This window comes from Roseobacter sp. HKCCD7870 (genome assembly GCF_037830315.1).
Classification (GTDB): domain Bacteria; phylum Pseudomonadota; class Alphaproteobacteria; order Rhodobacterales; family Rhodobacteraceae; genus M30B80.
Window position 1 is genome coordinate 1,395,001 of the sequence record NZ_JBBLYO010000001.1, and the last position, 55,690, is coordinate 1,450,690.

General features: G+C 56.3%; 59 protein-coding genes, 1 tRNA gene and 1 pseudogene (2 of these 61 running past the window's edge). 30 read left to right on the forward strand and 31 right to left on the reverse strand.

Translation table 11 applies throughout. The annotated features are described in order from the left end of the window. Positions 1–223, reverse strand: partial view of a protein-methionine-sulfoxide reductase heme-binding subunit MsrQ gene (gene msrQ, locus AAC637_RS06975; RefSeq protein ID WP_340302891.1) — the start only. It extends 389 nt beyond the left edge of the window; only the first 223 of its 612 coding nucleotides appear in the window; it begins with the start codon at positions 221–223; the stop codon falls past the left edge of the window. Position 224: 1 nt separating this feature from the next. Beyond that, positions 225–1,130 (reverse strand): protein-methionine-sulfoxide reductase catalytic subunit MsrP, encoded by a 906-nt coding sequence (gene msrP, locus AAC637_RS06980; protein WP_340302892.1) that lies wholly within the window; start codon positions 1,128–1,130, stop codon positions 225–227. 304 nt (positions 1,131–1,434) lie between these two features. Between msrP and AAC637_RS06985 the strand changes: the two are divergent. Next, positions 1,435–1,917 (forward strand): annotated as a pseudogene (locus AAC637_RS06985) (fasciclin domain-containing protein). Between the two features lie 58 nt (positions 1,918–1,975). Here AAC637_RS06985 and clpB read toward each other — a convergent pair. The 3 genes from clpB to AAC637_RS07000 form a co-directional block, all read right to left on the reverse strand. Next, the gene (clpB, locus tag AAC637_RS06990; protein WP_340302893.1) at positions 1,976–4,591 is read right to left on the reverse strand and encodes an ATP-dependent chaperone ClpB; all 2,616 of its coding nucleotides are present in this window, start codon (positions 4,589–4,591) and stop codon (positions 1,976–1,978) included. A gap of 117 nt (positions 4,592–4,708) precedes the next feature. After that, complete coding sequence (locus AAC637_RS06995; RefSeq protein ID WP_340302894.1) at positions 4,709–4,966, reverse strand: hypothetical protein; 258 nt, start codon at positions 4,964–4,966, stop codon at positions 4,709–4,711. A 95-nt stretch (positions 4,967–5,061) separates the two neighbouring features. After that, on the reverse strand, positions 5,062–5,388 hold the full coding sequence (locus tag AAC637_RS07000) for a hypothetical protein (protein ID WP_340302895.1): 327 nt from the start codon (positions 5,386–5,388) through the stop codon (positions 5,062–5,064). Between the two features lie 237 nt (positions 5,389–5,625). On the opposite strand from AAC637_RS07000, the gene pyrF reads away from it, so the two are divergent. Beyond that, positions 5,626–6,321: an orotidine-5'-phosphate decarboxylase gene (gene pyrF / locus AAC637_RS07005; protein WP_340302896.1), complete on the forward strand. Its 696-nt coding sequence runs from the start codon at positions 5,626–5,628 to the stop codon at positions 6,319–6,321. Positions 6,322–6,332: 11 nt separating this feature from the next. After that, positions 6,333–7,586, forward strand: a complete 1,254-nt coding sequence (locus AAC637_RS07010; protein WP_340302897.1) for a DNA polymerase IV — start codon at positions 6,333–6,335, stop codon at positions 7,584–7,586. Here the strand turns inward: AAC637_RS07010 and AAC637_RS07015 are convergent, their stop codons facing one another. Further along, positions 7,587–8,471, reverse strand: coding sequence for an N-formylglutamate amidohydrolase (locus AAC637_RS07015; RefSeq protein WP_340302898.1), 885 nt, complete (start codon positions 8,469–8,471; stop codon positions 7,587–7,589). Between the two features lie 174 nt (positions 8,472–8,645). Between AAC637_RS07015 and AAC637_RS07020 the strand changes: the two genes are divergently transcribed. After that, a tRNA-Val gene (locus tag AAC637_RS07020) sits at positions 8,646–8,720 on the forward strand. Between the two features lie 63 nt (positions 8,721–8,783). After that, positions 8,784–8,909, forward strand: a complete 126-nt coding sequence (gene ykgO / locus AAC637_RS07025) for a type B 50S ribosomal protein L36 (protein ID WP_012177066.1) — start codon at positions 8,784–8,786, stop codon at positions 8,907–8,909. A 182-nt stretch (positions 8,910–9,091) separates the two neighbouring features. Here the strand turns inward: ykgO and AAC637_RS07030 are convergent, their stop codons facing one another. Further along, positions 9,092–9,511: a DUF4329 domain-containing protein gene (locus AAC637_RS07030; RefSeq protein WP_340302899.1), complete on the reverse strand. Its 420-nt coding sequence runs from the start codon at positions 9,509–9,511 to the stop codon at positions 9,092–9,094. Positions 9,512–9,772: 261 nt separating this feature from the next. Here AAC637_RS07030 and AAC637_RS07035 point away from each other — a divergent pair, with 261 nt between their 5' ends. Further along, positions 9,773–10,816 (forward strand): saccharopine dehydrogenase, encoded by a 1,044-nt coding sequence (locus tag AAC637_RS07035; RefSeq protein ID WP_340302900.1) that lies wholly within the window; start codon positions 9,773–9,775, stop codon positions 10,814–10,816. Positions 10,817–10,829: 13 nt separating this feature from the next. Beyond that, positions 10,830–11,972, forward strand: coding sequence for a saccharopine dehydrogenase C-terminal domain-containing protein (locus AAC637_RS07040; protein ID WP_340302901.1), 1,143 nt, complete (start codon positions 10,830–10,832; stop codon positions 11,970–11,972). Here the strand turns inward: AAC637_RS07040 and AAC637_RS07045 are convergent. The 4 genes from AAC637_RS07045 to AAC637_RS07060 are packed head-to-tail and all read right to left on the reverse strand — an operon-like array spanning position 11,969 to position 16,035. Then, a complete protein-coding gene (locus tag AAC637_RS07045) occupies positions 11,969–12,697 on the reverse strand; it encodes an SDR family NAD(P)-dependent oxidoreductase (protein ID WP_340302902.1) in 729 nt (242 codons plus the stop codon). The genes AAC637_RS07040 and AAC637_RS07045 overlap by 4 nt on opposite strands. A 30-nt stretch (positions 12,698–12,727) precedes the next feature. After that, on the reverse strand, positions 12,728–13,966 hold the full coding sequence (locus tag AAC637_RS07050; protein ID WP_340302903.1) for an MFS transporter: 1,239 nt from the start codon (positions 13,964–13,966) through the stop codon (positions 12,728–12,730). Further along, positions 13,966–14,730 (reverse strand): DUF1365 domain-containing protein, encoded by a 765-nt coding sequence (locus tag AAC637_RS07055; RefSeq protein ID WP_340302904.1) that lies wholly within the window; start codon positions 14,728–14,730, stop codon positions 13,966–13,968. The genes AAC637_RS07050 and AAC637_RS07055 overlap by 1 nt, the downstream gene beginning before the upstream one ends. Before the next feature lie 12 nt (positions 14,731–14,742). After that, positions 14,743–16,035: an NAD(P)/FAD-dependent oxidoreductase gene (locus tag AAC637_RS07060; RefSeq protein ID WP_340302905.1), complete on the reverse strand. Its 1,293-nt coding sequence runs from the start codon at positions 16,033–16,035 to the stop codon at positions 14,743–14,745. A 337-nt stretch (positions 16,036–16,372) separates the two neighbouring features. Here AAC637_RS07060 and AAC637_RS07065 point away from each other — a divergent pair, with 337 nt between their 5' ends. The 6 genes from AAC637_RS07065 (at position 16,373) to AAC637_RS07090 (ending at position 20,118) form a co-directional block, all read left to right on the forward strand. Then, positions 16,373–16,888 (forward strand): sigma-70 family RNA polymerase sigma factor, encoded by a 516-nt coding sequence (locus AAC637_RS07065; RefSeq protein ID WP_340303170.1) that lies wholly within the window; start codon positions 16,373–16,375, stop codon positions 16,886–16,888. Continuing rightward, entirely contained in the window at positions 16,885–17,544 is a 660-nt protein-coding gene (locus AAC637_RS07070; protein WP_340302906.1) for a ChrR family anti-sigma-E factor, read from the forward strand. Before AAC637_RS07065 ends, AAC637_RS07070 begins: the two co-directional genes overlap by 4 nt. Positions 17,545–17,614: 70 nt before the next feature. Continuing rightward, positions 17,615–18,481: an MBL fold metallo-hydrolase gene (locus AAC637_RS07075; protein WP_340302907.1), complete on the forward strand. Its 867-nt coding sequence runs from the start codon at positions 17,615–17,617 to the stop codon at positions 18,479–18,481. Further along, positions 18,478–18,693 (forward strand): hypothetical protein, encoded by a 216-nt coding sequence (locus AAC637_RS07080; protein ID WP_340300278.1) that lies wholly within the window; start codon positions 18,478–18,480, stop codon positions 18,691–18,693. The genes AAC637_RS07075 and AAC637_RS07080 overlap by 4 nt, the downstream gene beginning before the upstream one ends. A gap of 7 nt (positions 18,694–18,700) precedes the next feature. Then, on the forward strand, positions 18,701–19,351 hold the full coding sequence (locus AAC637_RS07085) for an RluA family pseudouridine synthase (RefSeq protein ID WP_340302908.1): 651 nt from the start codon (positions 18,701–18,703) through the stop codon (positions 19,349–19,351). A gap of 113 nt (positions 19,352–19,464) precedes the next feature. Next, a complete protein-coding gene (locus tag AAC637_RS07090; protein WP_317656733.1) occupies positions 19,465–20,118 on the forward strand; it encodes a peroxiredoxin in 654 nt (217 codons plus the stop codon). 35 nt (positions 20,119–20,153) lie between these two features. Here the strand turns inward: AAC637_RS07090 and AAC637_RS07095 are convergent, their stop codons facing one another. From AAC637_RS07095 to rpsO, 3 genes are all read right to left on the reverse strand, one after another. Beyond that, positions 20,154–20,789 (reverse strand): L,D-transpeptidase, encoded by a 636-nt coding sequence (locus AAC637_RS07095; RefSeq protein ID WP_340302909.1) that lies wholly within the window; start codon positions 20,787–20,789, stop codon positions 20,154–20,156. Between the two features lie 168 nt (positions 20,790–20,957). Next, entirely contained in the window at positions 20,958–23,093 is a 2,136-nt protein-coding gene (gene pnp / locus AAC637_RS07100; protein WP_340303171.1) for a polyribonucleotide nucleotidyltransferase, read from the reverse strand. A gap of 252 nt (positions 23,094–23,345) precedes the next feature. Then, a complete protein-coding gene (gene rpsO, locus AAC637_RS07105) occupies positions 23,346–23,615 on the reverse strand; it encodes a 30S ribosomal protein S15 (protein WP_317656736.1) in 270 nt (89 codons plus the stop codon). A gap of 354 nt (positions 23,616–23,969) precedes the next feature. Between rpsO and AAC637_RS07110 the strand changes: the two genes are divergently transcribed. Then, positions 23,970–25,277 (forward strand): calcium-binding protein, encoded by a 1,308-nt coding sequence (locus AAC637_RS07110; RefSeq protein WP_340302910.1) that lies wholly within the window; start codon positions 23,970–23,972, stop codon positions 25,275–25,277. On the opposite strand, the gene AAC637_RS07115 is transcribed toward AAC637_RS07110, so the two are convergent. The 5 genes from AAC637_RS07115 to rbfA are packed head-to-tail and all read right to left on the reverse strand — an operon-like array spanning position 25,274 to position 28,806. Continuing rightward, positions 25,274–26,191 carry an alpha/beta fold hydrolase gene (locus tag AAC637_RS07115; protein WP_340302911.1) on the reverse strand — a complete coding sequence of 306 codons (918 nt, stop codon included), beginning with the start codon at positions 26,189–26,191 and terminating at the stop codon, positions 25,274–25,276. The two genes, AAC637_RS07110 and AAC637_RS07115, sit on opposite strands and share 4 nt — an antisense overlap. Then, positions 26,182–26,688 carry a DUF1643 domain-containing protein gene (locus AAC637_RS07120; RefSeq protein WP_340302912.1) on the reverse strand — a complete coding sequence of 169 codons (507 nt, stop codon included), beginning with the start codon at positions 26,686–26,688 and terminating at the stop codon, positions 26,182–26,184. The genes AAC637_RS07115 and AAC637_RS07120 overlap by 10 nt, the downstream gene beginning before the upstream one ends. After that, the gene (gene truB, locus AAC637_RS07125; protein ID WP_340302913.1) at positions 26,685–27,590 is read right to left on the reverse strand and encodes a tRNA pseudouridine(55) synthase TruB; all 906 of its coding nucleotides are present in this window, start codon (positions 27,588–27,590) and stop codon (positions 26,685–26,687) included. The genes AAC637_RS07120 and truB overlap by 4 nt, the downstream gene beginning before the upstream one ends. A 33-nt stretch (positions 27,591–27,623) precedes the next feature. Continuing rightward, positions 27,624–28,403, reverse strand: coding sequence for a phosphodiester glycosidase family protein (locus AAC637_RS07130; protein WP_340302914.1), 780 nt, complete (start codon positions 28,401–28,403; stop codon positions 27,624–27,626). Next, positions 28,387–28,806 carry a 30S ribosome-binding factor RbfA gene (rbfA, locus tag AAC637_RS07135; RefSeq protein ID WP_340302915.1) on the reverse strand — a complete coding sequence of 140 codons (420 nt, stop codon included), beginning with the start codon at positions 28,804–28,806 and terminating at the stop codon, positions 28,387–28,389. Before rbfA ends, AAC637_RS07130 begins: the two co-directional genes overlap by 17 nt. 112 nt (positions 28,807–28,918) lie before the next feature. Here rbfA and dapB point away from each other — a divergent pair, with 112 nt between their 5' ends. Then, the gene (gene dapB / locus AAC637_RS07140; protein WP_340302916.1) at positions 28,919–29,728 is read left to right on the forward strand and encodes a 4-hydroxy-tetrahydrodipicolinate reductase; all 810 of its coding nucleotides are present in this window, start codon (positions 28,919–28,921) and stop codon (positions 29,726–29,728) included. A 56-nt stretch (positions 29,729–29,784) separates the two neighbouring features. Further along, a complete protein-coding gene (locus AAC637_RS07145; protein ID WP_340302917.1) occupies positions 29,785–30,147 on the forward strand; it encodes a dihydrodipicolinate reductase in 363 nt (120 codons plus the stop codon). A gap of 15 nt (positions 30,148–30,162) precedes the next feature. On the opposite strand, the gene AAC637_RS07150 is transcribed toward AAC637_RS07145, so the two are convergent. Beyond that, positions 30,163–30,348 carry a DUF1674 domain-containing protein gene (locus AAC637_RS07150; protein ID WP_340302918.1) on the reverse strand — a complete coding sequence of 62 codons (186 nt, stop codon included), beginning with the start codon at positions 30,346–30,348 and terminating at the stop codon, positions 30,163–30,165. A 91-nt stretch (positions 30,349–30,439) separates the two neighbouring features. Between AAC637_RS07150 and AAC637_RS07155 the strand changes: the two genes are divergently transcribed. The 9 genes from AAC637_RS07155 (at position 30,440) to AAC637_RS07195 (ending at position 40,820) form a co-directional block, all read left to right on the forward strand. Continuing rightward, positions 30,440–31,723 (forward strand): RsmB/NOP family class I SAM-dependent RNA methyltransferase, encoded by a 1,284-nt coding sequence (locus AAC637_RS07155; RefSeq protein ID WP_340302919.1) that lies wholly within the window; start codon positions 30,440–30,442, stop codon positions 31,721–31,723. Beyond that, a complete protein-coding gene (locus tag AAC637_RS07160; RefSeq protein ID WP_340302920.1) occupies positions 31,720–32,166 on the forward strand; it encodes a heparinase II/III domain-containing protein in 447 nt (148 codons plus the stop codon). The genes AAC637_RS07155 and AAC637_RS07160 overlap by 4 nt, the downstream gene beginning before the upstream one ends. Positions 32,167–32,349: 183 nt before the next feature. Then, positions 32,350–33,939, forward strand: a complete 1,590-nt coding sequence (gene purH / locus AAC637_RS07165; RefSeq protein WP_340302921.1) for a bifunctional phosphoribosylaminoimidazolecarboxamide formyltransferase/IMP cyclohydrolase — start codon at positions 32,350–32,352, stop codon at positions 33,937–33,939. Positions 33,940–33,949: 10 nt separating this feature from the next. Beyond that, positions 33,950–34,423: a signal peptidase II gene (gene lspA / locus AAC637_RS07170; RefSeq protein WP_340302922.1), complete on the forward strand. Its 474-nt coding sequence runs from the start codon at positions 33,950–33,952 to the stop codon at positions 34,421–34,423. Between the two features lie 33 nt (positions 34,424–34,456). After that, the gene (locus AAC637_RS07175) at positions 34,457–34,984 is read left to right on the forward strand and encodes a DUF3035 domain-containing protein (RefSeq protein ID WP_340302923.1); all 528 of its coding nucleotides are present in this window, start codon (positions 34,457–34,459) and stop codon (positions 34,982–34,984) included. A gap of 107 nt (positions 34,985–35,091) precedes the next feature. Continuing rightward, positions 35,092–36,435 carry a M16 family metallopeptidase gene (locus AAC637_RS07180; protein WP_340302924.1) on the forward strand — a complete coding sequence of 448 codons (1,344 nt, stop codon included), beginning with the start codon at positions 35,092–35,094 and terminating at the stop codon, positions 36,433–36,435. 2 nt (positions 36,436–36,437) lie between these two features. Next, positions 36,438–37,757, forward strand: a complete 1,320-nt coding sequence (locus AAC637_RS07185; protein WP_340302925.1) for a M16 family metallopeptidase — start codon at positions 36,438–36,440, stop codon at positions 37,755–37,757. A gap of 48 nt (positions 37,758–37,805) precedes the next feature. Next, positions 37,806–39,677 carry a DNA mismatch repair endonuclease MutL gene (gene mutL / locus AAC637_RS07190; RefSeq protein ID WP_340302926.1) on the forward strand — a complete coding sequence of 624 codons (1,872 nt, stop codon included), beginning with the start codon at positions 37,806–37,808 and terminating at the stop codon, positions 39,675–39,677. Between the two features lie 3 nt (positions 39,678–39,680). Next, a complete protein-coding gene (locus tag AAC637_RS07195; RefSeq protein ID WP_340302927.1) occupies positions 39,681–40,820 on the forward strand; it encodes a DNA recombination protein RmuC in 1,140 nt (379 codons plus the stop codon). A 1-nt stretch (position 40,821) separates the two neighbouring features. On the opposite strand, the gene AAC637_RS07200 is transcribed toward AAC637_RS07195, so the two are convergent. Further along, entirely contained in the window at positions 40,822–41,271 is a 450-nt protein-coding gene (locus AAC637_RS07200; RefSeq protein ID WP_340302928.1) for a GAF domain-containing protein, read from the reverse strand. 129 nt (positions 41,272–41,400) lie between these two features. On the opposite strand from AAC637_RS07200, the gene AAC637_RS07205 reads away from it, so the two are divergent. The 3 genes from AAC637_RS07205 (at position 41,401) to AAC637_RS07215 (ending at position 44,030) form a co-directional block, all read left to right on the forward strand. After that, a complete protein-coding gene (locus AAC637_RS07205) occupies positions 41,401–41,757 on the forward strand; it encodes an STAS domain-containing protein (protein ID WP_340302929.1) in 357 nt (118 codons plus the stop codon). A 28-nt stretch (positions 41,758–41,785) separates the two neighbouring features. Then, positions 41,786–42,238: an ATP-binding protein gene (locus AAC637_RS07210; RefSeq protein ID WP_340302930.1), complete on the forward strand. Its 453-nt coding sequence runs from the start codon at positions 41,786–41,788 to the stop codon at positions 42,236–42,238. Positions 42,239–42,449: 211 nt separating this feature from the next. Then, positions 42,450–44,030, forward strand: a complete 1,581-nt coding sequence (locus AAC637_RS07215; RefSeq protein ID WP_340303172.1) for a gamma-glutamyltransferase family protein — start codon at positions 42,450–42,452, stop codon at positions 44,028–44,030. A 2-nt stretch (positions 44,031–44,032) separates the two neighbouring features. Here AAC637_RS07215 and hspQ read toward each other — a convergent pair whose 3' ends face one another. Further along, positions 44,033–44,359, reverse strand: coding sequence for a heat shock protein HspQ (gene hspQ, locus AAC637_RS07220; RefSeq protein WP_317656758.1), 327 nt, complete (start codon positions 44,357–44,359; stop codon positions 44,033–44,035). Positions 44,360–44,551: 192 nt separating this feature from the next. Between hspQ and AAC637_RS07225 the strand changes: the two genes are divergently transcribed. Then, positions 44,552–45,136: a transglycosylase SLT domain-containing protein gene (locus AAC637_RS07225; protein WP_340302931.1), complete on the forward strand. Its 585-nt coding sequence runs from the start codon at positions 44,552–44,554 to the stop codon at positions 45,134–45,136. Here AAC637_RS07225 and AAC637_RS07230 read toward each other — a convergent pair. From AAC637_RS07230 to AAC637_RS07245, 4 genes are all read right to left on the reverse strand, one after another. Next, positions 45,133–45,732 carry a LolA family protein gene (locus AAC637_RS07230; RefSeq protein ID WP_340302932.1) on the reverse strand — a complete coding sequence of 200 codons (600 nt, stop codon included), beginning with the start codon at positions 45,730–45,732 and terminating at the stop codon, positions 45,133–45,135. The two genes, AAC637_RS07225 and AAC637_RS07230, sit on opposite strands and share 4 nt — an antisense overlap. A gap of 55 nt (positions 45,733–45,787) precedes the next feature. Continuing rightward, positions 45,788–48,673 (reverse strand): DNA translocase FtsK, encoded by a 2,886-nt coding sequence (locus tag AAC637_RS07235; protein ID WP_340302933.1) that lies wholly within the window; start codon positions 48,671–48,673, stop codon positions 45,788–45,790. Positions 48,674–48,681: 8 nt separating this feature from the next. Next, positions 48,682–49,863, reverse strand: coding sequence for an aminotransferase class I/II-fold pyridoxal phosphate-dependent enzyme (locus AAC637_RS07240; RefSeq protein WP_340302934.1), 1,182 nt, complete (start codon positions 49,861–49,863; stop codon positions 48,682–48,684). Between the two features lie 82 nt (positions 49,864–49,945). After that, on the reverse strand, positions 49,946–51,298 hold the full coding sequence (locus tag AAC637_RS07245; RefSeq protein ID WP_340302935.1) for an amidase: 1,353 nt from the start codon (positions 51,296–51,298) through the stop codon (positions 49,946–49,948). Positions 51,299–51,389: 91 nt separating this feature from the next. Here AAC637_RS07245 and AAC637_RS07250 point away from each other — a divergent pair, with 91 nt between their 5' ends. Then, positions 51,390–52,616: a UbiH/UbiF/VisC/COQ6 family ubiquinone biosynthesis hydroxylase gene (locus AAC637_RS07250; RefSeq protein ID WP_340302936.1), complete on the forward strand. Its 1,227-nt coding sequence runs from the start codon at positions 51,390–51,392 to the stop codon at positions 52,614–52,616. Here AAC637_RS07250 and AAC637_RS07255 read toward each other — a convergent pair. From AAC637_RS07255 to AAC637_RS07275, 5 genes are all read right to left on the reverse strand, one after another. After that, on the reverse strand, positions 52,613–52,801 hold the full coding sequence (locus tag AAC637_RS07255) for a Trm112 family protein (protein WP_340302937.1): 189 nt from the start codon (positions 52,799–52,801) through the stop codon (positions 52,613–52,615). The two genes, AAC637_RS07250 and AAC637_RS07255, sit on opposite strands and share 4 nt — an antisense overlap. Continuing rightward, positions 52,798–53,442 carry an LON peptidase substrate-binding domain-containing protein gene (locus AAC637_RS07260; RefSeq protein WP_317656766.1) on the reverse strand — a complete coding sequence of 215 codons (645 nt, stop codon included), beginning with the start codon at positions 53,440–53,442 and terminating at the stop codon, positions 52,798–52,800. The genes AAC637_RS07255 and AAC637_RS07260 overlap by 4 nt, the downstream gene beginning before the upstream one ends. Positions 53,443–53,469: 27 nt before the next feature. Next, positions 53,470–54,372, reverse strand: coding sequence for a co-chaperone YbbN (locus AAC637_RS07265; protein WP_340302938.1), 903 nt, complete (start codon positions 54,370–54,372; stop codon positions 53,470–53,472). A 69-nt stretch (positions 54,373–54,441) separates the two neighbouring features. Beyond that, complete coding sequence (locus tag AAC637_RS07270) at positions 54,442–55,230, reverse strand: exodeoxyribonuclease III (RefSeq protein ID WP_340302939.1); 789 nt, start codon at positions 55,228–55,230, stop codon at positions 54,442–54,444. Positions 55,231–55,426: 196 nt separating this feature from the next. Continuing rightward, positions 55,427–55,690 carry the 3' end of a response regulator transcription factor gene (locus AAC637_RS07275; protein WP_340302940.1) on the reverse strand. It continues 423 nt past the right edge of the window, so only the last 264 of its 687 coding nucleotides appear in the window; the start codon falls outside the window, past its right edge; the stop codon is at positions 55,427–55,429.

Here is a 55,690-nt window from a genome sequence, read left to right on the forward strand (position 1 = left end):
CCGTGAATTGGCGCAGCGGTGTAACGGCCAAAACAGCAATCAGCATCTGCAGCGCCAATAGCCCGTAGCGATGCTCCAGGGCCTCAATCGGCTCGACCCCAAGCCCGCCCGTTGCGGCAAGATAAAACAACCACGACGCCCACAACGCGCTCACTATATATATACCTGCTGTGGGAACGCGCCGCAGCGCGCCATTGGCGCGACTAAGATCAAGCAAGCGCATCTTAATAATAGGCCGCCAAATCCATCCCCTCGTAAAGGGGTGCCACCTCGGCCTCATATCCGTTGAACATCAGTGTTGGCTGCCGCCGTGCAAACAACCCTGCGCCCACCCGCCGTTCGGTGGCTTGGCTCCAGCGCGGGTGATCCACCTCAGGGTTCACATTCGAATAGAAGCCATATTCACGCGGATTGGCGCGATTCCAGCTGGCGAATGGCTCATCGCGGGTCAAGGTGATCCGACTAATCGATTTGATCGACTTGAAGCCATATTTCCATGGAACCACCAAACGGATCGGCGCGCCGTTCTGATTGGGGATAGGGCGGCCATAAATCCCCGTGGCCATAATCGTCAGCGGATGCATCGCCTCGTCTAGGCGCAAACCCTCTCGATACGGCCAATCCAAAACAGGATAACGCAGGCCAGGCATCTCGTCTGGTCGCATGACAGTTTCAAACGCCACATAATTTGCGCCCTCCTGAACACCGACCCGTGTCAGAATATCTGCAAGTTCGATCCCATTCCATGGAATGACCATCGACCACGCCTCGACACAGCGAAAGCGATAGATGCGTTCTTCAACCTCAAGACCATCAATCAACTCGGCCAGATCATAGGTTCCAGGGTTGTCCACCAACCCATCCACCTCAATCGTCCAAGGCGAAGTTGTCAGGCTGCCTGCATTATTGGCAGGATCCTCTTTGCCCGTGCCGAATTCGTAGTAATTGTTGTAAGAGGTAATCTCTTCCCAAGAATTCGGGACAAGCTCCTGCGCGTTTGCCCGACCAAGGCCAAGGGCGGTTGCACCAATCAAACCTGCCGCACCCGTCATGATTTGGCGGCGGTTGATATAATCCGCACAAGGCGTGGCATCTGCAATGCTCAGATCATTTGTCCAACGTCTTGCCATCAGCTTACCCTTTCTGTCGTCACGGTTTGCGAAGAACATGGACGCAGATGCGCCATTTCCCTAGCCTTGTTGCACGATCTCACGAAACTGTTTGCAACGCGTGACCGCAGTTTCATTCACATAGGCTCACACGCAATCAGATCAAATTTATTGGAAGATCAAAAAGCGCCGCGCTTAGGCGTGATACGCAGCGCGTCAAGTCACGCGCATTCACATCTGCACTATTATTATCTCTATTTTTGCATTGATTTCGTAGCGAGACGGCAACCTGAACTTTAACCCCATATTGATTACGAGGCTAACCATGTTCAAACGCACTGCACTTGCACTTGCCACAACCGCAGCTTTTGCCACTTCGGCTTTTGCGATGGGTCACTCGAAGGATATCGTTGACACGGCCGCAGCCGCAGGCAGCTTTACCACGCTTCTGGCTGCTGCCGAAGCCGCGGGTCTGGTTGAGACGCTGAAAGGCGAAGGCCCTCTCACCGTGTTCGCACCAACAGACGAGGCGTTTGCCGCCCTGCCCTAAGGCACAGTTGAAACCCTGCTCTTGCCAGAAAACCGTGATCAGCTTGTCGCAATCCTGACCTATCACGTCATCGCAGGCGCGGTGATGTCTGGGGATCTTTCTGATGACATGACTGCCGCAACCGTTCAGGGCGCAGATATCACCATCGACCTCGATCATGGTGTGACGGTCAATGACGCCAATGTAGTCACCACCGATATCGAAGCGTCAAACGGCGTGATCCATCTCATCGACAAGGTGATCATGCCTCCAATGTAATCCGCAGCACGGATTGCGCATAAAGAAGGCCCCGCAAGATGCGGGGCCTTTTTCGATCTTAATGCACCACGGCATCATCAGGTTTAGGGCGATTTGTGGCCGCCACCCTGTCACCGATGATCAGGCCATCCGCGCCTGCACTGACAACAACCCGCGCGCCATCCTTGACCTCACCGGCCAAGATCATCTCTGCCAACGGGTCTTGCAGGCTACGTTGGATAACCCGCTTCAAGGGCCGCGCCCCGAAGACAGGATCATATCCTTCGGAGGCCAACCAATCCTTGGCCGCATCATCCAGATCAACGGTGATTTTACGCGCAGCGAGGCGTTTCGCCAAAAGCCCAAGCTGGATTTCAACAATCCCACCCATATCGGCACGGCCCAAACGATCAAACACAATCATATCGTCTAGGCGGTTTAAGAACTCTGGACGGAAATGTGCCCGCACCGCATCCATCACATCGCGCTTGGCGCCTGCAATGTCCCCACCATCTGGCAACTGACTGAGCGCATGCGCCCCCAAATTTGACGTCAACACAATCAAGGTTTGTTTGAAATCAACACGCCGCCCTTGGCCGTCAGTCAGGATGCCATCATCCAAGACCTGCAACAGGACATTGAACACCTCGGGATGTGCTTTTTCGACCTCATCAAAGAGGATCACCTGATAAGGCCTGCGCCGCACGGCTTCGGTCAGAACGCCGCCTTCGTCATATCCGACATATCCAGGAGGCGCGCCGATCAAACGTGCAACCGCGTGTTTCTCCATGAATTCGGACATATCAATCCGCACCATGGCCTGATCATCGTCAAAGAGATATTCAGCCAAGGCTTTGGTCAATTCGGTTTTCCCTACACCCGTTGGCCCAAGGAATAGGAATGACCCAAGCGGGCGATTTTCATCCTGAAGCCCTGCCCGCGCGCGGCGCACCGCACGACTGACGGCAGAAACCGCCTCGCGCTGGCCGATGACGCGGCGGCCAAGCTCCTCCTCCATCCGCAAAAGCTTTTCCCGCTCCCCTTCCAACATTTTGGACATGGGGATCCCCGTCCAACGCTCGACCACAGCGGCAATTTGCTCGGGGCGCACAGCCTCTTCGACCATGACATCTTCTTCGGCATTCTCAGCCTCGGCCAATTGCCGCTCGAGATCAGGGATCACCCCGTAGGACAATTCACCTGCACGACCCAAATCGCCCCGCCGTTTGGCCTGATCCAATTCAGCCCGCGCCTGATCAAGCGCCTCTTTCAGCTTGCGCGCTGCATCAAGCTTGTCGCGCTCGCCCTGCCACTGTGCCGTCATTTGCGCAGATTGCTCCTGCAAATTGGCCAATTCTTTCTCAAGCTTTTCCAACCGTTCACGGCTGGCGCTGTCTTCTTCTTTCTTGAGCGCCTCAGCTTCGATCTGCATTTGCAGGATTTGACGATCAAGCGCGTCTAATTCTTCGGGCTTACTGTCGACCTCCATCCGCAGACGGCTTGCTGCCTCATCAACAAGGTCAATCGCCTTATCAGGCAAGAATCGATCCGTGATATAGCGGTTCGACAAGGTGGCCGCGGACACAAGCGCCGCATCCGAGATCCGCACCCCGTGGTGAAGTTCATACTTCTCTTTGATCCCGCGCAGGATAGAGATTGTATCTTCCACCCCAGGTTCTTCGACCATCAAAGGTTGGAACCGCCGCGCAAGAGCGGCATCTTTCTCAACATATTTGCGATATTCATCGAGCGTGGTTGCACCCACGCAATGAAGCTCGCCACGGGCAAGCGCAGGCTTGATCAGATTGGCCGCATCCATGGCACCATCAGATTTGCCCGCCCCGACCAGAACGTGCATCTCGTCAATAAAGAGGATGATTTCACCAGATGCAGCCTCGATTTCTTTCAAAATCGCCTTCAGCCTTTCCTCGAATTCACCGCGATATTTCGCACCAGCAATCAGCGCGCCCATATCCAAAGCCATCAAACGCTTGTCGCGCAGGCTTTCGGGAACGTCACCATTGATGATGCGCAAGGCAAGGCCTTCGGCAATCGCGGTTTTCCCCACACCCGGCTCCCCAATCAGAACGGGGTTATTCTTGGTGCGGCGGCTGAGAACCTGCATCGCGCGGCGGATTTCCTCATCGCGCCCAATGATCGGGTCAATCTTCCCGTCCCGCGCAGCTTGCGTCAGATCCCGCGCATATTTCTTGAGAGCCTCATAGCCATCTTCAGCCGAGGCGGTATCAGCCGTGCGACCCTGACGGATGTCATTAATCGCAGCGTTCAGGGATTGAGCATTGACCCCGCCCGCCTCAAGCGCAGATTTCGCTGGCGATTTCACAAGGGCCAACGCGGTCAAAATCCGCTCAACAGGCACGAAACTATCGCCCGCTTTGGTGGCAAGCTTTTCGGCTTCGTCCAAAACCTTTACGGTTTGGCTGTCTATATAGACCTGCCCGGCATCCCCTGTGACTTTGGGCAATTTGGCCATGGCGGCATCATTAGCGGCGCGCACTTCGCGCGCATCGCCCCCTGCCTTGGTGATCAGATTGCCTGCCATACCCTGCTCATCGTCAAGCAGGGCTTTCAGCATATGCTCTGGTGCCAATTTTTGGTGATCTTCGCGCTGCGCCACTGTTTGAGCGGCCTGAATGAACCCGCGCGCACGGTCTGTGAACTTTTCAAAGTTCATCGTCTGTCTCCTTCATCTAAGCACCCGTCTCGCACCACCCGCTTTGCGGCATGATGCATCTTTTGGGCCTTCTCGTTAAACTTGGGAGGTCAGCACGCTTGGTTCAAGGGTTAAGGCTCAATCGCGAATGCGTTCCGACAAAAGTTTTGCGGGCAGCAAGCGCTCCGCCGCCTCAAAGAGCGAGAATGTTTGGTTGACGTAATTCGTCACCGCGGCAAGCTCATTCATATACCCCATCAATTCCGCTGTGCAGGCCGCCTCAACCAATTGAACTGCACGGGCGGGGTCATGGGTTTCAAACTGGACATAAAATAGAGGCTCCCCCCGCCTCAGCACCAAATCTTTCTCCGTTTGGTGCCATTCGAACGCCCACATCAGCGGACGCGGCCAAATATGCAGTGGAAACCGCCCCCCAAAAATAGCGCCCGGAAGGGGGTCTGTGCGGTAATGGGCAAAAGCGGCAAGTTGGGTCAGATAAATGGGCTCATCCGCAATGAAGCAATAGTCAGCGCAAGCTGAATGGTCGGGCGATCAGCATAGCGCCATTCCGCCTCGGAAACCAAGGTCACCACTTGGGCAATCTTATTGCCACGGATTGTGCTGCTCGTGCCTGCGCGATTGATCAAGACGGCGTTCCCATCTTTGTCACGCCCAAATCCTAAATGCAGATCATAGGGGCAGCGCACCATAAAGTAACGGCTTTCCATCTGAACCACGGCAGGGCAGCGCGCTGCTGATTTCGCATGCGCACGGCCGGCCCCGCGGGAGGCCACGCGTTCGGGCGCATCAAAAAGCACTGCGCCTTTTTCTTAGGTCAAAAACCACCCCACACGCGCAGGGCCCTGTTCGGGCTTTGTATCGTCACGCGACACTTCAATCGACAATTTCATGATCTGACGTTCCGTCCAGTTTAGCTATCTTAAGAATGAAGCTTGCAGAAGGGCGCGTCAATGCTGCCTTGGTCGGGCAATTGACCCGCGGGCCAAGCATCGCTACCACGGGACGTAAGCCCACCCCATGAATAAGGACGTCCAATGACCGCTGCATCTGACCGCTTGATTGTTGCCCTTGATGTGCCACATGCGGTGGCGGGTTTAGAATTGGCCACCAAACTTGGCAATGCAGTCAGCTTTTACAAAATCGGCTTGGGGATGCTGACGGGCGGCGGGCTTGCCTTGGCGCAAGAACTGAAAGACGAACACGGCAAGCGCATCTTCCTCGACATGAAGCTATTCGATATCGGCGCAACAGTCGAAGCAGCGGTGCGCGGGCTTGCCCAATTCGACCTCGATTTTCTAACTGTGCATGGTGATCCCCATGTGGTGCGCGCGGCAAAAGAAGGCGCTTCTGGACACAAGACCAAGATTTTGGCTGTGACCATCCTCACCTCACTGGATCGTGCGGATTTAGACGCAAGCCTGATCACCGCAGGCGACATTCCCGGTCTAGTCACAACCCGCGCTGCGCGTGCCTTTGAAGCGGGCGCAGATGGGGTTATCGCCTCACCACAGGAGGCCGCAATGATCCGAGCCCTGCCCGAGGCCGCAGGACGCCTCATCGTCACCCCAGGTGTGCGCCCCGCAGGCAGCGCGCTTGGCGATCAAAAGCGCGTTGCCACACCAGCCCAAGCCATCGCGGATGGTGCCGATCACATCGTGGTGGGGCGCCCAATCTGGCAAGCCGCCGACCCCGCTGCAGCCGCCCGCGCCGTGTTGGCGGAGATTGGCTAAGGGCGCCGCCCATGCCCGCCCTCTGCCGCGATTGTCTAAGCGAGTTTGAGGCAGGCAGCCGCTGCCCCGACTGCGGGCGGCCAAATGTGATCTCTCATCCTGAACTGTTCGATCTATCCATCGCGCATATGGATTGTGACGCATTTTACGCTTCGGTGGAAAAACGGGACAATCCCGACCTTGCGGACAAACCCCTGATCATTGGAGGCGGGCGGCGTGGTGTCGTCTCAACTGCCTGTTATATTGCCCGCATCCGTGGCGTGCGCTCTGCCATGCCGATGTTTCAGGCTCTTAAACTTTGCCCTGACGCGGTGGTGCTGCGGGGGCGGATGTCGCATTACGCGGCAGTCTCGCGCGAAATTCGCGCATTGATGAACGAACTGACCCCCGCGATTGAGCCGCTATCGCTTGACGAGGCCTTTTTAGATCTCTCGGGCACAGGCAAATTGCATGGTCACCCGCCCGCTGTGATGTTAGCGCGCTTGGTCAAACGAATGAAAACCGAATTGGGGCTGACGGGGTCGATTGGCCTCAGCCATAATAAATTTCTGGCCAAAATCGCCTCTGACCTCGACAAGCCACAGGGCTTTGCGGTGATTGGCCAAGCGGAAACACAAGATTTCTTGACCCAAAAGCCCGTGTCGATGCTGTGGGGAATTGGCGCAGCTGCACAGGCGAATTTGCAGGCGGCGGGCATTCACAAAATTGGTGATCTGCGCCGTTGGCCCAAAGATGAATTGATCGCACGTTTCGGCGCATGGGGCGCGCGGCTGCATGATTTGTCTTTCGGACGGGACAACCGCAAAATCTCGGCCACGCGCGAGGTGAAATCAATCTCAAACGAAACCACCTTTCCCAATGATCTCCGTGATCCTGATTTGCTCGATGGGCATATCTGGCGCTTGGCAGAAAAGCTATCGGCACGCGCAAAGGCGCAGGGGCTTGCAGGGCGTGTTGTGGTATTGAAATTGAAAACCCACGATTTCAAAACGCTGACCCGCCAGACCGCTCTGCCCGATGGCACGCAAATGGCAGACCGCATTTATGCGCAAGCCGCGCAATTGCTTGCGGCTAATCTGAAATTTGCGCCCTTTCGACTGATCGGTTTGGGGCTGGGGGATTTGATCCACGAAGCTCAGGGGGATCGCGCAGGCAATCTGCTTGACCCACAAGAGGCCAAACGCCTCCAAGCGGAACGCGCCTCGGATGAAATTCGTAAAAAATTTGGCGATCAAGCGATCGTAAAGGGCCGCGCGCTGCGATGATCACTCAGCGGCAAGGGGCTGCGCGTCAGTTTCCTTAAACGCCTCAACGACCTGAGCCAAAGCCGCTGCGACCCGCAGACGGGTATCTTCGAACCCATCATTTTGGGCAATCGCCGCCTCATCCATGTAAAGAGCGCGGTCAATTTCGATTTGCACAGCATGAAGCCCGCGGTTCGGCTTGCCATAGGCTTGAGCAATATACGCCCCTGCAAAGGGCGTGTTGCGCGCCACAGTGAACCCTTGCTCTTCAAAGGCGGTATGGACAAGATCAACAATCTCACGATCTGCGGCACCACCAAACCGATCCCCTAGAATGAGATCGGGGCGCTTACTTTTGCTGCCCACCAAAGCTGCGCCCAAGGCGTCATGGGGCATGGAATGCATATCCAGCAAAATGGCGCGGCCAAATTGCGCGCGCGCAGCAGCCATCAAATCACTCAGACAGGCGTGATAGGGATACCAAACACGGGCCAGACGCGCCTCAGCCTCAGCGCGGGTGATCTTACCGCGATAAATGCTGCGCCCGTTGGCCACCACGCGCGGAATCACCCCAAGCCCTGCCGCAATGCGTGGCGATGCCGCCCCCCGCGCCACCCCGAAGATGACAGCGGGATCCAATTCATCCGCATTGCGATTGAGATCAACATAGGCGCGCGGGAATCGAGCCTTTAAAAACGGAACCCCAAATTCAACAGTGCGTTCCGCCAAAAGATGCACAAACGCATCTTCGGAACTGCGGATTTGGTGGGGATCAATATCAATCGCGCCCAGAAACTCTGCGGGATAGACATCACCAGAATGCGGCGAAGCCACAACAACAGGGGCCAGATGCACCTCTGGCAACGTCAAATCATAGGCGGGACTGCTATTTTGTGCGTTTCTCATGTGGTGGATATAGCCCAGTTCTGGAAAATACCAAAAGCCCTTGAACCGCCCCGCGATTCCTTTTAAAGACCGCGCTACTGCGGAACGGGCTTGGCTCGTGACGTCCGTTTTTCTGTTTCAGTTGGCTTTACCTTAAGGCCGCGTGGAAAAAGCGGTGCGATCCGTAACGACATCGGGCGGTTAGCTCAGCGGTAGAGCACTACGTTGACATCGTAGGGGTCACTGGTTCGATCCCAGTACCGCCCACCATCGGCACAATCCCGTGCCAAACGAACAAAGGCGCACCGCCGCGCCGCGAGAAGGAGAAGACCCATGAAGGTCAAGAATTCGCTCCGTTCGCTCAAGCAGCGTCACCGCGATTGCCGCGTCGTGCGCCGCAAGGGCCGCGTCTATGTGATCAACAAAACGCAGCGCCGCTTCAAAGCCCGTCAGGGCTAAGCCAAGCGCAAGAGCCTATGATCTAATGAAAAACGCCGCCCTCTTTTGGGGCGGCTTTTTTCTTTGGGCCTACCAACCAGATTGGCGATCTTCTAATTCGTCCAAACTATAGCTGTCTTGGATTTGACCTGAGACATCCTCACGATAACGCGGATCTTGGCCCATGCAATTCGGCCCACAGATCAGATAGGCGACCCCATCCCCTCCGTCATTGAACCATAGCCGCCCCCCGGTGTGGCGACATATCCATTGACGCCTTCGTCTATGTCGCCCACGAGATCCTCAACGGACGGCACCTCACTATCGGCATCAGGATCATAGCCTGCATGGGTGTGGAAGGATGCCGTAACCTCGACAAAGCGGCTTTCATCCCCACGCGACAGACATGAATCCGATGTCCCCCGTGTCACCTCGGTCGCCATATAGGTGCCATCGGGCATCAGGCCAATATAGCCGCAATATTCACGATTCTCCGCGAAAGATCGGCTTTGAAGTTCTAACAATATCTTGCGCGCCGCCTCCATCTCGCCCGCAGGTTGGGCCGTGGCCATGATCGGACAAAGGCCAAAAGCCCCAAGCATCACTATGTGCCGCATCTTCATTTTTCACAAAACCCCAAGAAACCCCTCTTGTCGCAAATTCGCGGCCCGCACCAAAATGGGGCAAGTTTTCTGCGACACGGCACAACAAACGGCCTCACAATTCCCTAAAAAGAGGCATAAAAACCACAATAAGATCGCCGCAGATACGATGCTGCGCCGTCTTGCAACTCGCCCGCGCATATGCGCTTTTGTGCCAAAAGCGCGGTTGCCGCAAAAAGCTGGCTCGCCTAAAGACAGACCCGCATTTGGAAGGAAGAGGGCATGACACATATCTGGCTGCGCGCCGAAGAACGCGAAAGCGAGGAGCGGGTGGGACTAACCCCAGAAGGCGCTGCCGCACTGATCGCCAAAGGCATGAAAATTACGGTTGAAGAAAGCCCTGCGCGCGTGATCCCTTTGGAGGGGTATATCAAGGCAGGCTGTGCAACCGCACCCTTTGCCTCATGGGCGGATGCCCCCCAAGATGCAATCATCTTTGGCCTCAAAGAATTGCCAGAAACCGATCAACCCCTGCACCATCGCCACATCATGTTCGGACATGCCTATAAGGGCCAACCTGCAGGACAAAGGTTGTTGAAACGATTCAAGGCGGGCGGCGGCACGCTTTACGATTTGGAATATCTGGTCGATGAAAATGGCCGCCGTGTAGCCGCCTTTGGATATTGGGCGGGGTTCGCGGGCGCGGCATTGTCGCTGAAGGCGCTTATTGCACAACCTAACGTTATGGGGCCGATCCAAGGCTATCCCAACAAAGACGCTTTGATTGCCGAATTGCAGCGTGAGATGACAGCAATTGATCTGCCCCGCGCCATCATCATCGGTGCCTTGGGGCGGGTCGGGACAGGCGCGCGCGATCTTTGCGCGGCACTTGGTATTCCAGTGACTGCTTGGGACATGGCAGAAACGGCATCAGGCGGGCCATTCCCAGAAATTCTGGATCATGAAATGTTTCTCAATTGCATTCTCGCGGATCCCTCCGTGCCCGTATTTGTGCCGCAAAGCGCCAAAGAGGCCCCGCGCGCATTGCGCGTCATTGGGGATATTGCTTGCGATCCAAGTTCCGATTTCTCGCCAATCAAGGTCTATGATCATGTCACCACATGGGGGGAACCTGCGTTGCGAGTGCATGATGCGCCACCATTGGATGTCATGGCGATTGACAATCTACCCTCTCTCTTGCCGCTAGAAAGTTCGGAAGATTACGCCGCGCAGCTTTTTCCATCTTTGCACGGGTTAGGGGATTTGACCCAAGGCGTGTGGGGCCGCGCGAAGGCCCGCTTTGACCACCATATCGCACAAGTTTAAGGGAGTTTAGATAATGACAATTCATTGGTGTGGAACAGGTCTGTCCTCCATTCCAGGCCTGCGCCATCTGATTGAAACCGATGGCGATGTGGTCGTGTGGAACCGCAGTGTCGCCAAAGCTAAGGCCGCTGTGGGGGATATCGCAAAAGACATCCGCGCGTTTGATATGGCTGCCCTCACCGAAGCCACGAAAAAGGGCGATGTGGTAATCTCAATGCTGCCTGCCGATATGCATGTGCCGCTGGCCACAATGGCGATTGCAGCAGGGGCACATTTTGTCTCCTCCTCCTATATCGCACCTGAAATGCGCGCATTGGATGAGGCGGCACGCAAGGTTGGGGTTCGCGTGATCAATGAAGTGGGCCTTGACCCGGGCATTGACCATTTGATGGCCCATGCCCTCATGCATGACTATCGCAACAGTGCTGCCTTTGACCCGCAAAATGCGCATGATTTCATCTCTTACTGCGGCGGGATTCCCAAAATTCCGAACCCGTTTCGCTACAAATTCAGCTGGTCGCCGCTTGGCGTTCTCAAGGCACTGCGGTCGCCTTCGCGTTCCATTGCCCATGGCAAAGAATTGAACGTCTCGCGGCCTTGGGATGCAATTTCACACTACACCGCACCCCTTGAAACGCCAGAGGAATTTGAGGTCTATCCAAACCGCGATAGCCTGCCTTTCATGGCCGAATACGGGTTTGAAGCCGATTGGAATGTGCAGCGCTTTGTGCGCGGCACTTTGCGACTTGATGGGTGGTCTAAGGCATGGGCGCCCGTGTTCCGCGAAATAGAAACCCTCGAGGGGGCGGCGGGCGATGCGCGACTGCGCGAGATGTCCGACCAATTCTGGCGCGAAAATTCCTATGAGGCAGATGAGCCAGACCGCGTTGTTTTATGCGTCTCTCTCAAGGCTGAGGTCGCGGGAACTGCGCGGTGGCACAAAACCTATGTGATGGATGCATGGGGCGATGCGCGTGGCACAGCGATGGCGCGGCTTGTCTCAACCCCTGTCGCACTGGCCGTCAAAGCGGCAATCACAGAGGCCGTGCCTGCGGGCGTGTCCGCTGCACCGCATGATATCGGGCTTGTCCGCGACTGGATGGAGGTTGTGGGAACCCTTGCCCAAAGCCTGTCTGTGGTCGACCATCTCGCCTAGAAAATGCGGTAATAGAGCCAATCGGGGAAGAACTGACTGACCCTGAAAAACGCCCCAAAGCCCCATGGAAAACTGCAACTGAATTTCTTGCGCCGCATATGGCGCACGAAAATATCTGCCGCAGGGGCGGCGTCCATGATGAACGGCATGGCAAAATTGTTCTTATCGGTCAGCCTTGTGCGGATGAAGCCAGGGTTGACCAGTTGCACCGCGACATTGCTGCGCCGCATATCCACACGCAGGGATTCTGCCATATACATCACCGCTGCCTTCGATGCGCCATAGCCCGTGGCCGAAGGAAGGCCACGAAAGCCCGACAGACTGCCCGTGATGACGATATGACCTGCATCCTTTGCCACGAATTGCGGCACGACATGGCCCAAGATGCGCGCCGCACCCATGACATTGATATCCATCATCGCCAAGACTTGGTCACTATCCCAAGCGCTGGCATGCATCGGCCAATAAACGCCTGCAAGATAGACTATCCCATCTATATCGCCGACATCCCTAGCGGCTTTGGCCACGCTTTTCGCATCACTGACATCCATGGGCACAACCCGAGATGGGCCGTTTAGGCGTGTCGCAACCTCGTTAAGCCGCGCCTCAGATCGGGCGGATAAGATCACCTCCGCGCCTGCGCCAGATAATTTTTCAGCCAAGGCTGCACCCAACCCTTCGGATGCGCCGACAAGCCAATATGTCTTTCCTGCAAAATCTCGCATAAAATCCCCATCTCTCTCGCGAAGGTAAACTTAGCGCGCGCGTTCTTGTGGCAAAGGTGTGATGCTCAGAATCGTGATCGCAAGCAGCTTGAGCGCGCAAGGAACCGCCGCATAGAGCAGCACCAAGCGCGACAATGCCGCTTCGGGATTGGTCGCGCCCGCCTCAAACCCTGCGGCCTCCAACAGGGGCAATAGGGTAACGGCGGCGAAGGCCAAGGTGAATTTGGTCGCGAAAGACCACAATCCGAAGGCTGCGCCCGCCTCGGGTGCGATTTTGGACAAATGACGCGAGAAAATGGCAGGCAGGATCGTCAAATCTGCCCCAAGCGCCATGCCCGAAGCCAAACAGATCAAAGCAAAAGCGACCACATCCCCCGCCCCCAAGGCGAGGGTGAAGGCGAAGGCTAAAATCGACAAAGCCATGCCAAATAACAATAATGGCTTGGCCCCAAAGCGCGTGGCGGCCCGTGTCCAAAATGGGGCGGAAAGCGCGGCAGCAAGGAAAAACAACAACAAAAGCGGCCCCTCCCATCCAAGGGCCTGCAACACCCCCTCAACGTAGAACAGGAAAAGGGTGGAGGTCACCGCGACTGGGGCGGCATTGATCAAAGCAATGCCCAACAAACGCCGCGCCGTCTGATCGCGCAAGATTGTGCCAAAGGCGGTTGGTGGTGTCGTCGCCCCCTGCCCCCAGTCAGGGCGCATCAACACATAGGCAAGGGCGCAAAGACCCACAAAGCCAATCGCAAAACCCGTAAACGGGTTGGGCAAAAAGCTTGCCAATGCAATCGGGGCAACTGACGCCAAGCATACCCCCCACAACCCCCCCGTTTCGCGCCATGTGGCAAGGCGCAAATGACCATCTGTTCCAAGCCGCCCGGCCGTTTGCACACCCTCGGCGTAAAAGCAGATCGTGAGGAAGGAGAAAGACGAGAATAATCCGATTAAGGTCAGCGCAAACCACCACATAGGGGCAATCGGGGGCGCAATGGCAAAGAGGCCATACATGGAGGCGGCAAGGATCGCCACAGCCCCCGCCACCATGCCCCCCCGATAGGCGCGGGTGGTGCGTGCCAACCATCCCAAAGCGGGGTCTTGCACCACATCAAATAACCGCAAGCCAAAAAGGATGCCCCCCAGCGCCACAAGGCCCAAGCCATATTCATCGACATAGAATTTCGGAGCATGGATATAAATGGGCAGGCCCGCGCTCGACAGCATGGCGGCAAAAACTGCGTAGCCCGCCAAGGGCGCGCTGCGCTTAACCATCAAGACACCTCGCGTTCGGGCGGCTCAGGGCGCGGACGATAGGGCGCGCCCTTGATCCATAATTTCAGCGCCTGCCAATGGATCAGACCCAAAACCCTGCGCGACCCAAAAGGCCGCCGCCATAAGGCGCGCAAGATATCGCCAGTGCGCAACGGACGTCGCGCGCCAGTCAGCGTGGCATAAAGCCCCTCATTCCCCGTGGCATAATCAATGAAAATCCCCACCCGATCCGCACGAATATCAAAGCGGAATTCATAACCGCCCTCAATTTCTTGGAAGGGCGAGACGTGGAATATCTTTTTCGCGCGCAGAATATCGTGACGGGTGATTTCCTCGAGATCTTCGCGATGGCAAAGATAGGAATGCCGATCACCGAAAGTATTAGATACTTCGGCAATAACAACACGCAAGCGCGCTTGGGTATCATAGGCCAGCCAAAAACTGACAGGGTTGAACACGTGACCCAGGAGACGCGGCTGCGCCAAAAGCATCAGTTGCCCTTGGGCCTGCTCGGCCAATCCATGCGCGGCCAAAACAGCGCGCGCCCAACTGGCCCCCGCTCCTTTTTTGGGCGCACCGCCATGGTCAAGATCCCGTAGGGCCGCAAGATTTCCCTTGTTGCGGCCAAACAATGCGGGGGCAATCAGATCATCCGCCTCTGCATCAAGCATCACGTAATCAATGGAATATCGAAACGCATTTTCCACAGCGCCCCTGCGGCCATGAAACGTTTCGCCTGCGATATAATCCACCGATGATGACACTGCTTTCTCCCGTCAGACCGCCGCGACCATGCGATCCCGTTCGGCCATGGCATTGACCACATCAATCGCACTGGCCAACCCGTCCTCGTGGAACCCATTTTTCATCCACGCCCCGCAGAACCAAGTGTTTCCAGTGCCATTCATGGCCCGCACCATGCCTTGCGCAGCTAATGCGGCCAAATCATAAACGGGATGACGGAAAGTTGCTGTGTCATAGATCAAATCATCTGCAATTTCACCGCGGCTGTTCAATGTCACAAACAGCGGGTCAGATTTTGGGATGGGTTGCAGGCGGTTCATCCAATAGGTCAGATCAATTGGGCCACCGCTATGGCCTGCGCGCTCGGTGTAATTCCAACTTGCCCATGTGACTTCGCGCAATGGCATCGCGCGGCGATCTGCGTGCAACACCATTTCATTAGGCTGATAGCGGACTGCGCCTAGGGCGGCTTGTTCTTGCGCGGTCGGATCCGCCAAAAGCGCCAAACTGTCATCAGAATGTGTTGCAAAGACCACCTCGTCAAAGCGCTGCCATTGGCCATCACGGCGGATCTCAACACCGCCCGCCACGCGCTTGACCTTGTCCACGCCGGCATTGGTGACGATGGTCACACCACGCTCGCTCAACGCGCGCTCAAGCCGCGTGACATATTCAATAGAGCCGCCATGCACAGTCCACCATTGGTGTTGGCCTGACGCCTGCAGCAAGTTGTGGTTTTGGAAAAACCGCACAAGGGCCTGGGCGGGGAAATCCATGATCTCCTCTTTTGGGGTCGACCAAATCGCGCCAGAAATTGGGGTCAGATAGTAATCGCGAAACCACGCGCCCATACCCAACTCATCCATGAACTCGCCCAAGGTTTGTGAGCTGTCATTGGCCAAACTGGCCGCCTGCGCGTTAAAGCACATGATGTCGGCCAACATGCGCAGATATTGCGGCCGCATAAGGTTTTTGCGTTGCGCGAAGAGCGCCTTAAGCGAGTGCAGGCCATATTCAATCGCCCCGCCCCCGATTGAGGCCGCAAAACTCATGTCACTCTCGACAACAGGAACCTGTAGCTCTTCGAACAGACGCACTAAATTAGGATAGTTGACGTAGTTGAATACGATGAACCCCGTATCGACAGGCTGATCGCGGTGGCGGCCTGCAACCACAGTGCGCGCATGCCCCCCAAGGCGATGCTCCGCTTCAAACAAGGTTACCTTGGCATTTGGCGCAAGGTAATAAGCGGCCCCCATCCCTGAGATCCCTCCCCCGATGACGGCCACAGTGCGAGGGGGGGCGGGAGGTGTTTCAAATGGCACGGATGCTTTCCTTGTTAGTGTTCTTTCTCTGTCTAGCCAAGTTTACGCCCCCTGTCGCGCCTTGGATTAAAAATTGCCTCAATTTTTTCTAAGCGTGCGTCAAAGTTCGAAGAGCGGACGGCCCTCACGATAATTTTTTGATCCAACCCTGTAACCTGCGCGTAACCGTGTTATGCTCGACCTTGATGTTCATAATTTGACGGCAGGTAACCCTCGCGATGCACATTGCGCGCAAGGTCGGCATGAGTCAGCCCCCGCTGATGCGGAACCGCTGATGTCAAAACCGCTGACCCCTCCCCCCCTCAAGGCGCAGTCCTGCGAATGGATCGCCGAAGTGATGGCGATTGCGCAAGATCGTGATCAAGCGGCCTTCGCTGCTTTGTTTCGGCATTTCGCCCCACGCGTGAAAGCCTTTTTGATCAAATCAGGCGCGGATGAGGCGCTGGCGGAAGAATGTATGCAGGATGTGATGGCCACCCTGTGGCGCAAAGCACATCTGTTTGATCCCGCACGGGCCTCGGTCGCGACATGGATTTTCACCATCGCGCGGAACCGCAAGATTGACCTGTTGCGCAAATATGCACGACCAGAGCCAGAAGATTTACCATGGGGGCCAGAGGCAGAACCCGACCAAGAAGATGTTCTTGCCCTCCAACAAGAGAGCCGCAAACTGGCAGAAGCCATTAAAAGACTACCTCAGAAACAAAGAGTTTTGATCGAAAAAGCCTATTTTGGGGATCTCAGCCACGGCGAGATTGCAACAGAAACAGGCCTGCCCCTTGGCACGATCAAATCGAGAATTAGGTTGGCGCTAGAGAGATTGCGTCATAACATGAGCCAAGCGACCAAATGACCGAAGTAAAACACCATATCAGTGACGACTTTTTGATCGGCTACGCAGCAGGCAGTTTGCCTGCGGCTTTCGATCTTGTTGTCGCCACTCATGTCTCGCTCAGTGATGACGCCCGCGCAAGGCTGCATGCCTTTGATGCGGTTGGCGGCTGCATCCTAGACGAAATGGACGAGGCCCCCCTTGCACAGGACAGCTTTTCTAAAACCCTGAGCCTTATCAATGAAAGCGCCGCATCAGAATCGACCAGCTCGCAGAATCAAACTCGGTCAGAAGATGGCATTTTCCCTGCCCCGCTGCGCGATATGATTGGATGCGATTTGGCAGATGTGAAATGGCGCCCAATTGGGATGGGCTGCAAGCAAGCGATTATCAGCGAAGGCAAGGACGCGACCGCGCGGCTTTTGTTCATTCCAGCAGGCCAAGCGATGCCCCGCCACACACACCGCGGAACCGAAATGACCTTGGTGCTTCAAGGGGCCTATCGTGATGAAACCGACCGTTTCGGGCGTGGTGACATCGAAATTGGCGATGAAACCATGAACCACACCCCTGTGGCTGAGGCGGGCGAAGATTGCATCTGCCTGATTGCCACCGATGCGCGCCTGAAATTTGAAGGCCTCTTGCCGCGTATCGCGCAAACATTCCTGCGCATCTGATCAACTGGCCGCTTTCCATTCACGCCCTGCTTGGCTAGGCAGGGGCGTGAACAGGCGAAAGGGCGCTCTCATGTCCAACAAAGTCGTGCTTATGGGTGTAAAAGGCGGGCCTGCAATTCGCCCCAATGGCCCAATGCCCACCTCTAGCTTGCTTGAGATTGCAGGGCGCAGCTGTGTTGTGGATTGCGGACTTGGTGTGTCCAAGGGGCTTGTGCAGACAGGGCTTTCGCTCAAATCGCTTGATCTGATTTTCATCACCCATCTTCATTCAGACCATATTTTGGAATTGGGTGGATTGATCCACACCGCTTGGACATCTGGCCTTGCCACCCCTGTCCATGTTTACGGCCCCATAGGCATTGGTGCAGTATGGGAAGGGTTCCTTGCGGCCCTTGCTTTCGACATTGACCTACGCATTGATGATGAGGGCCGCCCCGATTTGCGTGGGTTGGTGACGATCACCGAATATGATGAGGGCATCGTGGCAAATCTGCCAAATGGCCTAGTGGTGCGCGCGTTGCGGGTTGATCACCCCCCCATTATTGATTGCTTTGCGCTACGCTTTGACAGCCCTGACTGGTCAGTCTGTTTTTCAGCCGATACCGCATATTTCCCGCCTTTGGCCGATTTCGCCCGTGGATGTGATCTCTTGATCCACGAAGCCATGCTTGAGGCAGGGGTGGATCGCCTGGTCGCCCGCACCACGGGCGATGGGGCAAAACTCAAAGCGCATATTGCGCGCGCTCATACAGAGGCCCGCGATGCTGCCGAAATTGCACAAGCTGCTGGCGTGCCGCGTCTGGCCCTGCACCACCTTGTGCCCGCAGATGACCCCGAGATCACAACCGATCACTGGCGCGCAGCCTGTGCAAATGCGTTCTCAGGCGAGATCATCATCGGTTACGATGGATGTGTGATAAAGGGGCCAAACTCATGAGCAAAAAGCGCAAATTCGGGCCAGATCGTGCCGAGCTTTGGTTTCGCTTCTGCTTTTCCTTGGTGGGTGTGGCCGCGCTTGGCGGTGCTGTCGCGTATCGCGGCCTGCCATCTGGCCCCGCAATGGCCGAGATTGGCATCATTGCGGGTGGGTTTTTCATTGGCAGCGCGATTTGGTCAGCATGGCGTTTGATTACGCGCGATCATCCCTAAGCCTCCCATGACCGAATTCGTCTACAGCCCCCCAAACACGCCCCTTGAATTGATCCATGAGGATCATGAACTGCTGGTCGTCAATAAGCCCGCAGGTCTTTTATCTGTTCCAGGCAAGGGGGAGCATCTGAAGGATTGCCTGATCACCCGCCTGCAAGCCGCCTTTCCTGAGGCCCTTTTGGTGCACCGGCTGGATATGGATACCTCTGGCGTGATTGTCTTCGCGCGCACCCCTGCCGCACAGCGCCATTTGGGGCTGCAATTTGAAAAGCGGATGATGAAGAAATCCTACCTCGCCTTGGTCTGGGGCCAAGTTGACGGTAAAGAGGGCGTGATTGATCTGCCACTGATTGTGGATTGGCCAAACCGCCCCTTGCAAAAAGTCTGCCACGAGACGGGCCGCGCGGCTGTGACGGAATGGAAGGTCTTGCGGCATGACGAGACAAGCACACGGATGCGGCTGTTCCCCCAAACGGGCCGCTCGCACCAATTGCGCGTCCATATGCGGGAATTGGGACATCCAATTTTGGGCGATCCGTTCTATGCTACAGGGCCTGCACGCGACTTTCCGCGCCTCATGTTGCACGCAGAAACCCTGCGTCTGCGCCACCCTGATGGCGGGCGTGGCATGACCTTTCGTGCGAAAAACCCGTTCTAGGAACTGCGGCGCTTTGTCATGCCATAATTAGAATAATTCTAAAAATTGGGCCTGTAAGGCGCGAGTTAGCTTTCCTATATCGAGGGGGTAATGGCAAAAAAGGAACCTCCCCCATGGGCTTACGTATCAATGACATTGTCCCCAATCTTGAACTGACCACCGATCATGGCACCTTTAAATTCCATGACTGGATTGGCGATCAATGGGCCATTTTATTCTCTCACCCCAAAGATTTCACACCCGTCTGCACCACGGAATTCGGCGCAGTCTCGCAGCTTGGCGCAGAATGGGCCAAGCGCGGCACCAAAGTTATTGGCCTTTCCGTGGACAGCGTGGAAGAGCATGGCAAATGGAAATCAGACATTGAAAGCTTTGCTTCCGCCAAGGCCGAATTTCCAATCATTGCAGACCTTGATCTAACCGTGTCCAAAGCCTTTGATATGCTGCCAGCCGAGGCCTACCTGCCCGATGGTCGCACCGCCGCAGATAGTGCAAGCGTGCGTTCGGTCTTCATCATTTCGCCTGACAAGAAGGTGCAATTGATCATGACCTACCCCATGTCGGTTGGGCGCAATTTTGCCGAAGTTTTGCGCGCTCTGGATGCGTTGCAAGCCACCTTCGGACAGCCAATTGCAACACCTGCAAATTGGCAACATGGCCAAGATGTGATCGTGGCGCTCTCGCTCAATGACGATCAAGCGCGTGAAAAGTTTGGCGAGATTGATGTGAAATTGCCTTACCTGCGCACCACGAAACAGCCAAGCTAATCAAAAAAACCCCCGACACTCGGGGGCTTTTTATTTTACGCGGCAGTGCCGTTGCCTGTAATGGCGTAATTCGGTCTATGCAGATGCACGACCGTGCCAATCGGCAATTTTTCATAAAGCTCGATGACATGCGCGTTGACCATACGCACGCAACCCGATGACGCGCTGGTGCCGATTGACCAGGGCTGTGGCGTGCCATGAATGCGCAAATAGGTGTCACGATCCCCGTCATAAAGATAAAGCGCGCGCGCACCCAATGGGTTTTCTGGCCCACCTGGGACACCGCTTGCAAATTCTGCGTAAAGGTCTGGTTCGCGCGCAATCATCGCGGCTGTTGGTTGCCAACTGGGCCATTCAACCTTGCGGCGGATCGTATATTGCCCAGGCGCTTGCAGGCCCGAACGGCCAACAGCCACGCCGTAGCGCATAGCCGTGCCATCATCGAGAATGTAGTATAGATATTTTGCAATCGGGTCGACATGCACATGACCTGGCACCATGCCAGCCTTATGCACAATCCGTGTCGGCATCAGCCGGGGATGTAACCCCCACGGGTTTGGGCCTTGTGGTTCGGGGCGCTCAATCGTCTCGTCAAAGCCTACGGCATCTTGTGCCACGGCTGGGGTCGCAAGAAAAGCGGCGCTGCCTGCAAGAAACTGTCTGCGATCCATAGCAAAATCCATCGTTATGGGGCCAATTTATTAGCCGAAATATGCCGCAACTGCCCCTAATGACACAAGAACATCACGCATTGGGGCGGTTAACATTTGCGTCAGTGACGCCTTGGTAAAAATCCCCGCAACCAAGGCTGCGGGGGTTTTCTTAGTCTCAGGCGGGGCTTACTCCGCTGATGCTTCTTCTTCGCTGCGTTCTTCGCCAGTCTCTTGGTCAACCATTTTCATGGCCAAACGCACTTTGCCGCGGTCGTCAAAGCCCAAGAGCTTCACCCAGACCTCTTGGCCCTCCTGAAGAACATCGCTTGGATGGTTCAGACGGCGGTTTTCGATCTGGCTGACATGAACGAGGCCATCGCGCTTGCCGAAGAAATTCACGAAAGCACCGAAATCAACGATTTTGACAACTTTGCCTTTGTAAACCTTGCCTTCTTCAGGCTCAGCCACGATGGAATAGATCATATCATAGGCCGCTTTGATGGCGTCTTGGTTCGCACTTGCGATCTTGATGATGCCATCATCATTGATATCAACCTTCGCGCCCGAGGTTTCCACGATCTCGCGGATCACTTTACCGCCAGACCCGATCACTTCGCGAATCTTGTCGGTTGGGATTTGCATGGTCTCAATGCGTGGGGCATGTGCCGAGAACGCATTGGCCGAAGACAGTGCCTTGGCCATTTCGCCAAGGATATGCATCCGCCCTGCTTTCGCCTGCGCAAGCGCCTTTTTCATGATTTCAGGGGTGATCCCTGCAACCTTGATGTCCATCTGCAGCGAGGTGATCCCCGCTTCAGTGCCTGCCACTTTGAAATCCATGTCGCCAAGGTGATCTTCATCACCAAGGATATCGGTCAAAACAGCGTAGGAGCCATCTTCTTCCAACACCAGACCCATGGCCACACCCGCAACAGGGGCTTTCAGCGGCACGCCTGCATCCATCATCGACAAGGAACCACCACAGACCGAAGCCATTGAGGAAGACCCGTTCGACTCCGTGATCTCAGAAACCACGCGGATCGTGTAAGGGAAATCAGTTGGCGCAGGCAGAACCGCCTGCAACGCACGCCAAGCCAGCTTACCATGGCCGATTTCACGGCGGCCTGGTGAGCCAACACGCCCAACCTCGCCCACAGAATAGGGGGGGAAGTTGTAATGCAGCAGGAAGTTTTCTTTGAAATTGCCATGCAGCGCATCGATGAATTGCTCATCATCGCCTGTGCCAAGCGTGGTCACAACCAAGGCCTGAGTTTCACCACGGGTGAACAGCGCCGAGCCATGCGTGCGGGGCAGAAGACCCGTTTCGCTGACAATCGAACGAACCGCATCCAACGCACGGCCATCAATCCGCTTGCCGTCTTTCACAACAGAACCACGCAGAACCGAAGATTCCAGCTTCTTCAGTGCCGAACCAAGGTTTTCATCTGCCAATTCTTCTTCGGAAAGCTGCGCTTTGATCGCTTCTTTTGCGGCGGATACAGCGGCAACGCGGTCTTGTTTATCAAGGATCGCATAGGCGTCACGCATCTGCGCTTCACCCAAGGATTTCACCTTTTCATACAGCGCGCTGTAATCGGGTGGGGTGAAATCAAACGGCTCATTCGCCGCAACTTCTGCCAGATCAATGATCAGGTCAAGCACGGGCTGCATTTGCTCATGGGCAAATGTGACCGCGCCGAGCATTTCATCCTCGGTCAGCTCATAGGCCTCGGATTCAACCATCATCACGGCGTCTTTGGTGCCCGCCACAACCAAATCCAAACGCTGGTCGGGGTTGTTGCGCAGACCCTGCATATCGTCAACGGTCGGGTTCAGGATGTATTCCCCATCCTCAAAGCCCACGCGGCAGCCTGCAATCGGCCCCATGAAAGGCACGCCCGAAATGGTCAGCGCTGCAGAAGCGGCGATCATCGCAACGATGTCGGAATCATTCACCAAATCATGGCTGAGAACCGTACACATCACGAGAACTTCGTGCTTGAAGCCCGAAACGAACAAAGGGCGAATGGGTCGGTCGATCAAGCGCGCGGTCAGCGTCTCTTTTTCGGTAGGACGCGCTTCGCGCTTGAAAAAGCCACCAGGCACCTTGCCTGCGGCGTAGTATTTCTCTTGGTAATGCACAGTCAGCGGAAAGAAATCCTGACCTGGCTTAGCTTCTTTGGCGAAGGTCACATTTGCCATAACGCTGGTTTCCCCAAGCGTTGCGATCACTGTGCCATCTGCCTGACGGGCAACCTTGCCCGTTTCTAGGGTGAGGGTTTCCTCGCCCCATTGAATCGATTTTTTCACTTCGTTGAACATCATCATTTCCTGTGTGGAAGCACTCCCAAGCCCACTCGGGTCTTCCGTTTCATTGGCGGCCCCATTGCCGCCGACCCCCTTCATCATCCCATGCGCCGGGGTCGTTGCGTCACGTCTCAGATGCGCGCCACATAGCGCAGATTGTGCGATATGAAAAGCATAGACAGAAATCGCGCCTGAAATATCCAATGATCAAATGAAAAACGCCCGCTGACAGGATCAGCGGGCGCTTCAAACTGATAAAGGCAAAGATTAGCGGCGGATACCCAAACGCTCGAGGAGCGACTGGTAACGCGCTTCGTCTTTCCCACGCACATAATCCAGCAACTTGCGGCGCTGAGCAACAAGCTTAAGCAAGCCGCGGCGCGAATGGTTGTCTTTTGCGTGAGTTTTAAAATGCTCAGTCAGCGTAGTGATGCGCGATGTCAGGATCGCGATCTGCACCTCGGGGGAACCAGTGTCGCCCTCTTTGGTGGCAAATTCTTTGACCAAACGGTTCTTTTCTTCAGCAGTAATCGACATCGGGCTCTCCTTTACATTAGAGGGTTGCAGCACAGGCCGGGATGTCGTCCAGCAAGGCCATTTCCCCACAGCGCAAGCGCCATGGATTGCGGCCACATAGGGGGGAATCATCTAAATGAAAAGGCTTTTTTGATCTGCGCCGCCCAGGTCCGTTAACCTTGAGCGCAAATTTTCATCCAAAACCGCAGCGATTTATGGCATCTTCGGGCTTCGCCATACGCCGTTCATCGGCGCACGGCATCACGCATCTGCTGCTGCTATAGCATCAGATTTTGCCATTAGGGCAAGGTTCGCGCCACATCACGCAAATCCGGTGATCTTTTGAGGGTATCGCATAATGTGCGGGAGTGGGTGATGCTTGCGCTTACGGGTTTGATCAGTTTGATCGCGGCGGGCTATGCCGCTGCAGGTATATTTAGCCTGCAATTGGATGAGGCCGAAGACGGGCCTGCGGAAAATGATCCGCAGATCACACCCCTGACCCTAAATTCTGCCCTGCTTGGGTTTTTGATAATGGGGGGCGAACAGCCTGACGCATTGATGGGCAGCGATGGTAACGATGAAATTCTCGGCGAGGATGATGATGACATTTTGCTCGGCGGTTTGGGACGGGACGTTCTATATGGCGGCACGGGCGATGACCTGATTGGTTTAGATCGCGATGATGTGGCGTTTGGTGGCTTCGGTGCAGATACATTCGCGCTGTCCATTGATCCGCTCAATGGCTCCGACCAGCTTCCGGAAATCGCTGATTTCTCCCGCGGCGCCGATAAACTGGTGGTGAATTTAGCAGGCGACTGGGGCAGCGCCCCGACTGTCACCTATGACAACACCACCCTTCCTGGAAATACCACGCTCTATGTCAATGATATGCCGGTTGCATTTCTCAGCGACCTCTCCGACCTATCCGTTGATGATCTTGAATTTAATCTCCCCGTTGGCGTGAGCATCGCCGACATTGCGCCGCGTTTCCCCGATCTGCTTGGGCCGAACACGCCACCTGCGCCCACTGGGCCAGTTTCTTCCCCGACACTTAATCTGCCAGAGGCCGATACCCCAGACCCAAGCCTCTCCGATTTGATTGACGAAAGCCTCGCACCCGCCGTTGAGGCGCGCACCGACATGGCCGACAATCTTGGCCCCGTCTCAAACGATGCAATAACGGGCAGCGATGGGAATGACACAATCACAGGCGGCCTCGGCAATGATGCAATATTTGGAAATGACGGCAATGACAGCCTCACGGGCGGGGCAGGTCATGATCTCATTCTGGGCGGCGCTGGCAATGATCGCATTGACGGGATCGTTGATGAGGCCGCAGGGGGCAGCGCTGACGATTTATCAGGCGATGAGGGTAACGACACCATCATCGCAGGCGCGGGCGATACCGTATTCGCGGGCAGTGGCGCAGATTTAATTATCGCGGCACCCTTGCTGCAACAGGCAAGCACCGCCGCACATATCCTAGACTTCGACCCTCAAGAGGATCGGATTGAACTTCTCTATGATCCGACCACAAACCCTGACCCAAGCCTTGAACTGCGTGAAATAGATGGCAGGACAGATGTCTATCTTGATGGCAATCTCGCCCTATCCCTGAGTCAGATAACGGGCCTAAGTCCTGACAATATCGATCTGCGCGCAATTGGAGGCACGTCCTAAAGAAAATGCGCCCGTAAGGCGGCCAAAACCGCCTTAGGCTGTTCTTCGGGCATGAAATGGCCTGTATTGGCCACGGCCTGCCCCGTTACGTTTTCCGCCCATGCCCGCCAGATCCCCAAAGGATCACCCGTGCGCGCGGGAAAGCCTGCCTCAGCCCAGAGAAAGCAGAGGGGCGCCGTGATCATCCGACCCGCCGCCCGATCTTCTGCATCCAATCCGCGATCAAAAAATGCACCCGCGCGGTAATCGTTGCACATTGCTGCAATGCGCGCTGGATCAGCCGCTTGGGAGCGATAGGCGGCCAAAGCCGCGTCAGAAAAGGCGCTTAGATCTTTGGCATATGTCCATGAGGCCAATGTCCAATCCATATAGGCCAGCCCATCTGTCGTGATCATCCGCTCGGGCAAAGGGGCGGGCTGCGCAAGGAACGTCCAGTGATAGGCCTTCATCGCCAATTCCGCATCCCATGCCGCCCAAAAATCACAGGTCGGAACGATTTCCAAAATCGCCAAACGCTCAATCCTATCAGGATGATCCAAAGCAAAGCGATAGGCCACGCGTGCGCCGCGATCATGCCCCGCAATATGGGCCTTTTCGATCCCGAAATGATCCATCACGCCCGCCACATCCAAGGCCATTTCACGCTTGGAGTACATGCGATGTTCTTCATCGGCGGCGACAACTTCACTCTCACCATAGCCGCGCAAATCAGGGATGATCACATAAAAATCGCGGGCCAAATCGGGCGCGACTTTCGACCAGCACATATGGTTTTGAGGATAGCCATGGAGCAAAATCAAGGGCGCACCATGACCGCCATGATGCACTGAAAGCGTGATCCCGTTGGTTTTGATTTGTTCTTTCACAAAACCTGAAATCGCGCTGTCCATCGGTGCCTCCAAGATCAATTCCACAAAATTGGCGTGGTCGAATAGGGAATATAGAGCGGGTGTTTGGGATGACCTTCCTTCGACAATCCCAAATGGTAAAGCGGTTTTTCAACTTGGCGCAGCAATGCCGCCACCTGCGCCCCCCGCCCCAAAAACGCCCCATGCGCCCCCCATGCACAGATGATCTGATGCGCTGCAGTTGTGCATTCTAAAATGGCATCATCATTGGCAGGCCCAATCGGATCAGCGGCGGCACGCATCGCGCGGGGGTCTGTGTCGCGCCATGCGAAAATATTCACCACTGTGAAGCTGCCAAACCCAAGCGCGCGCGCACGCCGTTCGCAGCGCTCGACTGTGGGGTCGTTTTGAGTCTCGGTCGCGGTGGAGGGGTTCAGCATCACAAACCCCACGCGCTGGCCTGCGCCTTCCCAAATCCGCGTGAGGCTATAGCGATAGGCCTCGCAATCGGAATAGACCGCCTCTGACGCGGCATCACCCTTTTGGAACGCGCGGCGGATCACAGGTTGAACACGCGGCTTGGATGCAGCTCGCCCCCCATATACCGCCCAATGGCAACAGGCCGCCCCTCAAAACTGGCCCATGCTTGATCACCATAATTGGGTGCAGCATCCATCACCTGCCCAGGGTTTCCAACCCGCAGGCGCTGCGCGCCTTCTGAGGTTGCGCGCAAATGTGGTAAACCGTCCAACGCATGTTCGAGTGGCAAGAGAGCCGCATCAAGCGCCGTGGTTTTTGCGGCCAATTCAACCTGTTCCAAGCTCACAGCATCATCCAAGTCAAAAGGCCCCGACCACAGACGGCGCAACCACGCAACATGGCCATAACAGCCCAATGCGGCACCCAAATCGCGCGCAATCGCGCGCACATAACCACCCTTGCCGCAGACCATCTCTAAGACAGCAGTCTCAGGGTTTTTGCGCGAAACTAGATCAAGCGTCTCAACGTAAAGCGGTCGCGCGGATAGTTCCACATCTTCGCCCGCCCGCGCCAAGGCATAGGCGCGCTGGCCATCTATTTTCACAGCTGAATATTGCGGCGGAATTTGCGTGATATGCCCCCGAAACGCGGCTACGCCCGCACGAATATCGTCATTACTGGGCCTCAGGTCAGAGCGCGCGATCACCTCGCCCTCGGCATCATCAGTATTGGTCGCCGCGCCAAAGGTGACTTCAAACTCATAGGCTTTGAGGGCATCGGTGATGTAAGGCACCGTCTTGGTTGCTTCGCCAAGCGCCACCGCCAAAAGACCTGTCGCCTCAGGATCAAGCGTACCTGCATGGCCCGCTTTATTCGCATCCAACGCCCATTTCACTTTGTTCACCACAAAGTTGGAACTCACCCCCGCAGGTTTATCGACAATCAACCAGCCTGAGATGTCGCGTCCCCGTTTGCGCCGTGCCATGCGTGATCCTTCCAAAATCCAAGAGGGGTCGCGTTACTCTAGGCCTGTTTGCGCGTCAACCACAGCCCCTAAGATCGGCCCAAGGGGCAAACCGAAATCCGCGCGCCCCAATTGCGGCGCATAGAAGCGGGATACGTTTCCGTCCAAAAACAGCGCGTTGTTGATGGCGAAATGATCCCGAAACACGCGGGCAAATTGGTGGAATGTGACAGGCGCATCAGAAATCACCGCCACAACAGATGTCCCCTCCATCCGAACGCCAACGCCGTTGCGAATATATCGCGATGTGCTATCGGGCAAAAACGCGGGATGCAACGCACCATCAATCACCAACATCGGGCCAGATTGTGTCGCATATTCGCAAACGGGTGGCGCGGCTTCAAAGCTGCGCGCCTCAATCACCGCGGCCTTCCCTGCATTTAGGCAGAACACGCCATTTGGCAGAAGGCCAAAATTACCTGGCCCATCAGATGTGATGATCCGCATCTCCTCTTGGCCTTGCTCAACATAAAGACCGACAGGTCGGCGATCAGGGTGATACATCCCGCCATTCATCGCAAAGGCCAAAACCTGATTTTCAGGCAAGCTGTCTGCCACATTGAGGAAGGAACCAAAAATCTCGCCCGCACCATTGCGTAGAAAGAGCCGCATCTGAGCGCGGGTCAGATCAATTTCACAAGCGGTGAAGGGCGTTTCCTCAAAGTGAAAATCCGCGCAAGATACAGGCGCCTGATCCGCCCATAGGACTGCAGGACCGCCTCCGCCCAGCGCGCATAAGGCGCCCAAAAGCAGTGATTTAATCTTCCCCGTCATCGCGATCTGGGGCCTCGACATCGCGGCGCACTTTTTCATCGGCAAACATACGGCGCGTCTCGTCCATGCGATCAAAAGTTTCATCAATCAAAAACCGCAGGTCAGGTGCATATTTCAGCGTCATCTCACGACTGATGGCGCGGCGTAATTCGCCCGTGTTGCGCCGCAGCGCTGCCAAGGCTTCCTCGCGCTGACCACCGCCCAACGGCATCACATAAACATGCGCCACTTTGAGGTCTGGGGTCGCGCGCACTTCGCCCACTGTGATTGACAGGCGATTAAGCTCGGCATCATGCACTTCGCCGCGGTTCAGCACATCGGACAGAGTGCGGCGGATCAATTCGCCCACGCGCAACTGGCGCTGTGACGGGCCTGGCCCCTCATGGAACTTGTTTTTTGCCATCCGCACTCTCCTGAGTCTCTGTCGCATCTAGGCGATCATGGCCCGCCTCGCAAGCGCGGGCTTTCCGATTTGCATCGCTTGGGGTAGAGGGAAGGGAACACAGGAGGATGGCATGAGCGAGTCAATCGGGATCATCATTACAGGCGCATCAGGCCGCATGGGGCGGATGTTGATCGAAACCGTAGAGGCCAACCCCGCCACCCATTTGGTCGGCGTCACCGAACGCCCAGGCCATACATGGATCGGTCAGGATTTGGGCGCAGCCATGGGGCGCGGTGAGATGGGTGTGCCAGTCGTGGACGACCTTCTTGAAATTTTGCCCAAAGCCAAAGCCATCATCGACTTCACATCGCCTGAAGCCACGGTGGCGCATTCAGTTTTGGCGGCCCAAGCCCGTGTGGCCCATGTCATTGGCACAACGGGCATGGATGATGCAGCGCTTGCAAAACTCAAGGCCGCCGCCCGCCATGCCACCATCGTGCGCGCAGGCAATATGAGCCTTGGGGTCAACCTGCTCGTGCAGATCACCAAACAGGTGGCCGCTGCATTGGATGAGGATTTCGACATTGAAATCGTGGAGGCGCATCACAACCGCAAGGTTGATGCACCTTCTGGCACGGCCATCATGCTCGGCGAAGCCGCCGCAGAGGGGCGGGGGGTTTCCCTTGCAGATGTCCGCGATGCAGGCCGTGACGGGATCACGGGCGCGCGGGAGGCGGGCGCAATAGGTTTTTCCGCCATTCGAGGCGGCGACATTGTCGGCGAGCATGATGTGATCTTTGCGGCGGCAGGGGAACGTCTTGTCCTGCGCCATATTGCAACGGATCGCGCCATTTTTGCGCGCGGCGCCCTCAAGGCCGCTATTTGGGCACAAGACCAAGGCCCAGGTGAATTTTCTATGCTGGATGTGCTTGGACTGTGATCTAAGCCGCTCTATCTTTCGTAACACAGCAATAGATGTTCGGTACGGAGCGGACTATGCTGAACAGATTGGCGCTCGGCACAATGCTTGGTGTCTTGATTGTGGCGGATGCCGCAGCGGCGGAAGGCTTTACGCCCGTGACGGATCGCGCAAGGTTCGTTTCTTTGATCGAAGGGCGCGAACTTACCCGTTTTGGCATTCGATTGACGGTTGAGCCTGATGGCGACATCACGGGCCGCGCCTTTGGACGCCCAGTTACGGGGGATTGGGCGTGGCAAAGTGGCTATTTCTGCCGCAATCTCAGCTTTGGCGCAGAGCCATTAGAATATAATTGCCAATTGGTGGAGGAGCGGGAGGGCACCCTGCGATTTACGGCTGATGAGGGTGCGGGCATCTATGCTGACCTGACACTGCGCTAGGCGGCAGGGCTAGCATCAAAAATCAATGGCGATGCCTTTTTTCTCCCAATCGCCATAGCGCACGGGTTCGGGGCCATCGCGCCCCCCAAGCTCCTTGGGCAATTCTACCGCTTTCGCCTCAGCGCGGCGGGCTTCCGCCTCAGCCAAGGCCCGCTGTGCAGCGGGCGGCAGGTCACGCTTGTCCGTCTTAGTCTCACTCATAGCGGCCTCATAGCGCAGCAAAAGGGCTGCACGATTGATCTCTGTCTCCCCCGTGATATACGGCAGCGAAACCCAGAGACAAGGATAGAAAATGGCGCGGACACGCGAAGAGGGTCGCCAAGACACCCAAGGTTTAGGCCCCCGCAAGGCCGCATTGGCCATTTTGCGCGCGGTTTATCTTGACCGCCAGATGGTCGCTCATCTCGACCAACCGCCCGGTCTTGCCCCCGAGGATCGCGCCCGCGCCGAGCGTTTGGCCCAAACGGTGCTGCGCCACACAGGCCGCATTGACACCTTGCTGTCAGCCTATCTTGAGCGCCGTCCACACCCATTGGCCCAAAATATTTTGCGCCTTGGGGTTGCAGAATTGTTGCTTGATGAAGCCGAAGCCTATGGCGTGGTCAACGCGGCTGTTGCCATCGCCAAACAAGGCCGCGCAACAGGCGGCGCGGCCGGTTTGATCAACGCTGTCCTGCGTAAGGTTGATCAAGAAGGGCGCGCAAGATGGGCGCAACTGGCCCCACAAACCTTGCCCGTTTGGTTGCGCAAAGCGGTTGGGGGGGCATGGGGCGAAACCGCAACCCGCGCGATTGAAGCCGCGCATGAGGCAGGTGCGCCAATTGACATCACATTACGCGACCAAAGCGCCCCCTTCGAGGCAGGTGAACCCTTGCCCACAGGCAGCATCCGATTGCCGCGCCAAACCCAAATATCCACGATAGGCGGCTATGAGGCGGGTGCGTTTTGGGTGCAAGATGCCGCCGCCGCCCTTCCTGTGAAACTCTTAGGCGATGTGTCAGGGCAACCTGCGCTTGATCTGTGCGCAGCACCTGGCGGCAAGACCATGCAGCTTGCAGCAGCAGGGGCGCAGGTCACCGCTCTTGATTTGTCGAAACACCGTATGGGCCGCGTGCGCGACAATCTACGCCGCACGGGCCTGTCGGCGGATATGGTCACGGCTGACGCGTTGGAATTCAACAGTGGCCCTTGGCCTATTATCGTGCTTGATGCGCCCTGCTCGGCCACTGGCACAATAAGACGGCACCCTGACCTGCCTTTCGTCAAATCCGCCCGTGAAGTGGAAGCGCTGACAAAGCTGCAAATGCAAATGCTTGATCATGCTATATCGCTTTTGGACACAGGCGGGCGCATGGTGTTTTGCACCTGCTCGCTCTTGCCCAATGAGGGTGAAAACCAAATCAAAGCCGCGCTGAAACGACACCCTAACCTCGCCGTCTTGCCACTTGATCCCACGGAACTTGGGGTTGATCCCGCATGGATCAGTGCCGAAGGCGGTCTGCGTATCTTGCCGCATCACTGGCAAGATCGTGGCGGAATTGACGGATTTTACATGGCGCTTTTGCAAAAGCGGTGACAGCGCAGGTTCAAGCCGCTACACAAAGCCACTCCACCGCCTGTCTCGCGGGTCGCTCCTCGGCGGGATTGGATGGTGCAACCTTGATTGGGGGGGCGACAAAGGTCGCTCAAAGCTCAAAACCCACCCACGGCGCCGAGCGCGTGGCGGTTTCTCATAATGCGTGGCAAGCAGACTGGGGCCTGCACCACATTCGCGCCCTGACCCTATCCCATGATGGGATGCGCCTTGAGGGTGAAGATGCATTTGCGCCGCGCAATGAAGAAGATAGTGCCATTTTTGCGGCCCGCATGGCCCAAACCCCTAGGGGCGGTTTGGGCTTTAGCCTCCATTTCCACGTGCATCCCACGGTCACAGCACAAAGCGACATGGGCGGACGGGCCGCCTCGTTCCTATTGCCAGATGGGCAAGTTTGGGTCTTGCGGCCAAGCGAAGGCGCATAGCTTGTTTTGCGCCCTTCGGTTTACTTTGACCCCGACCATCGAAATCCACGCGCGACAAAACAGGTGGTTCTCTTTTCCACGCTAGCAGATTATGGGGGCGCCATCGGATGGTGTTTTCTGCGCGCGCAATAGCACGGGGGCATCATGCGACCCCGTGATTGATGCAAATGCCAAGGAAACCCCATGACCGATCTCGCCCCCCTCTCCCGCGCCCTGATCTCTGTTTCTGACAAGACAGGTCTGATTGAGTTTGCCACGGCCTTGGCCGCACGGGGGGTTGATCTTTTGTCGACAGGTGGCACAGCCAAAGCCCTGCGCAAGGCAGGTCTTGCGGTGCGTGATGTCTCCGAGGTTACAAAATTTCCTGAAATGATGGATGGCCGCGTCAAAACCCTGCATCCGATGGTGCATGGCGGCTTGCTAGCTTTGCGTGACAATCCTGATCACCAAGCCGCCATGGCCGAGCATAACATCGCGCCGATTGATCTATTGGTGGTCAATCTCTACCCGTTCGAGGCGACTGTCGCCAAAGGGGCAAGCTACAAAGATTGCGTTGAGAATATCGATATTGGCGGGCCCGCGATGATCCGCGCTGCCGCAAAGAACCATGGTTTTGTCAGCGTTGTGACTGATCCCGAAGATTATGCCGCCCTTCTGGCCGAGTTGGATGCGCAAAACGGCCAAACCACGCTGAGCTTCCGCCAAACTTTGGCGCAGACCGCCTATGCCCGCACCGCCGCCTATGATGCGGCTGTCTCCACTTGGATGGCCAATGCTTTAGGCGATCCGGCACCGCGCCGCCGTGCTGTGGCAGGGCGTTTAGTGCAGTCTTTGCGTTACGGCGAAAACCCACATCAAGCGGCGGCCTTTTATACCGATGGCACAGGCCGTTCGGGCGTTGCCAGCGCGAAACAGCACCAAGGCAAAGCGCTGTCCTACAATAACATCAACGACACAGACGCAGCCTTTGAATTGGTCAGCGAGTTCTTGCCCGAGGGCGGCCCTGCCTGTGCGATTATCAAACATGCCAATCCCTGTGGCGTTGCCCGCGGCGCAAGCCTGACCGAAGCCTATTTGCGGGCCTTTGACTGCGACCGCACATCCGCCTTTGGGGGGATTATCGCCTTCAACCAACCGCTTGATGGCGCGACTGCAGAGGAAATCACAAAGATCTTCACCGAAGTTGTCATTGCCCCCGGTGCAGATGAGGAAGCGCGCGCCATTTTCGCCGCCAAGAAAAATCTGCGCCTCTTGACCACAGATGCGCTTGCAGACCCAAAAGCAGCCGCGATGACCATCCGCCAAGTTTCAGGCGGGTATCTGGTGCAAGATAAAGACAATGGCCAAATTGATCTGAGCGATTTGAAAGTCGTGACCAAACTCAAACCATCCGATGCGCAGCTCACGGATTTGCTGTTCGCATGGAAAGTGGCCAAGCACGTCAAATCGAACGCGATTGTCTATGTCAAAGACGGCGCCACTGTTGGCATCGGCGCAGGCCAGATGAGCCGTGTCGACAGTTCGCGCATCGCCGCGCGCAAGGCGCAGGATATGGCCGACATCCTTGGTCTTGCGCAAAGCCCCACGATTGGATCGGTTTTGGCCTCTGACGCTTTCTTCCCCTTCCCCGATGGTCTGCTTTCGGCTGCAGAGGCAGGGGCCAAGGCGGTCATCCAACCGGGCGGCTCCATGCGCGATGACGAGGTGATTGCTGCCGCCGATGAGGCAGGCCTTGCGATGGTCTTTACAGGAATGCGCCATTTCCGTCACTAAGGGGGCCATGATGACCCGTTTAACACTTATTTCCGCACTGTTTTGGATCATCCTTGATCAGGCCAGCAAATGGATCATGCTTTTGGTGCTTGATCTAGATCGTGTCGGACAGGTCTTGGTCATGCCGCCCTATCTGAATTTCATCATGGGTTGGAACCGCGGGATAAATTTTGGCCTCTTCGCCAACAGCCCCGACCTTCTGCGTTATGGTTTGATTGCTTTGGCGCTTGCGGTTTCTGCGTGGATGATCCAGCTGGGCCGCAACAGCCAGAGCAAACTCAGCGCGATTGCGGCGGGCTCAGTGGCAGGTGGGGCTTTGGGAAATGCGTTTGACCGCCTCTATCACGGGGCGGTTGTGGATTTCCTGAACATGTCCTGCTGCGGGATCAATAACCCCTATACGTTTAATATCGCAGATATCGGTATATTTGCGGGTGTGTTCGGGTTGCTCTTGTTTTCGAATGACGAAAAGCCCAAGGTATGAGAGAAACCTTGGCATGACGTGGCGCTTTGTGCCATGGAGGATTTTATGAGCCGCAAACCGCATATTCTCCTGACCTTTTGCGCCCTGATGGGCCTTGCCGCCTGTTCACAAGGCGACCCATCTTTGATGAATTTACGCGCCAACCAATCTGGCCCAGATGAATTTGCCATTTTGCCAACACGCCCCATTGAAATCCCAACGGATTTGGCGGCGCTGCCTGAACCAACACCCGGTGGCACAAACCGCACCGACCCAACCCCTGAGGCAGATGCGATTGCCGCGCTTGGCGGAAATGCCGCGCGCGGCGGTGGTGTAACCAACAGCCTTTTGGCCCACGCGACACGCTTTGGTATTGAAGAGGGCATCCGCGACCAATTGGCTGCGGAAGATTTGGCCTTCCGCCGTGACAATGATGGGCGGCTCTTGGAGCGGGTCTTCGGCGTGAATGTCTATTACCGCGCCTATCGCCCGATCTCCTTGGATCGTTATGCCGAACTTGAGCGTCTGCGCCGGGCGGGCATTCGCACCCCCGCCGCCCCCCCCGAGCCGCAGCCGCAGTAAGCCCGCATTGATCATCACTTTGTGACCGCGCCCTTGCGCGCGGCTTATTGAACCCTGTGCAGCGGCGGCCTATCTGTTTTTGCACATAGGCCAACCTAGGAGGTGTTATGCGCAGGATCATTGCGGCTTTAGTGGGGCTTGCATTGCTGCCAATCGGCACAGGCTACGCGCAAACCTCTGGCGATGTGACGAGCTTTACCTTGAACAATGGCATGGATGTGGTTGTGATCGAAGATCACCGCAGCCCCGCCGTTGTGCATATGGTCTGGTATCGCACCGGCGCGGCAGATGAACCTGAAGGCAAATCAGGCATCGCGCATTTCCTTGAACATTTGATGTTCAAAGAAACAGAAACCCGCGAAAGCGGAGAGTTTTCGAGCATTGTCGAAGAAAATGGCGGCGATGATAACGCGTTCACCTCGTGGGATTATACGGCCTATTTCCAACGCGTGGCAGCTGACCGCTTACCTTTGATGATGGAGCTTGAGGCCGATCGCATGGCCAATCTGCGCCTCAACCCTGATGAGGTGGATACCGAGCGCAGCGTTATATTAGAAGAACGCGCACAGCGCACAGATAGCAATCCAGGCGCGCTGTTTAACGAAGAATTCCGCCAATTGGCCTATCCAAGCCACCCTTACGGCATTCCGGTCATCGGGTGGCGCACGGAAATGGAGACGCTCAGCCGCGAAGATGCGTTGGCCTTTTACGAAACCTATTACGCTCCAAATAACGCGATCCTTGTTGTGGCAGGTGATGTGACCCCTGAGGAGGTGCGCAGACTGGCGCAAACCCACTACGGCCCGCTCGCTTCTGCAGAATTGCCCGCCCGCGCGCGGGTCGAAGATACCACCCTTCCACAAGATCAACGATTTGAATTTGCCGATGAACGTGTCGCGCAGCCTTATGTGATGCGCAGCTATCGCGCGCCAGAGCGCGACCATGGCGCGCAGGAAGACGCCGCAGCCCTCAGCCTGTTGGCTGAGATCTTGGGGGGTGCCCCTTCTACCTCCGTCTTGGGGCGCGCCTTGCAATTCGACACACAGCGCTCGGTCTTTGCGACTGCCTATTACTCAGGCCTCAGCCTTGACGACACGCAATTCACCTTGATCAATATGCCAAGCGCGGGCGTCACCCTTGCAGAGGCGGAAGCCGATCTAGATGAAGTCATTGCAGAGTTTCTAGAGCGCGGGGTTGATCCAAACCAGTTTGAAAGGATCAAATTTCTATATGAGGCCTCGGATATCTATGCGCGCGACAATGCTTCGGGGCTTGCGCGGCTTTACGGGATGGCCCTGACCTCAGGGCTTGAGGTGGAAGATGTCCAAAACTGGCCAGATGTGATTGCGGCCACCACGATGGACGATGTCATGGATGCGGCGCGGGCGCTGTTTGCAGATGCGCCACGCGTGACAGGCTATTTGACCCAAGCACAGGCGGCGGAGAATTGATCATGCCTTTCGTCAAACATATCTCTGCCGCACTTTTTGCTGTTATCTTCCTCGTCACACCGCTGCGCGCGGAAATTCAAATTCAGCCTGTCCTCAGCCCCAATGGCCATAGCGCATGGTTGGTTGAAGATCATTCAATCCCCTTTGTGGCGCTTGATATTCGTTTTGAGGGCGGCACGAATTTGGATGAACCCGGCAAACGTGGGGCGACCTATATGATGACAGGCCTGCTTGAGGAAGGCGCAGGCGATCTCACGGCACAGGGTTTTGCCGAGGCTGTGCAGGGCTTGGCCGCAGAATTTTCATTCTCATCCTATCGCGATACTGTGGCCATCAGCGCGCGCATGCTGACGGAAAATCGCGATGCGGCGGCTGCACTTTTGCACGAGGCGTTAAGCACTCCTCGCTTTGATGCCGATGCCATTGAACGGGTGCGGGGTCAAATTCAGTCAATACTGGCAAGCCAAGCGCAAGACCCAAATGCAATTGCAGGCCACACATTTAATGCCTTGGCCTTTGGCGACCACCCTTATGCATCCGCCGAAGAAGGCACCCCAGACAGCATTGCGTCCTTGACCCGCGATGATCTGATCACGGCTCATCGCAATGCTTTGGTCACATCACGGGTGTCTATTGGCGCATCGGGCGACATCACTGCCGAGGAATTGGGCGATCTCATTGACCGCCTTCTTGAGGGGTTGCCACAAACAGGGCCTGCTTTGCCCAGCATGGCAGGGTTTTCACCAAACACGCGCCAAGCCGTGATTGACTATCCAAGCCCACAATCCGTGATCCTCTTAGGGATGGAAGGGATTGCGATGGATGACCCCGATTTTTTCTCTGCCTTCGTGTTGAATGAAATCATTGGGGGCGGGTTCCGCGCGCGGCTTATGGAAGAACTGCGCGTAAAGCGTGGGTTGACCTATGGGGTTGGCACAAGCCTCTCGACAGCCGATTGGCAGCCCATGTGGCTGGGACAATTCTCCTCATCAAACGCCACCGTTGGCCAAGCACTAGAGCTGGTAGATCAAATCCTGCGCGATGTCGCGGAAAATGGTGTAACTGACGAAGAATTACTGCGCGCCAAACGCTATATGACGGGAGCCTATCCCCTTCGCTTTGACGGAAATGGATCCATTGCAGGGATCATGGCAGGGATGCAGCAAAACGGGATGCCGATTGACTATATCGCCAACCGCAATGCCTTCGTTGAGGCGGTCACATCTGAGGACATCGCCCGTGTCGCAAAACGGCTTTTGGATGTTGATAAAATGCTGACCGTGGTTGTGGGACAACCCGAAGGGCTGAACACCGCCCCTTAACGCGCGTTCCATTTCCGAATCGTGCAGGCGCGTGCTACTGATAGTGGCATGGGAAAGCCTGACCACAACATAAATGCCAATGAAGCCGTAGCGCGGCCGGTGATCCGCCAGCTTGATGAAGCGGCAATCAACCGAATCGCGGCAGGCGAAGTCGTGGAGCGGCCCGCCTCCGCGGTCAAGGAATTGGTGGAAAACGCGATAGATGCAGGGGCACGGCGGATCACAGTAGAAATCGCACATGGCGGCAAAACCTTGATCCGCGTCAGTGATGATGGCTACGGCATGGGGCCTGAAGATTTACCCATGGCCCTCTCCCGCCATGCGACATCTAAGATTGACGGCTCAGACCTGTTGAATATTCAAAGTTTCGGCTTTCGTGGCGAGGCGCTGCCCAGTTTGGGCGCGGTTGGCCGCCTGACCATCACCAGCCGCGCAGCTGGTGAGGATGGCCATGAGATATCTGTCTCGGGTGGACGGCAAGAGCGGATCAAGCCCGCCTCCATGTCACTTGGCACGGTGGTGGAGTTGCGCGATCTGTTTTTCGCAACCCCCGCACGACTGAAATTCCTCAAGACCGAACGCGCCGAAACCCAAGCAATCACCGATGTCGTCAAACGCCTCGCCATGGCCGGGCCCAGCGTTGGAGTCCAATTGATTGATTGCAGCGATGGCCGCCGCACTCTGTTTTCCGTTGATCCCGAAACAGGGGATCTCTTTGATGCGCTTTCCAGTCGATTGGGCCAAGTAATGGGCCGCGATTTCGTGGATAACGCCCTTCAGATTGACGCAACCCGCGAGGAAATTCGCCTCATCGGTCTGGCAGCTCTGCCAACCTATTCTCGCGGCTCTGCGGTGGCGCAATATCTTTTCGTCAATGGTCGCCCCGTCCGCGACAAACTTTTGATCGGGGCGCTGCGTGGGGCTTATGCCGATTTCCTCAGCCGCGATCGCCACCCTGCTGCGGCGCTCTTCATCGAATGCCCACCTGAACGGGTGGATGTGAATGTGCATCCTGCAAAGGCAGAAGTGCGGTTCCGCGAGGCGGGTGTCGTGCGGGGGTTGATTGTCTCTAGCTTGCGCCATGCCTTGGCCGAAGCGGGCCATCGCGCATCAAGCACAGTGGCCGCAGAAGCCTTGGGCGCCATGCGCCCCGAGGGTGGCGTGCCGCAGCGGGTCTATCAAGGTGGCTACTCGGCACCACAAACGCGGCCCAGCACCGATCGCAGCGCCTATGTGTTTCAAGCGCCCGAACAGGTTGGCCTCTCTGAAACAGCTCCCCAATTTGACGCCCCATCCCACCGCGTGGCAGATCCTGAAATCGCGCCCTCTTTTGCCGAAAACAGCCATCCTTTGGGGGCGGCCGCGGCACAACTGCATGAGAATTACATTATCGCCCAAACCGCCACGGGCCTTGTGATCGTGGATCAACACGCCGCCCATGAACGCTTGGTTTATGAGCGGCTGAAAAAACAGATGGCCACCAACGGCGTGGCGCGCCAGGCTTTGCTGATCCCTGATATTGTGACCCTTGGGCCTGATGCCGCCATTCTTCTGGAGCACGCTGACAGTCTTGCACAATTTGGCCTGACCATTGAGCCCTTTGGCGAAGGCGCACTTGCCGTGCGCGAAACCCCTGCCATTCTGGGTGCGGTCAACAGCGAGGCACTGCTGCGCGATATTTTGGACGAGATTGCCGATATGGGTGAAAGCCAAATGGTGCAGGCACGGATTGAGGCGATCTTGTCACGCGTGGCCTGTCACGGATCCATCCGTTCGGGGCGTGCAATGCGCGTGGAAGAGATGAACGCGCTTTTGCGCGAAATGGAGGGCACCCCGCATTCTGGTCAATGCAACCATGGCCGCCCCACATATGTGGAACTTGCCTTGAGCGATATTGAAAAACTTTTTGGTCGCAGGTGAGTAATGCAGCTTGATCTGTCAAATCCAATAATCCTTGGCGCACTCATTGGAGGGGTGATCCTCATTGCCCTTTTTTGGGTGACCCTTGCAGGGGTGAAAGCGGCCAATCGATCGGCTGCAATGATGGAACCCTTGGCCCGCAACCTTGGCGGTCTTGAAGCACGGGTGCAATCTCTTTCCGATGGGCAACAGCAACTATCGGGCGGGCTTGCGCAGGTGGTTGATCTGCAATCCAAGACCCAAGCACAAATGTTGCAGGCCATGGAGCGCCGCCTTGAGGAAGTGCAAAAGGGCATGAGTGAGACGCTGCACGGCACATCAACGCGCACAGCCCGCAGCCTTGGGGAATTGCAGCAGAAGCTCGAACAAATCGACCGCGCGCAGGCCAAGATTGAGAAACTGTCAGGCGATGTTTTGGGCCTTCAGGACATTCTTTCAAACAAGCAAACGCGCGGCGCATTTGGCGAAATTCAGCTCAATGATATTGTCTCAAAGGCGCTGCCCAGTGACAGCTACGCGTTTCAAGCGACCCTCTCAAACGGCAAGCGCGCCGATTGCTTGATCCATCTGCCTAAACCCCCTGGCCCGATTGTGATCGACAGCAAATTCCCGCTAGAGGCCTATGAAGCATTGCGCGCAGCAAAGACCGGACAAGAAACCCAAGACGCCGCCCGCGCCTTTCGCACATCTGTGCGCGGCCATATCAAGGCAATTTCTGAGCGCTATATTCTTGAGGGTGAAACCGCCGATGGCGCGCTGATGTTCCTGCCATCCGAAGCGGTTTATGCCGAATTGCACGCCAATTTCCCTGAGATTGTCCGCGAAGGGTTCGCGGCGCGGGTCTGGATTGTATCCCCCACCACCTGCATGGCCACGCTCAACACGATGCGGGCGGTTCTCAAAGATGCACGGATGCGCGAGCAAGCGGGCGCGATCCGCAAGCAACTGGGCCTGTTGCATCGTGATGTGGAACTGGTGTTTGAGCGGGTGAATAAGTTGAACACCCATTTTGGGCAGGCGCGCAAAGATATTGATGATATTTCAATCGCCGCAGAACGCGCAGGCAAACGGGCGATCAAGCTTGATAATTTCGATTTTGAGGAAATCGTCCCTGACCCAATGCCACCGCTTCCCGATAAATAGGTCAGCTCCGCGCGAAAACATGGGCGAGAATTTTGGTTAATTCCTGCACATCCGTTTCGGTAAAGGCATCCGCCTGATCGCTGTCGATATCAAAAACCGCAATTAACGCGCCCTCGGCATCAAAAACGGGCAAGACCAGTTCGGATAAGGTGCTGCTTGAACACGCAATGTGATCTGGAAACGCATTCACGTCTGCAACCAATTGGGGCACGCGACTGCGCGCGCAGGCCCCGCAGACCCCGCGCGAAAACGGGATCACCAAGCACCCATGCCCCCCCTGATAGGGGCCAATTTTAAGAGTTTCGGGCGCGGTGACGCGGTAAAAACCAACCCAATCAAACCGCGCATCGGCGTGATACACCCCGCAGGCGATGGTGGCCATCAGGGCGATCTGATCGGTTTCGCCATGGGTCAGGCTGTCAATCGTTGCGGCTAGGGTCGGGTAATCCATTGGGGTCCTCTTAATACTTCGCCTCGATATAGGCCATCCTGCGCTGCGAAGAAAGCTGCGCTTGGTAACCTTTCAGCAAGGAATTCGGACTAGCCTTTTGGTTGTGTTGCCCTCTCCATAGGTGATGAAATGGATGTGCGTCTGGATATTGAACCCATCCCTGACGGGTTGATCGTAAAGGTTTGCGCCAGTCGGGTGGATGCTGCCGCTGCCTTGGCCTTCCGTGATGCCTTTCGACAAGCCACCGCAAAAACCGAAGGTGCGCGGGTCATTTTAGATATGGAAGATGTGACCTTCCTAGATTCCAGCGGTCTTGGCACGCTTGTCGCCATGCGCAAATTCCTTGGACAGGATCGGCAACTTGAACTGACAACCCTCTCCCCCTTGGTGGATAAGGTTCTGCGCCTGACGGCGATGGATAAAGTCCTTGCAATTCACCCAAATAAGACCGCAGCGCTGAACCAAAGCGCATTACAACAGGGATAGATATTCAAGCATGCGGGGGCGCAACGATATGATGTGGAGTTTGACAAGCCATCCCCAGTCGGTGCGGCAAACATTGGCACAAATTTGCACATATCTGCGCGAATGCGACCGTGATGAAGGCCAGTGCTTAAATGTTGAATTGGTCTTGGCGGAAGCGCTGAACAATATTTGCGAACACGCTTATGCAGGGGCCGATGATGGACGCATTTTGACAGCGATTTCCTGTCGGGGCGCAGATGTGCAATGTCATATCATCGATAAAGGGCGCGCGATGCCGAACCTGACACCCCCTCTTGGTGGGTTCCATGACCCTGACAGCTTTGCCTTTGATGAACTGCCCGAAGGTGGATTTGGCTGGGGCCTGATCCGCGCGATTGCGCAAGACGTCCAATATGAACGGCGCGATTTAGAAAATCATCTTTTCCTAACCATTGCAGCTGAATTGGAACAAAGCCCGCAATTGGCCTGTAGACTTGTCTAAATTTGGCGAACACTGCCACAAAATCACCTTGGTCTGATCATAGCCGCGGCAAAATTCGCAGCCATTAAAGCAGGGTAGCGCTTATGCTTCCCCCGATGGTGCGTTTTTATCGCCCCCACTTGTTACGCATCATCGGGGTTCTTGACCACTTGCAGCGCCCCCCATTCCCGCTAGTTTTGCTAAAATCCTTTCGGGAGGAGCAGGGACAATGATGCGTGATTTCCAGAAGCAAGGGCGCTCAGCCTTGATTACCACCCAAGGGGCGGTTGCAACCTCGCACCCGCTCGCCGCCAAAGTGGGCGTGCAAATCTTGGAACAGGGCGGCAATGCGATGGATGCGGCCATTGCCACAGCGATCCTTTTGGGGCTCTGTGAGCCACAATCAACGGGGCTTGGCGGCGATTTATTCGCTATGGTGTCCTATGAGGGTCAGAAGGATATTATTGGCCTAAATGCATCGGGCCGTGCGCCAAAGGCGTTGGATGCGGCAGCGCTGCGTGCGGCAGGGCATCGCTCTATTCCGCTCGAGAATATCAATGCTGTCACCGTGCCAGGGGCCGTTGATGGGTTTTGCCGCCTTCACCAAGATCATGGGACATTGCCGCTTGAAGTCGTCCTCGCCCCTTCGATCTTCTATGCTGAACATGGCATTCCTGTTGCACCGCGCGTGGCTTTCGATTGGGACGAGGCACGCGATACGCTCCGCGGTCGGGCCCGCGACATGTATATGTGGAACGACCAACCGCCCCAAATTGGCGCGCTGTTCACGGCCAAGGGGCAGGCTGAGGTGCTGCGCCGCATCGCGCGCGAAGGTCGCGCAGGGTTCTACGAAGGCGAAGTGGCCGAGGATTTGGTTCACTCCCTGCGTGCCCTTGGCGGCAGCCACAGCCTAGAGGATTTCGCGACCACAGCCTGCGATTACGTCACCCCAATTTCGACCCGCTATCGTGATCATGACTTGATTGAATTGCCACCCAATGGTCAGGGTGCAACCGCGCTGTTGTTGGCCAATATCCTTTCCCAGTTTGACCTCGGCGCAATGGATCCTTTCGGTGCAGCCCGCGCCCATATCGAGGCCGAAGCAACCAAACTGGCCTATGATGCACGCAATCGTTTTATCTCTGATCCTGATCACCTGACCCGTTTGGATCATATGCTGTCAGATCAAACCGCACAGGCCTTGGCAAGCTTGATTGATCCCACGCGCGCGATGGCTGACCCACATCAGGCCTCAGGCGCGGTGCATAAGGATACGGTTTATCTCAGCGTGGTTGATAAAAACCGCATGGCCGTCTCAATGATCTATTCGATCTTCCATTCCTTTGGCTCGGGCTATGCTTCTGATAAGTTCGGTATTTTGTATCAAAACCGTGGTGCGGGCTTCTCACTACAAGAGGGGCACCCAAATGAAGCCATGGGCGGAAAGCGTCCCTTGCATACCATCATTCCCGCCTTCTTACGCTACCCTGACCAAAGTTTAATGCCCTTCGGGGTCATGGGCGGCGCGTATCAAGCCGCGGGCCACGCACGCCTGATCACCAATATCATCGACTATGGGATGGATGTTCAAACTGCGATTGATGGTGCACGCAGCTTTGCGGATCAGGGCAAATTGCAGCTTGAGCGGGGATATAGCCCGCATGTGGCCGATGATTTACGCAAATTGGGCCATGAGGTGGTCGACCCCTATCGGGCCATTGGGGGCGCGCAAGCCATTAAAATTGACGCAAGCTCAGGGCTTTTGATCGCAGGTTCGGATCCCCGTAAAGACGGTCTGACCTTGGGGTATTGAGATCAATTCAGCTGGTAATCCAAAGGATAGGCCCCGTTCTGAAACTCACCGAACAATTCGGGCAGATCGGGGTGATCCACGGGTTCGCCCGTATCGTCAATCTCAAGGTTTTGTTCGGAAACATAGGCCACATAGTAGCTATGATCATTTTCCGCCAGAAGGTGGTAAAATGGCTGCTCCTTGATCGGCCGCTTGTCCTCGGGGATGGAGTTATACCATTCCTCAGTATTCGAAAACTGGGTGTCGATATCAAAGATCACCCCGCGAAACGGGTGCTTCTTGTGGCGCACGACCTGCCCAAGATTGAATTTAGCATGCCGTTTGAGCATCTAGACCCCCCTATGATCCAACGCGCACCGTAATCCTGTCGCCCTTATTTGTCCATGACCCGCAATGCGGATCAGGCGAAACAGATTGTTGAAACAAAGGATGCGGATCATGCGGGAATTTATTTTCATTTCGGCGCAACTGGCGTATGATTTCGCCATAAAAAGAGAGCAGTCCAATAAAGGATCAGGCATATGAACCGCTTTGCGTTGCTTCCGTTGGTGTTGGCGCTTGGTGCCTGCGTGGGATCAGCCACCCCACCACGCAATGTGGAAAATGCCTGCGCAATCATTGAAGAACGCCCCTATTATCTAAGCGCCATGCAGGCCACCGAGGCCAATTGGGGCGTCCCTGTCGCGGTTCAGATGGCCACGATCTACCATGAAAGTAGTTTCGTCAGCAACGCACGAACCCCGCGCCGCTATGCGCTTGGGGTCATTCCTGCAGGACGACAAAGCTCAGCGTTCGGTTACAGCCAAGCCCTTGATGGGACATGGGATGAATACCGCGATGACACAGGTCGGCGGTTTGCCAGACGCACCGATATCTCCGATGCGACCGATTTCATGGGGTGGTATATGAACCGCTCGCGCGAACGAAACGGCATCGCTCTGACGGATGCGCGTAACCAATATTTGGCCTATCATGAAGGCCATCGTGGTTATTCACGCGGCACCTATCGCAACAAAGCATGGCTTATGCGCGTGGCAGATCGTGTCGAAGCGCGCGCCGCGCTCTATGATCGGCAATTGGCAAGCTGCACCGCGACCCAAGGCTAACGGCTGCGCTGTTCCGCCTCAAAGGTCGGGCTGAACAGGAAATTCGAATAATCCTGCCCAAAGATGAAATCACCCAGCGCGACCACAACAGTCTCGCCATATTCATTGCGGGTCATCCATTGCACAAGGCGCACAGGCACATCCGCAAAGACCAGCGTCAATTCCCCCGCCTCTGGGCGGTCTTGATCACGGGCCACCACGCGGGTGGTGCCATCTTCGGCTTCTCGATGATCAACCACCAAATCCGAAGTCGCGAGAGACACGTTGCGACCCAAAATCAAATCAAGCGGGGTGACGCTTAACGGATATTGCAAGGGCTGCGCATCGGTCAGGTCTTCAAAAATTGCAACTTGCCCGCCGCCCACAACGACCAGAACATCACTATTGTCATACTCAAATCGCGCCCGCCCTGGGCGGTGCATGAAGAGACGCCCCGTCACCTCGGTGCCATCGGCATTATACTGCGTGAATGGTGCTTCCGCTGTGCCAATGCCTGCAAAATAAGCCGACAAATCTGCCAAGGAAATCGGGGCCGCCGCCGCGGGCAGGGCAAAGAGCGCGGCCAAAACGGCCATGGTCACAAATGGTTTTTTCATGCCCCATCCATAGCGCAAAAGCACCCTCAATGACACGTCACATTTCAGCGAGGGCTCAGCCCTGTTCAGGCACTAAAATCTCACGCTTGCCGACATGGTTGGCGGTTGAGACAAGGCCTGCCTCCTCCATCTGTTCGACCAAACGTGCGGCCTTGTTATAGCCAATTCCAAGCTTGCGTTGGATGTAGGAGGTCGAGCATTTCCGATCGCGCACCACCACGGCCACAGCCTGATCATACAGCGCATCTTCGCCGTCCGTATTGCCGCCAAGACCAAGCACCAGATCAATATCGCTTTCCTTGTCCTCATCAGGGCCATCCAAAACGCTAGCGGCATAGGCGGGAGGACCAAAGGATTTCAGATGACGCACGATTTCCTCAACCTCTTCGTCACTGACAAAGGGGCCATGAACGCGGGTGATTTTGGAGCCGCCCGCCATGTAAAGCATATCGCCCATACCCAAAAGCTGCTCAGCGCCCATCTCGCCCAAAATGGTGCGGCTGTCGATTTTTGAGGTCACATGGAAGGAAATACGCGTTGGGAAATTGGCTTTGATCGTGCCTGTAATCACATCCACCGAAGGGCGTTGTGTCGCCATGATCAAATGAATACCGCTTGCCCTTGCCATTTGCGCAAGGCGTTGAATGCAAGCTTCGATCTCTTTGCCTGCAACCATCATCAGATCGGCCATTTCGTCCACGATCACGACAATGAACGGCATAACCTCGGGCTTGAACTCTTCGGTTTCGAAGATGGGCTCACCCGTATCCTCGTCAAAGCCCGTTTGGACAGTGCGCTTGAACATTTCGCCTTTGGACAGAGCATCGCGCACGCGGCCATTATAGCCTTCGATATTGCGCACCCCCATTTTCGACATTTTGCGATAGCGCTCTTCCATCTCACCCACGACCCATTTCAAAGCGACAACCGCCTTCTTGGGGTCAGTCACAACGGGGCTAAGAAGATGCGGAATGCCGTCATAAACCGACAATTCCAACATCTTGGGGTCAATCATGATCATGCGACATTCTTCAGGGCGCAATTTATACAACAGCGAGAGGATCATGGTGTTAATCGCCACCGATTTCCCCGAGCCTGTCGTGCCCGCAATCAGCAAATGCGGCATCTTGGCGAGATTGGCCACAACAGGCTCGCCGCCGATTTCTTTACCCAAAGCCAAAGGCAGCTTGTGATTTCCATCGCCAAAATCACGGCTCGACAAGATTTCGCGCAAAACCACCTTTTCGCGATGCGAATTGGGCAATTCGATCCCGATCACAGAGCGACCTGGAACGGTTGAGACCCGCGCAGAGAGCGCCGACATTGAGCGGGCAATATCATCAGCCAGACCGATCACGCGGCTGGCTTTTAGGCCTGGTGCGGGCTCCAACTCATACATCGTAACAACTGGGCCGGGGCGGACGCTGACAATCTCACCTTTGACGCCGTAATCATCCAACACGTTTTCCAACATCCGTGCGTTTTCTTCGAGTGCCTCATCGGACAAATGAAAGCGTTCAATGGTGGTCGGGCTGGACAACAAAGAGAGTGGCGGGAATTCATATTCCATCTCGCGCGCCTCTAAGGGCAAGGAGGGCTGCGCATCCGCCATTGCCTGACGAGAGGGCGCGGCGGCCCTTTTGGGGCTGTGCTGCACCACGCGCCGCGCTTCTGACCCAGTGCGGGCAGGATGCGAGGCAACAGGCGTATAGTCCTCATCTTGCGGCGACACGCTGAAGCTTTCATCATCGTCAAAACCATCGGCGAAAATATTGTCGCTATCATCCTCATCGGCATAAGGGTCATAGTCTTGCGCAATCTGTGGATCCGCCACACGCGCAGAGGTAGAAAGCGGAGGAACCTCGCGATAAATCTCGCCTGCAATTTGCGAGGGGCTTTGTGCGGTCAATGGTGGCGCCACGCGCTTGGCAGGATTGGGAATGCCATCGGTGACCCGCAACGCCTCAGGCCGCGAAGAGGTCGCACGATTGCGCACCGCGTTTGAGATTTTTTCGCGCAGGCGCGCATTCTCATCGGTCACAAGGGGCGGTTGCTGCGCCACATCTGCGGTGCGATCTTCGCTACCGCGAATGGCGCGCAAAATGGGCACGCGGTCAAACAATCCTTGTTGCGCAGGGGCTTTGGGCGCTGCGGCTTGAGGGGTCGAAAATGGCACCTGCAGCGCATCATCGTCATCCACCAACAGATCATTGGAGGAATATTGCGCCGCGCTACGCGGACTTGGCGCGCGCATGCGCCCGCCGATTTGGCCGCTCATTTGGCTGACGCCGCGACCAATACCTGCCGCCATTCCCGAAGCGCCATTGCTGGCGTGGAAAAGCGCAATCAATCCACCACGGGTAAAGAGGCGCAATTCAGAGCGCGTCACCCCAAGCGCATAACCTGACAAACCAAGGCTTGCCACACCCATAGCGATCCCCAAAACGGCGATAGACATATTCATCGAAACGGGCAGGATATTGACTAAAACCCCCATCACAGTGTCGCCAAACAGCCCGCCCAAACTAAAGCTGTGCTGCCATCCCGAATCAGGTGGGAAGCTGGCCATGAACACAGAACAGGCAGCAATCGCAAATGGCAGCATAATCAAGCGCGACAGCGCGCGCTCTTCGCCTTTGTGCAGGGTCAAGCGCAGACCCCAAACAACCAAACCCGCCGCCATCAAATAAGATGCATAGCCAACAATCATGATCAAAATTGCAGACATGGACGCCCCAAAGCGGCCAAGCAGGTTCTGTGGCGGCGTATCCGTTGCGACCATCCAATTTGGATCATTTGGCGTATAGCTGACCAACATGGCCCCAACCGCAAGCCCCGCAAGCACCAACATAAGGCCAAGCAGTTCCTTGCCACGCCGTTCCAATGCCTCTTGCATCGGGGCGTCCAGAAGGGGGTCACGTTGTCTGGTTTGATACGCCATTCTTAACCTCACTGATACAAACAGCCATACAGGCGCAAAAGCCCGCGCTGTAATTCTTGTTCTTCTGCCACCAAAGCCACGCGCAGGCGGTCTTGGCCTATGGCCTGACCCGCAACAGCGCGCGACAAATACGACCCAGGCAAGCAGCGCACGCCCGCCTCGCGCCACAGTTTCAAGGCTGCGGCCTCATCATTCTCAACAGGCAGCCAAAGGAAAAACCCCGCCTCAAGCGGCTGATACCCTGCGACATTGCCAAAAATCTCATCGGCCATTTGGTATTTGCGGCGATAGATGGCGCGGTTTTCTTCCACATGGGCCTCATCGCGCCATGCAAGGGCAGCAGCCGCTTGCAGGGGCAAAGGCAAAGGGGCGCCTGTGTAATTCTTCAACTGCTTCATCGCTGCGATATTGCCAGAACCCGATGCAGCAAAGCCCGACCGCAACCCTGGAAGGTTTGAGCGCTTCGACAGCGAATGAAACACCACAACCCGATCAGGGTCTGCGCCCATGTCGTGGGCCACCTGCAAAGCACCCACAGGGGGGGTGTTGCGATAAATCTCGCTGTAGCATTCATCCGCGAAAATTCGGAAATCATGTTTCTCGGCCAAGGCAATCAGATCACGCCAATAGGCCTCAGTGGCAACCGCACCTTGCGGATTGGCAGGCGAACAAAGATAGACAATGGTCACGCGATCAAGAAGGGCCGCAGGCAGCGCGGCATAATCAGGCAAATCGCCCGTTTCAGCGGTTGCAGGCACATAGATTGGCTCTGCATTAATCGCGAGGCTTGCCACCGCATAAACCTGATAAAACGGGTTTGGCATCAAAACAGCGGGTTTTTGCCCCGCCTTTTCCTCAACCCCAAGCGCAAGAGCCGCATTGAACAACCCCTCACGCGTGCCGTTAAGGGCGAGGATATGCTGGTCTGCGTCAAGGTGAACACCGTAGCGGCGCGCGATCCAAGCCACTATCGCCGCGCGCAAATCTTCGCCCCCCTCATTGGGGGGGTAACGGCCAAAACCCTCAAGCGCCTCAGAAATTGCGGGTCCGATGAACTCAGGGAACGGATGACGCGGCTCACCGATAGACATGTTGATCGGATCGCCGCCCGCCTGATGGACGTCAAGCAATTTCCGCAAACGCGGAAAGGCGTATTCTGGCAGGTTCGAAAACCGCTCGGGAAACACCATGACTGCCTCAAATATCGGGGTCTGTTTTCGCCCCTTTGCCAGTCAAATTAACCTCTTATGACGCAAACGTCCAGAAAAAGGATCAAGCTTGCAATGCGGCCTCTGCCGCCGCCCCAAGACGCAGAAGCCGTTCCTCCTGACCTGCGGGGCAAAGCAGCATTACCCCCGTAGCGGGCACCCCAGTGGGCAATGTAAGGCCGCAAGACCCCATTAAATTGCCAATTCGCGTGTTGCGCAAAGCCAGTAGATTTTCGGTGACATAATACTCCTCGTCCACCATCAACCGCGCGATATTGGGCGGCAAAATCGCGACAGTGGGCACAATAACCGCGTCATACCCCGCCGTCTCACGATGGAAATCTTCGCGCAAAGCCTCAAGCTTTTGCCAAGCTGCGATATAATCACTCGCCAAAACATCCGCCCCGCCACGGAAGCGCTGCAATATGGGGCCAAACATCTTTTCAGGATTGGCCTCAATCATTTCTCGCCAAGTCGCATAGGCCTCAGCGGCAAAAAGAATGGGCGAAAGCGCCATCGCCGCGTCAAGTGCCGCTGATTTATGCCGCACAATCTGCGCCCCTGCCGCAGCAAAGGCTTCAAGCGCGCGTGCAAAGCCTGCGGCGGGCGCATCGCGCACATCCTCCGCATATGGATCCATCACCAAAAGCCGCCGCCCTGCAAGGCTTGCGTTCTTGAGGTCAGCGGCGCGCGCGCCTGCCAGAACGGCGAATACCTCGGCGCAATCTTCGACCGAGCGCGCAAGCGGACCCACCGTGTCGAATTTCGCGCAAAGCGGAACAACCCCACGAATGGACAGGCGTCCATGGCTCGTTTTCAAGCCAACCAAATCGTTGAACGCAGCAGGCACCCGCACAGAACCGCCCGTATCAGACCCAATGGCAACCGCAGCCAACCCAAAGGCCACCGAAGCGGCGGCACCAGAACTAGAGCCACCCGGCACGGCGTCTGGGTTATTGATGTTGGGCGGCGTTGCAGGCAAAGGATCAAGCCCTTCGCCAAACATCGGGTTCAACCCAAGGCCAGAAAACGCCAATTCTGACATATGGGTTTTGCCCAAACATACGCCCCCCGCCTGCGTGGCGCGGGCCAAAACATCGGCATCTCGTGTTGGAACGCGCCCCGCAAGCAAGCGCGAACTGGCCTCAGTCGCGACATTGGCGCTATCGAATAGATCTTTCCACGAGACAGGCACCCCATCCAGAATGCCCCGCCGCACCCCTTTGCGCGCCCGAGATCGGGCTGTTTCGGCCTCGGCTAGGGCGCGGGCCTCGGTCAGGCGGGCATAAATACGCGCGCCTGCGGGATGCGTTTTTATCGCGCTCAAATAGGTTTCGGTCAGACCCACTGGATCAACCACACCTTCGCCAATTGCGCGCCCTTGTTCACTTGCCGTGCGTGTCAACCATTCGCGCATCTTCATCCCTTTGCCGCTTTTGTCTCGCATGGGCAGAGTAATGACGCTATGCCGTGTGGACAATTCCATAAATTAGCGCATCATAAACTGCATGACATGTGACACAGATATTTTGATTGTAGGTGGCGGGCTGAACGGGCCGACCCTTGCGCTTGCGCTCGCGCAGTCAGGGTTTCGAAGCATCGTGATTGATGCAAATTCCCGCCCTAAGCGCGAAGCGGATACATTCGATGGCCGCGCCTATGCTTTGGCCCGTGCCTCGCAAAAAATGTTGGCGGCTTTGGGGTTGTGGGACGCTGTCGCAAAACAGGCGCAGGCCATTTCCGAAATCAAAGCCTCAGACGGTCATGCAGGGCGCGGGGCAGCGCCGCACTTCCTACATTTCCAAGCGGCAGAGATGGAAGAAGGCCCTATGGGCTACATGCTTGAAGACCGCTACCTCCGCCGCGCGCTGATCGCGGCGATGGAGGCCAATGATAAGATCACGCATCTCAGCGACAGCATGGTCGTGGATCAAAGCACCAATGGGGCTCTGGCCGAGGCCACATTGGCCGATGGTCAGCGTTTACAGGGGCGAATTTTGATTGGCGCGGATGGTCGCGCGTCAGGTGTGGCGGCACGTGCTGGCATTCGCCGCCAAGGTTGGGATTATGGGCAAACCGCCCTTGTCTGTGCCGTCAAACATGAATTGCCCCATAACGGCATTGCACATCAGTTCTTCATGCCATCGGGGCCTTTGGCGATCCTACCTTTGCCTGACAATCGTTGCTCTATTGTCTGGAGCGAAAAAACCGCCCGCGCCGCCCAAATTGCGTGCGCTAATGACGCTGAGTTTCTCAAGGCATTGGGCCCCGCATTCGGTGACTTTCTGGGTGAGATCGAATTGGCAGGCGTGCGGTTCAGCTATCCGCTGAAGCTCACCTTGGCCGAGCAGTTCATTGCCCCGCGCCTTGCCCTTGTTGGCGATGCAGCGCATGGCGTGCATCCTATCGCAGGTCAAGGGCTGAACCTTGGCTTTCGGGACATTGGGGCATTGACCGAAGTGCTCCACCAAGCACGACTGCATGGCGAAGATATCGCCTCGGCACTGGTGTTGGAGCGGTATCAGCAATGGCGGCGCTTCGACACCACCGCGCTTGCGCTTGGGATGGACACAGTCAATCGCCTGTTCTCAAATGACAATCCTGCCCTTCGGCTAATCCGCGATATCGGCATGGGCCTTGTCAGTGCAACGCCCGCATTACGGCGTGGGTTCATGCGGCAGGCGGCAGGTCTAACGGGGGATTTGCCACGCCTCTTGCAGGGCGAGGCGCTTTAACCCTCAATCTCGCGGGCTTCGTTCTCTAGCATGATTGGAATGCCTTCCTTAATCGGAAAGGCCAATTTTGCTTTTTCAGAGATCAATTCTTGACGCTCTGCATCATAGCGCAGGCTACCCTTGGTCAGCGGGCACACCAATGCCTCAAGCATATGTCTGTCAAACACGGGTTTGTCTGCGCTCATTGCATGGCCTCATCGGATGATCCACCCCGCAAGGCAAATTCGATCAAGGTTACAAGCGTCTCGCGCCGCGTAGACAGGGAGGGCGCCTCAAGCAAGGCTTGCTTTTCTTCTGGGTCAAAGGGGCATAGCATTGACAGCGAGTTGATCAGCAATTCATCTTCGGCATCTTTCATACTGTCCCAATCGGTCGACAGTGACATGGCCGCGAAATAGCGCTCCAACAGATCCATAAAGACGGGACGATCAAAGCCCTGATCCTGCTCGACCTTGCCCAAATCATTCTCAAAGCCGGCCCAATCGACATCACCTTTGAGATAGGGGGTAAAGCCTGACTGTTCTCGTTGCAGGCGAAAGCGCGAAATTCCCGTCAGCGTAATCATATACCGCCCATCCTCGGTTTCCGAGAATTGTGTCAGACGACCTGCACAGCCAATGCTGTGCAACCGCTTAGCACTGCCTTTGGGCACCTCAAGCGGTTGGATCATACCAATCAATCGGTCGGGCGTGCGCATGCAATCTTGCAGCATGGCCAAATAGCGTGGCTCAAAAATGTGCAATGGCAATCGCGCCCGCGGCAGCAGCAACGCGCCAGGAAGTGGAAAGAGCGGTATCGTATCAGGCAGGTCGCTGTGATGGATCATGGATTATGAAATAGCGGCCAAATGCGATCAGGCAAATATCATCGATGACAATCTTCTGCGGCCCTTTTGCACCAAAGGATCCGTGGGCTTAAGCGCATCGAAGATTGTAAAGAGCTGCGCCTTGGCAGCGCCGTCATTCCATTCGCGATCACGGCGGAAGAGATCAAGCAATTCTTCAATCGCCGCCTCCGCCTGCCCTGCCGCATAGAGCGCCTTTGCATAATCGAACCGCGCTTGCAGATCATCAGGGTTGGCCGCCACGGCGGATTGCAACTCGGCCAAGGGCCCTGCCTCATCGGCTTGGCGCGCTAAGGCGATCTGCGCGCGTGCGGCCTCAATCTCGGGCGCGGCGGCGATTGCGGGGGCGGCGTTATTCAGCAAGGCCTCCGCCGTGTCCAAATCGCCCATCGCGATATGAGCGCGCGCCAAGCCACCCATGGCGGCTGCATTTTCGGGTTCTTCGCCCAAAATCGCCGCAAAGGTCTGCGCCGCATCGGCAACGGCCCCTTGGGCAAGCATTTCTTCAGCAGCCTCAAGCGCCTCGCCCAAGCCACCATCGCCTGCGAGGGCGGCGATTTTTTCAACGAAGCGCTGCACATCCCCTTGCGAAAGCGCCCCTTGAAACCCGTCCACGGGTTGGCCCTGCCAAAACGCGTAAACGGTAGGAATAGACTGCACCTGCAATTGGCCCGCGATCATCTGATTCTCATCAACATTGACCTTGGCCATGCGCACCGCGCCCTTTTTGGCCTGCACCGCCGCCTCAAGCTGTGGCCCAAGCGTCTTGCAAGGGCCGCACCATGGCGCCCAGAAATCTACGATGACAGGAACCTCGCGGCTGGCCTCAACGACATCGGCCATAAAGGTCTGATCGGTGACATCTTTGATGGCATCCGCGCCTGCGGGCTGTGCTTGACCAAATTCCAACATTTATTTCTCCGTCACTGATGAGATCTGCGCGCCCTCTATATGCGCGCTTCGGGCCCATTCTCCAAGGGGTCAGAGATCAATTGTCGCAAAAACAGGGGCGTGATCCGATGGCTGCTCCCACCCGCGAGCGGCGCGCAGGATACGGCTTGAATGCGCAGCATTGGCAATATCTGCGGTTGCCCAGATGTGATCCAAACGGCGGCCTTTATCCGCCTCGTCCCAATCACGAGCGCGATACGACCACCAACTATAGAGCAATCCTTCGGGTATATCCTTGCGGGTGACATCCACCCAATTCCCCGCCTCTTGCACTTGGGCCAGATGATCCACCTCGATCGGCGTGTGACTGACCACCTTTAACAGCTGTTTGTGGCTCCAAACATCGTCTTCACGCGGCGCAATATTCAAATCGCCCACAAGGATAGATTTGTGGGGGGCATCCGCACGAAACGCATCGCGCATCTCCGTCAGAAAATCGAGCTTTTGGCCAAATTTTTCGTTGACCTCCCGATCGGCAATATCGCCCCCTGCGGGAATGTAGAAATTATGGATGACCACCCCATTGGGGAGGCGCGCCGCCACATGGCGGGCATGACCAAGCCCAGCCCAGTCCCGCGCGCCCGCCTCTTCAAGCGGCAGCTTGGACAGGATCGCCACGCCATTATACCCTTTCTGACCACGCGCGACCATGTGGGTGTAGCCCAGCGCCGCAAAGCCTTCGGTGGGGATTTTTTCAACAGGGCTTTTGCATTCTTGCAAGCACAAAACATCTGGCGCTTCTTCACGCAGCAGTTTCAGCACCAATTCTTCGCGCAATCGCACCGAGTTGATGTTCCATGTTGCAAGTGTAAACGCCATTTTGCCATGCCCTTTGATGAAACCTGTGCCCCTCCTAAGGGCTTGAGGGGCATGGTGCAATGCGAAGGAAACTGAAAAAGGCTCCCGCTTATGCAGGGGCCAGTCCAACAGGGAGAAACCACGGGGGGCGCGCGGGGGCTTGGGCAATCCCGCAAGGTTCCCCATGCGACATCACAAGTGCAAATCTGATGCCAAGTTAGACAACCAATCGGTAACCGCCGCCTTCGGTGACCAAAAGCTGCACATTGCTGGGATCGGGTTCGATCTTTTGACGCAAGCGGTAGATATGGGTTTCCAACGTATGCGTGGTGACCCCCGCATTATACCCCCAAACCTCGTGTAGCAGCACATCACGGGCCACGACCCCCTCTTGTGCGCGATAGAGGAATTTCAGGATATTCGTTTCTTTTTCCGTGAGGCGGATTTTCTTTTTATCTTCCGTCTCAAGCAATTTCATCGC

What these genes read in the sequence shown, in the direction of transcription:
- msrP (WP_340302892.1), bottom strand. Translation starts at nt 1,130, where the DNA reads ATGGCAAGACGTTGGACAAATGATCTGAGCATTGCAGATGCCACGCCT.
- clpB (WP_340302893.1), bottom strand. Translation starts at nt 4,591, where the DNA reads ATGAACTTTGAAAAGTTCACAGACCGTGCGCGCGGGTTCATTCAGGCC.
- AAC637_RS06995 (WP_340302894.1), bottom strand. Translation starts at nt 4,966, where the DNA reads ATGTGGGCGTTCGAATGGCACCAAACGGAGAAAGATTTGGTGCTGAGG.
- pyrF (WP_340302896.1), top strand. Translation starts at nt 5,626, where the DNA reads ATGACCGCTGCATCTGACCGCTTGATTGTTGCCCTTGATGTGCCACAT.
- AAC637_RS07010 (WP_340302897.1), top strand. Translation starts at nt 6,333, where the DNA reads ATGCCCGCCCTCTGCCGCGATTGTCTAAGCGAGTTTGAGGCAGGCAGC.
- AAC637_RS07015 (WP_340302898.1), bottom strand. Translation starts at nt 8,471, where the DNA reads ATGAGAAACGCACAAAATAGCAGTCCCGCCTATGATTTGACGTTGCCA.
- ykgO (WP_012177066.1), top strand. Translation starts at nt 8,784, where the DNA reads ATGAAGGTCAAGAATTCGCTCCGTTCGCTCAAGCAGCGTCACCGCGAT.
- AAC637_RS07030 (WP_340302899.1), bottom strand. Translation starts at nt 9,511, where the DNA reads ATGAAGATGCGGCACATAGTGATGCTTGGGGCTTTTGGCCTTTGTCCG.
- AAC637_RS07035 (WP_340302900.1), top strand. Translation starts at nt 9,773, where the DNA reads ATGACACATATCTGGCTGCGCGCCGAAGAACGCGAAAGCGAGGAGCGG.
- AAC637_RS07040 (WP_340302901.1), top strand. Translation starts at nt 10,830, where the DNA reads ATGACAATTCATTGGTGTGGAACAGGTCTGTCCTCCATTCCAGGCCTG.
- AAC637_RS07045 (WP_340302902.1), bottom strand. Translation starts at nt 12,697, where the DNA reads ATGCGAGATTTTGCAGGAAAGACATATTGGCTTGTCGGCGCATCCGAA.
- AAC637_RS07050 (WP_340302903.1), bottom strand. Translation starts at nt 13,966, where the DNA reads ATGGTTAAGCGCAGCGCGCCCTTGGCGGGCTACGCAGTTTTTGCCGCC.
- AAC637_RS07065 (WP_340303170.1), top strand. Translation starts at nt 16,373, where the DNA reads ATGGCGATTGCGCAAGATCGTGATCAAGCGGCCTTCGCTGCTTTGTTT.
- AAC637_RS07070 (WP_340302906.1), top strand. Translation starts at nt 16,885, where the DNA reads ATGACCGAAGTAAAACACCATATCAGTGACGACTTTTTGATCGGCTAC.
- AAC637_RS07075 (WP_340302907.1), top strand. Translation starts at nt 17,615, where the DNA reads ATGTCCAACAAAGTCGTGCTTATGGGTGTAAAAGGCGGGCCTGCAATT.
- AAC637_RS07080 (WP_340300278.1), top strand. Translation starts at nt 18,478, where the DNA reads ATGAGCAAAAAGCGCAAATTCGGGCCAGATCGTGCCGAGCTTTGGTTT.
- AAC637_RS07085 (WP_340302908.1), top strand. Translation starts at nt 18,701, where the DNA reads ATGACCGAATTCGTCTACAGCCCCCCAAACACGCCCCTTGAATTGATC.
- AAC637_RS07090 (WP_317656733.1), top strand. Translation starts at nt 19,465, where the DNA reads ATGGGCTTACGTATCAATGACATTGTCCCCAATCTTGAACTGACCACC.
- AAC637_RS07095 (WP_340302909.1), bottom strand. Translation starts at nt 20,789, where the DNA reads ATGGATCGCAGACAGTTTCTTGCAGGCAGCGCCGCTTTTCTTGCGACC.
- pnp (WP_340303171.1), bottom strand. Translation starts at nt 23,093, where the DNA reads ATGTTCAACGAAGTGAAAAAATCGATTCAATGGGGCGAGGAAACCCTC.
- rpsO (WP_317656736.1), bottom strand. Translation starts at nt 23,615, where the DNA reads ATGTCGATTACTGCTGAAGAAAAGAACCGTTTGGTCAAAGAATTTGCC.
- AAC637_RS07110 (WP_340302910.1), top strand. Translation starts at nt 23,970, where the DNA reads ATGCTTGCGCTTACGGGTTTGATCAGTTTGATCGCGGCGGGCTATGCC.
- truB (WP_340302913.1), bottom strand. Translation starts at nt 27,590, where the DNA reads ATGGCACGGCGCAAACGGGGACGCGACATCTCAGGCTGGTTGATTGTC.
- AAC637_RS07130 (WP_340302914.1), bottom strand. Translation starts at nt 28,403, where the DNA reads ATGACGGGGAAGATTAAATCACTGCTTTTGGGCGCCTTATGCGCGCTG.
- rbfA (WP_340302915.1), bottom strand. Translation starts at nt 28,806, where the DNA reads ATGGCAAAAAACAAGTTCCATGAGGGGCCAGGCCCGTCACAGCGCCAG.
- dapB (WP_340302916.1), top strand. Translation starts at nt 28,919, where the DNA reads ATGAGCGAGTCAATCGGGATCATCATTACAGGCGCATCAGGCCGCATG.
- AAC637_RS07145 (WP_340302917.1), top strand. Translation starts at nt 29,785, where the DNA reads ATGCTGAACAGATTGGCGCTCGGCACAATGCTTGGTGTCTTGATTGTG.
- AAC637_RS07150 (WP_340302918.1), bottom strand. Translation starts at nt 30,348, where the DNA reads ATGAGTGAGACTAAGACGGACAAGCGTGACCTGCCGCCCGCTGCACAG.
- AAC637_RS07155 (WP_340302919.1), top strand. Translation starts at nt 30,440, where the DNA reads ATGGCGCGGACACGCGAAGAGGGTCGCCAAGACACCCAAGGTTTAGGC.
- purH (WP_340302921.1), top strand. Translation starts at nt 32,350, where the DNA reads ATGACCGATCTCGCCCCCCTCTCCCGCGCCCTGATCTCTGTTTCTGAC.
- lspA (WP_340302922.1), top strand. Translation starts at nt 33,950, where the DNA reads ATGACCCGTTTAACACTTATTTCCGCACTGTTTTGGATCATCCTTGAT.
- AAC637_RS07175 (WP_340302923.1), top strand. Translation starts at nt 34,457, where the DNA reads ATGGAGGATTTTATGAGCCGCAAACCGCATATTCTCCTGACCTTTTGC.
- AAC637_RS07180 (WP_340302924.1), top strand. Translation starts at nt 35,092, where the DNA reads ATGCGCAGGATCATTGCGGCTTTAGTGGGGCTTGCATTGCTGCCAATC.
- AAC637_RS07185 (WP_340302925.1), top strand. Translation starts at nt 36,438, where the DNA reads ATGCCTTTCGTCAAACATATCTCTGCCGCACTTTTTGCTGTTATCTTC.
- mutL (WP_340302926.1), top strand. Translation starts at nt 37,806, where the DNA reads ATGGGAAAGCCTGACCACAACATAAATGCCAATGAAGCCGTAGCGCGG.
- AAC637_RS07195 (WP_340302927.1), top strand. Translation starts at nt 39,681, where the DNA reads ATGCAGCTTGATCTGTCAAATCCAATAATCCTTGGCGCACTCATTGGA.
- AAC637_RS07200 (WP_340302928.1), bottom strand. Translation starts at nt 41,271, where the DNA reads ATGGATTACCCGACCCTAGCCGCAACGATTGACAGCCTGACCCATGGC.
- AAC637_RS07205 (WP_340302929.1), top strand. Translation starts at nt 41,401, where the DNA reads ATGGATGTGCGTCTGGATATTGAACCCATCCCTGACGGGTTGATCGTA.
- AAC637_RS07210 (WP_340302930.1), top strand. Translation starts at nt 41,786, where the DNA reads ATGATGTGGAGTTTGACAAGCCATCCCCAGTCGGTGCGGCAAACATTG.
- AAC637_RS07215 (WP_340303172.1), top strand. Translation starts at nt 42,450, where the DNA reads ATGCGTGATTTCCAGAAGCAAGGGCGCTCAGCCTTGATTACCACCCAA.
- hspQ (WP_317656758.1), bottom strand. Translation starts at nt 44,359, where the DNA reads ATGCTCAAACGGCATGCTAAATTCAATCTTGGGCAGGTCGTGCGCCAC.
- AAC637_RS07225 (WP_340302931.1), top strand. Translation starts at nt 44,552, where the DNA reads ATGAACCGCTTTGCGTTGCTTCCGTTGGTGTTGGCGCTTGGTGCCTGC.
- AAC637_RS07230 (WP_340302932.1), bottom strand. Translation starts at nt 45,732, where the DNA reads ATGAAAAAACCATTTGTGACCATGGCCGTTTTGGCCGCGCTCTTTGCC.
- AAC637_RS07235 (WP_340302933.1), bottom strand. Translation starts at nt 48,673, where the DNA reads ATGGCGTATCAAACCAGACAACGTGACCCCCTTCTGGACGCCCCGATG.
- AAC637_RS07240 (WP_340302934.1), bottom strand. Translation starts at nt 49,863, where the DNA reads ATGGTGTTTCCCGAGCGGTTTTCGAACCTGCCAGAATACGCCTTTCCG.
- AAC637_RS07245 (WP_340302935.1), bottom strand. Translation starts at nt 51,298, where the DNA reads ATGCGCGAATGGTTGACACGCACGGCAAGTGAACAAGGGCGCGCAATT.
- AAC637_RS07250 (WP_340302936.1), top strand. Translation starts at nt 51,390, where the DNA reads ATGACATGTGACACAGATATTTTGATTGTAGGTGGCGGGCTGAACGGG.
- AAC637_RS07255 (WP_340302937.1), bottom strand. Translation starts at nt 52,801, where the DNA reads ATGAGCGCAGACAAACCCGTGTTTGACAGACATATGCTTGAGGCATTG.
- AAC637_RS07260 (WP_317656766.1), bottom strand. Translation starts at nt 53,442, where the DNA reads ATGATCCATCACAGCGACCTGCCTGATACGATACCGCTCTTTCCACTT.
- AAC637_RS07265 (WP_340302938.1), bottom strand. Translation starts at nt 54,372, where the DNA reads ATGTTGGAATTTGGTCAAGCACAGCCCGCAGGCGCGGATGCCATCAAA.
- AAC637_RS07270 (WP_340302939.1), bottom strand. Translation starts at nt 55,230, where the DNA reads ATGGCGTTTACACTTGCAACATGGAACATCAACTCGGTGCGATTGCGC.